Origin of the sequence: Pseudomonas sp. NUPR-001, from assembly GCF_052147955.1 — a bacterium.
In the GTDB taxonomy this organism is placed as follows: Bacteria; Pseudomonadota; Gammaproteobacteria; order Pseudomonadales; family Pseudomonadaceae; genus Aquipseudomonas.
Genome location: NZ_CP197353.1, coordinates 4,072,041 through 4,128,666 on the forward strand (window position 1 = coordinate 4,072,041; position 56,626 = coordinate 4,128,666).

The window sequence follows — 56,626 nt, forward strand, 5'->3', positions numbered from 1 at the left end:
CTTCAACAAAGCGCTGCTCGACCTGCTGGGTCTTCAGTTCGCGGGTCAGCTTGTCTTTCAGGCTGGCGAAGGTCGGCACTTCAGGTGCCTGCACGTCCAGCAGCTTGATCAGGTGGAAGCCGTACTCGGTGCGTACCGGAGCCGAGACCTGGTCCTTGTTCAGCGCATACAGCGCCTCTTCGAAGGCTGGATCGTAAACACCCTGCCCGGCGTAGCCGAGGTCGCCGCCGTTGTTAGCCGAGCCTGGATCCTGGGAGAATTCCTTGGCCAGTGCGGCAAAGTCTTCACCCTTGGCCAGACGCTGCTGGATCTCTTCGATCTTGGCCTTGGCCTGGGCTTCGTTGACCTTGTCGGTGACTTCGATAAGGATGTGCGCCGCATGACGCTGCTCGGCCAGGTTGGCGATTTCCTTCTCGTACAGCGCCTTGAGCTGGTCTTCGTTGACCGTCACTTGATCAAAGAAAGACGACTTCTTCAGCTCGATGTAGTCGATAACGACCTGATCCGGGCTCATGAACTCTTTGGCGTGTTCGTCGTAGTGTGCCTTGACCTGCTCGTCAGTGACCTTGATCGCAGCCGGGTCAGCCTTGAAGGTCAGCGAGGCGAAATCGCGGGTCTGCTTTTCCAGGCGAGCGAAGGCATTGACCTGTTCATCGGTCACAAAACCGCTGCCGGCCAGGCCTGCGCGCAGTTGGCCGATGAGCATTTCCTGAGCCAGCATCTGGCGGAACTGCATACGGCTGTAGCCCATCTGGCGAATCACCTGATCGAAGCGCTCGGCACTGAACTTGCCATCCACCTGGAACTCAGGCGTTTGCAGGATCAGTTGGTCGAGTGCAGCTTCGGAGAAGGCGAACTTGGCGTCTTCAGCGCCCTGAAGCAGCAGCTTACGGTCGATCAGACCCTTGAGCGCTGCATCACGCAGCATGTTCTCGTTGAGCAGCGATGGATCGAAATCCTTGCCCAGCTGTTGCATCAGCTGCCGACGTTGCATGTCGACGGCCTGGCTCAGCTCGCTCTGGCTAATGGTTTCACCATTGACCTTGGCAGCGTCCTGGCTGTGGGTGGTGGCCTGGAAGATGGCATCGAAGCCGGTCAGTGCCATCAAGGCTACGATGACACCGATGATGGTCTTGGCAATCCAACCTTGTGAATTGTCCCTGATATTCTGCAGCATGCGTCCCCCAGAAACGGTTGTACTGAATGAAACAACCGTGGAGCGTGGGTAGATTCCTGATAGAAGAAAGGCGCATCCGAGGATGCGCCTTCTCGTAACTGGCCAAACAACGGGTGCCTTTGAGTGCGCCTGTATGTTCAGCAGCCAAGCCAGGCAGCAGCCTGGCCGGCTTAGGCGTGAGCCTGAAGGAAGGTCTTAGTTGACGGCTTCTTTCAGTGCCTTGCCAGCCTTGAAGCCTGGCTTCTTGGCAGCAGGGATTTCCAGAGTCTTGCCGGTTTGCGGGTTGCGGCCGGTGCGAGCTGGACGATCGGTAACGGAGAAGGTACCGAAACCTACCAGTACCACGGAGTCACCTGCCTTCAGGGCGCCGGTGACGGATTCGATTACTGCGTCCAGCGCGCGGCCAGCAACAGCTTTCGGGATGTCAGCAGATGCGGCGATAGCGTCAATCAGTTCCGACTTGTTCACTCTAAGTCCCCTTATATCTCTATTGAGTTGTATCTAAGTATGTAATGAAAAGCTTAACGAGCGCTGGGTGGCCTAATGACGCTTAAGCGCCGCTTTATAACAAGGGCCTGAAAAAACTGTCAAGAAAGCCCCCCAGCCAAATACGTACTAGTGCGTGCTAATTCTTTCCTTGGAATCGCTGTCGCGCTTTTCATCCTTGGCGACTATCTCGGGAGCCACATCTGGTAAGGGCTCCGGGGCGTATTGCAGCGCAATTTGGAGGACTTCGTCAATCCATTTGACCGGTTTAATCTGAAGATCCTGCTTAATATTCTCAGGAATTTCTTTCAAATCCCGCACATTCTCTTCAGGAATGATCACCGTCTTGATTCCACCACGGTGTGCCGCCAGCAGTTTCTCTTTCAAACCGCCAATGGCCAGCACCTGTCCACGCAGGGTAATTTCACCCGTCATGGCCACATCGGCACGTACCGGGATCTGGGTCAGCGCCGAGACCAGGGCGGTGCACATGCCGATACCGGCACTTGGACCATCCTTGGGCGTCGCGCCTTCCGGCATGTGGATATGGGTATCGCGCTTCTCGTGGAAGTCGGCCGGGATGCCCAGGCTTTTCGCCCGGCTACGGACAACCGTCTGCGCTGCCGTGATCGACTCGACCATGACATCGCCCAGCGAGCCGGTCTTGATCAACTGACCTTTGCCCGGAATCACTGCCGCTTCAATGGTCAGCAACTCACCACCGACCTGAGTCCAGGCCAAGCCAGTCACCTGCCCCACCTGATCCTGCTGTTCGGCCAGACCATAACGGAACTTGCGCACGCCGAGGAAATGCTCCAGCTGCTCACCGGTGACCTTGACGGCCACTTGCTTGTTACCGGCGTGCTCCTTGACCACCTTGCGGCAGACTTTGGCGATCTGGCGCTCCAGGCCCCGCACACCAGCTTCGCGGGTGTAGTAGCGAATGATGTCGCGAATCGCCGACACATCGACTTCCAGCTCGCCCTTCTTCAGGCCGTTGGCCTTGATCTGCTTGGGCGTCAGGTACTTCACGGCGATGTTGATCTTCTCGTCTTCGGTGTAACCCGGCAGACGGATGACTTCCATCCGGTCCAGCAGCGCTGGCGGGATGTTCATCGAGTTGGAGGTGCACAGGAACATCACATCGGACAGGTCGTAATCGACCTCCAGATAGTGATCGTTGAAGTTGTGGTTCTGCTCGGGATCGAGCACTTCAAGCAATGCCGAGGCCGGATCGCCACGCATGTCGCTGCCCATCTTGTCGATTTCATCGAGCAGGAACAGCGGGTTGCGTACGCCCACCTTGGTCATTTTCTGAATCAAACGGCCCGGCATCGAACCGATGTAGGTACGCCGGTGACCGCGAATCTCGGCTTCGTCACGTACGCCGCCCAGGGCCATGCGCACGAACTTGCGGTTGGTAGCGCTGGCAATCGACTCGGCCAGGGAAGTTTTGCCCACCCCAGGAGGACCCACCAGGCACAGCACCGGACCACGGATCTTTTTCACCCGCTTCTGCACGGCGAGGTACTCAAGGATGCGCTCCTTGACCTCTTCCAGGCCGTAATGGTCGGCATCGAGGATTTCTTCAGCCTTGGCCAGGTCCAGGCGCACCTTGCTCTGGGCCTTCCACGGCACCTGCACCAACCAGTCCAGGTAAGAACGCACCACGGTTGCTTCAGCAGACATCGGCGACATCTGTTTGAGCTTGTTCAGCTCAGCTTGAGCCTTGGCGTAGGCATCTTTCGGCAGGCCGGCAGCGTCGAGACGCTTCTTCAGCTCTTCGACTTCGTTGTGACCTTCTTCGCTGTCGCCGAGCTCTTTCTGAATGGCCTTCATCTGCTCATTCAGGTAGTACTCGCGCTGACTGCGCTCCATCTGCTTTTTGACCCGGCCACGGATGCGCTTTTCAACCTGCAGCAGGTCGATTTCAGCGTCCAGCAGTGCCATCACGTGCTCGACACGGGTGGCCAGATCGAGGATTTCGAGAATTTCCTGCTTCTGCTCGATTTTCAGGGCCATGTGCGCGGCCATGGTGTCGACCAGGCGCCCCGGCTCATCGATGCTGTTGAGCGACGACAGGACTTCAGCCGGGACTTTTTTGCCCAGCTGAACGTATTGTTCAAATTGTGACAACAAGCTACGAACGAAGACTTCAGACTCGCGTTCGGCGGTCTGCGACTCGTCAATCAGCGAAACTTCGGCGCGAATATGGCCATCAACTTCGTTGAAACGCTCGACTGCACCGCGCTGCTCGCCTTCGACCAGCACTTTAACGGTGCCATCGGGCAGTTTCAGCAGTTGCAGGACAGTGGCAATGGTACCGACGCGGTACAGGGCATCTTCGCCTGGATCGTCATCAGCGGGGTTCTTCTGGGCCAGCAGGAGGATCTGCTTTTCGCCCGTCATTGCGGCCTCAAGGGCTTCGATGGACTTCTCGCGCCCCACGAACAGTGGGATGACCATGTGCGGATAGACGACGACATCGCGCAATGGCAAAAGAGGCAAGTCGAGGGTGGTCTTCATGATTTCGCCTCTACAGCGGCCTTATGGCCGGAAACCGGTGGAATTTGAGCGTGGGTTTAATGTGGGGGCAGCCCCGCAAAAAAACAAGCTCTACGACAGGAAAAGCAAAGGGGCCCGAAGGCCCCTTGCTGATTCGAGCCGTTTGGCGACTCAGACGTCAGGTGCAGCTTTGGCTTGCGGCTCGCTGTTCTCGTAGATCAGCAGCGGCTGCGAAGAACCATCGATGACGCTCTCGTCGATCACCACTTTGCTGACATCCTTCTGCGAAGGAATCTCATACATGGTGTCGAGCAGGATGCCTTCGAGGATCGAACGCAGGCCACGGGCACCGGTTTTGCGCTCCAGGGCTTTGCGAGCCACGGATTTGAGCGCATCACTGCGGAACTCGAGGTCTACACCTTCCATCTCGAACAGCTTGGCGTACTGCTTGGTAAGGGCGTTCTTCGGCTCGGTGAGAATCTGCATCAGCGCAGCTTCGTCGAGCTCGTCGAGGGTCGCCAGCACCGGCAGACGGCCGACGAATTCCGGGATCAGGCCAAACTTGACCAGATCGTCAGGCTCGACCTCACGCAGCGATTCACCGACTTTCTTGCCTTCCTGCTTGCTGCGCACTTCGGCACCAAAGCCGATGCCGCCGCGGGTGGAACGGTTCTGGATGACCTTTTCCAGGCCAGAGAACGCACCGCCACAGATAAACAGGATGTTGCGCGTATCGACCTGCAGGAATTCCTGCTGCGGATGCTTGCGGCCACCTTGCGGCGGAACCGAGGCAACCGTGCCTTCGATCAGCTTCAGCAACGCCTGCTGCACGCCCTCGCCCGAGACGTCACGGGTGATGGACGGGTTGTCCGACTTGCGCGAAATCTTGTCGATTTCGTCGATGTAGACAATGCCCATCTGGGCCTTTTCCACGTCGTAGTCGCACTTTTGCAGCAGTTTTTGAATGATGTTCTCGACGTCCTCACCCACGTAACCGGCTTCGGTCAGGGTGGTGGCATCGGCGATGGTGAACGGCACATTCAACAGACGCGCGAGGGTTTCGGCGAGCAGGGTTTTACCCGAGCCCGTCGGACCGATCAGCAGGATATTACTCTTGCCGAGCTCGACATCGTCGTTCTTCTTGTCGCGTTGGTTCAGGCGCTTGTAGTGGTTGTACACCGCTACCGCCAGTACCTTTTTCGCACGCTCCTGACCAATGACGTATTGATCCAGGATGGTGCTGATTTCTTTCGGCGAAGGCAGTTTATGCGCGCTGCTTTCGGCCTGGGCTTCCTGCACCTCCTCACGGATGATGTCATTGCACAGGTCGACGCACTCGTCGCAGATAAATACCGAGGGGCCGGCAATCAACTTGCGCACTTCATGCTGGCTTTTGCCGCAGAAGGAGCAATAGAGCAATTTGCCGTTGTCCTCGCCGTTACGGGTGTCAGTCATTCGATCGATCCAATCCGGTAGGCTTGCAACACAAGATGAAGGCAATTGCGGGCTTTTTCAAGTCCACAGGTGGCGGGAAAGCCCAACCACCTGCTTTCACGCCTTATCAGACAGCCATTTGCCGCTTGTCGTGTACCGAGTCGATCAGACCGTACTCGGCGGCACGTTGCGCGCTCATGAAATTGTCACGCTCGGTATCACGCTTGATGGTCTCGAGGTCCTGGCCGGTGTGATAGGCCAGCAGCTCGTTCAGGCGCGACTTGATGGAGAGGATTTCCTTGGCGTGGATTTCGATGTCCGTGGCCTGCCCCTGGAAACCACCCAGCGGCTGGTGAATCATCACCCGCGAGTTCGGCAGGCAGTGGCGCTTGCCCTTGGCACCGGCTGCGAGCAGGAAGGCACCCATGGAGCACGCCTGACCGATGCAGGTGGTGGAGACGTCCGGCTTGATGAACTGCATGGTGTCGTAGATCGACATACCCGCAGTTACCGAACCGCCCGGCGAGTTGATGTAGAGATGGATATCCTTGTCCGGGTTTTCCGCTTCAAGGAACAGCAACTGCGCCGCGATCAGGTTGGCCATGTAGTCCTCTACCGGGCCGACCAGAAAGATCACCCGCTCCTTGAGAAGGCGCGAGTAGATGTCGTAGGCGCGTTCGCCACGAGCGGATTGCTCGATAACCATCGGGACCAGACCGCCTGCGGCCTGGATGTCAGAGCTCTGCTGATAATAAGAATTGCGGGACATGTCCTGCACTCACTCCCAAATAGTCATGTCTTGAATACGCACAAGCCAGCTCGAAGGCTGGCTTGTGGTGTTTTCTTACGAGAGAAGAAAATCAGTCAGCGGCAGGTGCCTGTGCTGGCTTGATCGCTTCTTCGTACGAGACCGATTTGTCGGTCACAGTAGCTTTCTGCAGAACAGTATCCACAACTTGTTCTTCCAGCACAACCGAACGCACTTCGTTCAGTTGCTGGTCGTTCTTGTAGTACCACGCTACGACCTGCTCAGGCTCTTGGTAAGCCGAAGCCATTTCTTCGATCATTTCGCGAACGCGAGCTTCGTCAGGCTTGAGCTCGTTCTGCTTGACCACTTCAGCGACGATCAGACCCAGTACAACGCGGCGCTTGGCTTGTTCTTCGAACAGCTCAGCTGGCAGTTGCTCAGGCTTGATGTTGCCACCGAACTGCTGAACGGCTTGAACGCGCAGGCGGTTCACTTCGTTTTCCAGCAGGGCTTTTGGCACTTCGATCGGGTTGGCAGCCAGCAGGCCGTCCATTACCTGGTTCTTGACCTTGGTCTTGATGGCCTGACGCAGTTCACGCTCCATGTTCTTGCGAACTTCGGTGCGGAAGCCGTCGATGCCGGTTTCCTTGATACCGAACTGGGCGAAGAACTCTTCGTTCAGTTCTGGCAGCTTAGGCTCGGAAACGCTGTTGACGGTAACAGTGAACTCGGCTGCTTTGCCAGCCAGGTCGAGGTTCTGATAGTCCTCAGGGAAGGACAGGTTCAGTACGCGCTCTTCACCGGCTTTGGCGCCAACCAGGCCTTCTTCGAAGCCTGGGATCATGCGACCCGAGCCCAGTACCAGCTGGGTGCCTTTGGCCGAACCGCCAGCGAACACTTCACCGTCAACCTTGCCGACGAAATCGATGTTCAGTTGGTCTTCGTTCTGGGCAGCGCGATCGACCGCTTCGAAACGAATGTTCTGCTTGCGCAGCACTTCCAGCATGTTGTCCAGGTCGGCGTCAGCCACTTCAGCGCTCAGGCGCTCAACGGCGATCGAGTCGAAACCGGCAACGGTGAACTCTGGGAACACTTCGAAAGTAGCGATGTATTCCAGGTCTTTACCTTTTTCGAACGACTTTGGCTCGACGGCAGGTGCGCCAGCCGGGTTCAGCTTCTGCTCAACCACAGCTTCGTAGAAGGAAGCCTGAACCAGATCGCCGAAGGCTTCCTGGCGGGCAGCATCTTCATAACGCTGACGGATCACGCTCATAGGCACTTTGCCAGGGCGGAAGCCTGGAACCTTGGCGCGACGGGCAGTCTGTTGCAGACGCTTGTTGACTTCGGTCTCGACGCGCTCTGCCGGAACGGCGATGGTCATGCGACGCTCGAGAGCAGAAGTATTTTCAACAGAAACTTGCATGGATATTCCTCGTTGCACAGACGTTAGCCGGCGATACCCGACTCCAGAATCAAGGGCAAGCATTCTAGTGGCTCAAAGGCCAGAAGTCACCCCGTTCAAGACGACGGGAAAGCACGCCGGTCCATTTCATTTACAGCCCTTGGCCAAAACCTTGGCCAAGGGCGCTCAAGACCCGCTGTTCAAGGCCTGGACGCCGCCTCTCATCGAGACAACCCGCCCGGCGCCAAACAGCCAGAATTACTTGTCAAAACACTACAAAACCGCCAGTGGGCACTCAGGGCGCCGCACTGTCGATCTCGTTGATGCTGCAATACTCTTCCCACTCCATGCCCAGCGCCTCAGCCACTTGCCGGTGCACGTCAAGGCGCATGGCCTGGAGTTCCTCGTCGGAGCTGGCGATCAGTTGCAGGGTCAATTCCCACGGCTCAAGGCCCTGCTCCTGCGCCGCATCTTCAAAGGCCCACTCGATTTGCTGTTGCTGCTCATGGGCGCTGAGCCCGGCAATTTCTTCGAGTAGCTGCGGATTGGCCGCGGCGAAACGCTGTAACGCGCTGGCCTGGCGTTCTTTTGAAATCATGGCGCTGTCCTCACTACCTTGCCGTTAGCAACGGCCTCAACCGGCTGAAATCTATCAGCTTTTGACCCTTTGTCACCAGTGTCGGCGATGCCACCGCAATGGCCCATCAAACACAAACAATTATCAATTGATAATGCGTATCGTTATACTAGCGAAACTTTTGCTTCACACCGGCACACACCCGATGGAATCCAGCCCCTCCTCTGTTTCAGCCAACACGCGCCTACAAAGGCTCTACCAGGATCACCATCACTGGTTGCATCGTTGGCTGCGCCAGCGTATCGGCTGCCCGGAGCACGCCGCCGACATTGCCCAGGACACGTTTCTGAGCATTCTCAGCGGTAAAGACCTATTCAATATCCGTGAACCACGGTCGTTCCTGTCCACGGTGGCGCGCAGACTGATGGCCAACGTCTATCGCCGCCGCCAGGTGGAGCAAGCCTACCTTGAGGCCCTGGCCTTACTGCCCGAAACGGTTGAGCCCTCGCCAGAGGTGCGCTTGCTGGCCCTGGAAGCACTGACCCTGCTTGACCGCCTGCTCGACGACTTGCCCGGCAAGGTACGCGAGGCATTTCTGCTGTCGCACCTGCAAGGGCTGAAAATTGCCGAAATCGCCGAACGCCTGGGGGTCAGTACCCGCTCGGTCAAGCTGTACCTGGTCAAGGCCAACCAGCATTGCTTCTTTGCCGCACTGCCATGAATACCTCCAGGCCCGACTTCGACCCTCGCACCACCCGCGAAGCCGCACAATGGCTGACACTGGCCATGGAGGGCGATCTGAGCCCTGACCAGCAGCAAGCGTTGCAACGCTGGCGTGCAGCCAGCCCGGACAATGATCGCGCCTGGCTGCATATCGAAGCGATGCGCCATCGCTTCGCCGCGCTGGAGCCTCAGGCCAGCTACCGCAGCCTGTCTCAGCGCCCCGTGCATGAGCGCCGGCGCGTGCTCAAAGCATTGCTACTGTTGGGCCTGGTGGGCGGCGCCGGGCACCTGAGCTACCGTGCCAGCCAGTCTTCGTCCGCAACCCTTGCCTTCAGCAACGGCGCCCAGGCACCCCGCACCCTCAGCCTGAGCGACGGCAGCCAACTGACACTGGATGCCGAGAGCGAGATCAGCGTGCAGTTCGACGCACATCAACGCCTGATTCACCTGCATAAAGGGCGCGTGCTGCTGAGCAGTGGCCACGATTCAGGCAACGCCAATCGCCCTTTAAGCGTGCAGACGTCACAGGGCAGCGTACGCGCGCTCGGCACCCGTTTCGTCGTCGAGCTGCGACCCGACGCCACTCAGGTTGCACTGTTCGAAGGCGCGGTGGACGTGCACCCCCTGCAAACCGGCGCACCACCGCTGCGCCTCAGTCCAGGGCAGCACGCACGTTTTTCCAGCAGCCAAATTGAAAACCAGGGCCGTGCCGCCCAGGAACCGGCCTGGAGCCAGGGCGTACTGATTGCCGACGCCATGCGCCTCGACGCCTTCCTCGCCCAGTTGGGCCGTTATCGCCCCGGCCTGCTGCGCTGCAGCGATGAAGTGGCCAGCCTGCATATTTCCGGGGTGTATCCGCTGGCCGATAGCGATGCTGTACTCGATGCCCTGCCCCACGCCCTGCCGGTGCGGATTCAGCGCCGCAGCAACTATTGGGTCACCGTCGCTGCGCGCTGAGCCGGTTACAACGCAAGCTCGATACGCACGCCCTCAGTAGCCCCCTGCACGACGCGCACCTGCGCAGCAAATACCTGCGCTATTCGCTCGGCACTCAACACTTCAGCCGGGGTTCCACTGGCACGCAATTGGCCGCGCTCAAGCAACCACAGGCGATCACAGTAGTGCGCCGCCAGGTTCAGGTCGTGCAGCACACACACCACGGCAATCCGCGGCGAACGCGCCAGACGGCGCAACAGACGCATGAGGTTCTGCTGCTGGCCGATATCCAAGGCACTGGTAGGCTCATCGAGCAACAGCAGGCACGGCGGCCGCTCATCGTCCTGGCGCAACGGATTAATCGCCAGCTGGTTAATTGCCCGGGCAATAGTCACCCGCTGCATTTCGCCACCCGACAACGACAGCACGCCACGCTCAAGTAAATGGCCGATGTCCAACGCGTCAATGATTGCGGCAAGCGGCTCACCGGCATGGGCCTGGCCGAGGCGAATAAATGCATGCACTGGCCAGTCAAACGCGCTTTCAACGTGCTGAGTCACCAACGCCCGCGAGCGCGCCAGTTGCTGCGGGCGCCAGGCGTGCAACGGTCGTCCGAGCAAGCGGATTTCACCTTGCGCAGGCTTCAGATACCCAGAAATCAGCGACAGTAAGGTGCTCTTGCCCGCGCCATTGGGGCCAATCAAACCGAGTAGTTGCCCTGCTTCTATATGCTCATGCAACGGTGCGAGGGCAAATGGCTGCTCCAGGCTGACATCAATCAATTCCAGCATGTCAGAACTCCCGCGCCTTGCGCCCCAGCAGCAACCAAAGGAAATACGGCCCACCGATCACGCTGGTGACCAACCCCACCGGAATCTCTGCGGGGCTGGTCAAACTGCGCGCCAGGGTATCGGCGAGCAACAGCAGAATCGCGCCACACAACATCGAGGCAGGAATCAACAAGCGGTGACCCGGGCCGAAATACAGGCGCAAACAATGCGGCACCAACAAGCCGATAAAACCGATGATGCCGGTAAGCGCCACACACAGGCCAACGCCCAGCGACGAAGCCAGCACCACGCGATTTTTCAGGCGCTCGCTGTCGAGCCCCGCCGCATGCGCGCTGACTTCACCCAGCTGGAACAGGTCGAGGTCCGCCGCGCAACGCGCCAGCACCCACAAGGCCAACGGCAATACCAGGCACGCCACACTCAAGGTCGACCATTCGGCGCTACTCAGACTGCCCATGCCCCACAGGCTCAACTGGCGCAGCTGCTCTTCGCTGGCCAGGTAGGTGAGGATGCCACCCAAGGCGCCGGTCAGGGTGTTGATCACCAAGCCGGCCAACAGCAAGGTGATGGTCGATTCCCGCCCCTGATAGCCGCGGCCTATGTGAAAAATCACCAAGGTCACCAGCAAGGCGCCGATAAACCCGGCGAAAAACTGCCCGTACAGCTCGAACCCGGCGAAGCGGCCATTGAACAGCACGATCCAGATCGATACCGCCAGCCCCGCACCACTGGCCTGACCGAGCAAGGTCGGGTCGGCCAGCGGATTGCGAAACAGCCCCTGCATCGCGGTACCGCCGGCCGCCAGGGTCGAGCCAACCAACACCGCCAACAGCAAGCGCGGCAGACGCACTTCACTCCACACCTGCCATTCCAAAGGCGCGGGCAACACCCCGAGGAAAATCCTTGGCGACAAGCCAATGCTGCCCACCAGCGAACACACCGTGAGCAAGGCACACAGCCCCGCCAGCATCAACAGCAAAGTCGGCAACGACGTAGTGCGTAGCGTACTCATGGGAACAACGCTCCGGCATCCTGGCGCAACTGCAGCATCGCTGCGACCGTACGTGGCCCAAGGTTGAGCAACGCCTGATCGTCGATCTGCACTACCCGTCGCGCCCGGCCCGCCGGAGTCAGCGCCAGGCCGCCCAACTTCCACAAGCTTTCTTCACCGCCGAGCGCTTCCAGCCCGGCCTTGCTGATGATCACAAAGTCCGGCGCCAGCGCCACCATCGACTCTCCCGCCACCTGTTTGTAGGCGTTGAAGCTGGCACAGTTACTGATCCCGGCCTGTTCCAGCGCGGCATTGGCCTCGGTGCCTTGCCCCATGACCAGGGGCGTCATGCCGGTGCGATTGAAGATGAACAGCGCTTTGGGGCCTTTGAGTGGTGGCAGCCCGGCCAGTTTGGCGGCCAGCGCCTGCTGTTCGGCAATCAGCGCTTGCGCCTGAGCCTGTCGCCCCATGATGCTGGCTACTTGCTCAATTTTGCGAGGAATTTCGGCGATCGACTTGCCTCGCCCCACCTTGTTCACTTGCAGCCCCACCGCCTCAAGCTGGCGCACGACAATGGCCGGTCGCGCGGCATCGCTGATCAATACACGCCGTGGCTTGAGGCTCAAAATGCCTTCAGCCGACAACTGGCGCAGGTAGCCCACCGACGGCAAGCGGGCAATGGCAGGCGGAAAATGACTGGAGTCGTCGCGCCCCAGCAGGCGCGGTGTGGCCTGCAACTGATCGACAATTTCCGCAAGGTCGGCGCCGATTACCAGGGTGTCGGCCGGCTCGGCCTGGGCAACGGAAAACCAACCAACCGCCAGCAACAACACGCTCAATGAAGCCGCATTCATGGGTAAATTCCTTGTCTTCATCAGCGTCAATGGGCCGTGGTTTTCGATGGTTCGTCACAGCGTGGCGCACTGGCCGACAAGGCCGCTCCAGTGGCGTCGTGACTGGGCAACAGCCACAGGTAATCAGCGTCCTGATGCGTCACTGGCTGCCCCTGCTCACCCATCACCAGCACCTTGAGGGCGGCACTCCCCGGACCTTGCCTGAGGTACAGCGGCGCGCCTTGGGTTTTCAACGTGTGCAGGGTGCCGGCAAACAGCAGCCGGGGCGCAGACGCGCCATCCAGCACTTGCGCCATGCGCTGATCGCGGGCGTGCTGAATAGCCAGCATGGCGTTCAGGCGCGCTTGATCGATCTGCCCGCAATGCATGTCAACAATCTGCTTGCGCTGCTGCGCGGCCACGGCGGGGCTGGCGAACAAGGCCGTTGTATCGGAAGGCGGCGAGTTGATCAGCGCGCTACGCTGCGCTGCGGAAATATTGCCGGCCAGCAATGGCGCAGGTGCCTGCATCAAGGATTCGACCAGGGCGCCGTACTGCGCCCAACTCCAACGCTCATCCCAACGCATGATGTGCCTGAGGCGCTTGCTGCGCACCTGATTGCCTTCGGCCAACCAAGCCTGAACCTCGTTGACCGGACGCTGCTGATCACTGCTAAGCATTTCCAGCACCACCGCGCCCTGTGGCCGCTGCTCGGCCAAACGCGTTGCCAACCATTGCTCGATCAGGTGATGGACCGGATTCTCATGCACCTCGCCAACCATCACAGTGTCGGCAGCCGCCAGCTCAGCAAGCAGCCGGGTGGCCGGGATCTGCTCACCGCTGGCCAGGTCGACAATCGCGCCCCACTGCGGGATGCTCGCTTCAGCCTGACGGTAAGCCGTGTCGGCCACCGGCGCATTGACGCTGGCGCAACCTGCGCACAACGCCAGGCCTAGCCATATAAAGGAAGACTTGAACATAAACAGGACCTGTCAGTATTCGAGGGTGAAGCCAAACGAGGTAGTGCGACCGCGACCATTGCCTTGGTCCATGACCGCCGACATCAGGTAGTCCACCGAAGCGCTGTTGTCGTAGACCTTGTTGCCGACGTTCTCGACGTTGACGAACAGGCTGAGGTTTTCCTGCACTCGGTAGTTGCCGTACAGGTTCCAGATCACCCCAGTCGATTTGCTCTTTTTGGTCTCGTAGTAGTCCCAGCTGATTTCAGAGGGACCCGCATACTCGCCACGAGCACCGATCACCAGGCGCTCGTCGAACCAACGGGTGCCCAGATCCAGTGTCCAGTAGCGGTCTGGCTGACTGTTGATATCTTCCAGCTCGATACCGGAAGTGGTCGGTGACTGGGTGGTGGCGCGCGTCCAGGACAGGGTGCTGTAGAAGAAGCCCGCGTCGTATCGGCCCTCGATCTCGTAGCCGCTCATACGCACTTGTTCAGGCCAGTTAACCCAGTTCAGCTTTGACGCTTCTTCGCCGTCGTCATCAACAATGTTGAACGACTGCGGGGTAATGTAGCCGTCGATCTTGCTGATAAAGCGGTTGACCTTGAGCTGACCGTAATCGTCGGCACTCAACAGGCCACTGCGGGTCAGGTTGAAACCGAACTCATAGTTGGTCGAGCGCTCCTGACGCAGGAACGGGTTGGCGCCGACGCCATCCGCGTCACTGCCGTCGGCCTCAAGCGGTACTTTCTCGAAGAACATCTCCTGCACCCGCGGCGCCCGCGAGGTGCGCGACCAACTGGTGTAAAGCTGCATCCACTCATAGGGTTTTACCGAAAACCCTACGCGCGGATTGAAGCTATGCTCGCGACTGGTCACATCGATGTCGCCACCACCGATGTCCAGACACTGACCAATGATCGAACACTTGGGCACATGCCCGCTGACCTTGTAGCCGTCGTAGTGTGCAGCCAGGGTCAGGGCATAGATGTCGTAGTTAAAATCCAGGGTGGTGAACAGGCTATGGGTCTGCTGTTTGCCTTCTGGGTTGGCGCCACGTTTTTCCGGGGTCTGGGCGACGAAGTCATCCGTGTAGTAACGCCCGCCATTGCTCCAGCTGGCTTCCACCGGCCCCAGGTTGAAGCGACTGACGTTGGTCAGATCGAAACCGTGGGTGTCGTCGCGGGTTTTGCGGCCGATGTAGGTGGAGTCCTCCACGGGCGGGTATTCCAGCCGGGTTTTGTTCTGATAGGCGTTGACCGTCAGGTTCAGCCACTCGCTGTAGGGGGTAAACGCGTACTTGGCGCGGTAGGTTTCGTTATGCAGCTCCCAGGGGTAGTTGTGGTAGAACTCGTTGCGGTAATGCACGCCGGTCAAATCCAGACGGTGCATGTCGTTGGGCTGCAGACGTACCTTCAACAACCCTGAGCGCGGGTTCTGCTTGGTGGTGTCATAACTGTTGCTCTGACCGTTACTGGTTTTGTATTCGCCGGTCTGGGTACTGCTTGCGGCAGCGACCACGCCGTAAACACCTTCACTGTCCTCAGGCAGCGTGCGCGCACCGGCCGCCAGCATCCGCGTGTTGCCATAGCCGTTGTTGCCAGTGCGGTAGGTGGTGCGCAGACCAACGCGGTGCTCCGGCTTGACGATGTCGTCGATTTCAAAGGTACGAAAGTTGGCGCTGCCACCCAAGGTATTGGCGCCTTCAGCGCCGTCGACCGAGCCGCGCTGAATATCGACACCGGCCACCAGGTTGGGGTCTACGAACGCCATCGGCCCGCCCGAGCCGTGACCGGCGTTGTTACGAAAGGTCTGGGTAACCCCGTCAATCATGGTGTTGACCCGGCCATAACCGGACAAACCGCGTATGTTCACGGAAATCCCCGGCTGACTGCGCGAATGCAAGGTGTAGGTGCCGGGCATCGAACGCACCAGGCTGTTGAGGTCCTGACGCTCGACATGCGCATCGCGACTGCTCTGGATAGCACCCGGTCGATCCGCCTGGGCATTGACCAGCGTCGCCCCCACCTCCATGGCCGTGTTGTTGCGCGCGTTGACCCGCAACACATAGCTGCGATCTTTCATGCGCTCAATCCACAAGCCCGTGCCGTTGAGCAGCAAGTCGAATGCTTCTTTAACGGAGTACTCACCCTCAAGGCCTTGGGTCGTACGATTCAGAGTGAGCTCAGGTGCGTAAGTCAGGATGATGCCGGTGCGCGTAGCCAACTCATTCAAGGCAGGCCCCAACGGCCCCGCCGCAATCCGATAGGCCTGGCGCGCTGGCGCCTGATGCGCGCTGCTCTCCACCGCCTGAGCCATCGACCCGCCCGCACAACCCGCCGCCAGTAACGCCGCAGTCAAGGCATTGCGGGCCAGTCCGTTTTTATTGTGATGCGCACCCCGAACGGTGGCCAACTGCGTGCGGTTCACTTGAAGCTCCCTAGACGGTGAATGTCGTTGTTACTAGAGAGGTCACGCGAGTCGGCGAAAAAGGGAAATCTAAATCAGAATCTTTTACATATTTTTCGTGAACGTGATGATTTGCCTGGCGACTGAACGGCAAGGGCGATATGAATGCTGGAAAAATAATGCGCGCTAACGGAAGAGCGAGACGCTTGAAGACCTGCAGAAACGAAAAAAGCCGCACTAGGCGGCTTTTTCGAGGCTTTCATGCACTTCAGCGAAGGGCAGTGAAAGCTTGGATGGTGCGGACGAAGAGACTCGAACTCTTACAGCTTGCGCCGCTGGAACCTAAATCCAGTGTGTCTACCAATTTCACCACGTCCGCATGAAGCTTTTAAAGCAAAGGCGCCGGATTTTCATCGGGCGCCTTCTGGAATATGGGGTGGACGATGGGGATCGAACCCACGACAACAGGAGTCACAATCCTGTGCTCTACCAACTGAGCTACGCCCACCATATTGCATTTACCGCTTTACTTGTGCCTAAGCTGCCTATTGGCGCACCCGGCAGGACTCGAACCTGCGACCATCCGCTTAGAAGGCGGATGCTCTATCCAGCTGAGCTACGGGCGCATATTTAATCTGCTTTCTGTTACGATTACAAATTAACTTTTAGCCGTACCGAACAAGCTACCAAATCCGCTCATTCTGCCTGACCTTGCTAACCAGTGCTAGGCTCTGCCCGACAAGTGCGACGAATGTTATAGACGAGTGGTTAGGTCGTCAACTCTTTTTTGAAAAAAATTCATTTTATTTAAGGGGTTAGGGAAATGGCCGGACCAAGCGCCTTTGCCCTCGGCCCCCTTCATGCGAGAATACGCGCTCTTTTTATTCCCTCTCGATGGTTAATCACGCGACATGACTGCACACCTTATTGACGGTAAGGCGATCGCCGCCAACCTGCGCCAGCAGATCGCCCAACGTGTTGAGGAGCGTCGCCAGCAAGGCCTGCGTACTCCAGGCCTGGCGGTGATCCTGGTCGGCACCGACCCCGCTTCCCAAGTCTATGTTTCGCACAAGCGCAAGGATTGTGAAGAAGTCGGCTTTATTTCCCAGGCATTCGACCTGCCCAGCGAGACCACGCAGCAGGCCCTGACTGACCTGATCGATCGCCTTAATGATGATGCGAACGTCGACGGTATCCTGCTGCAGTTGCCACTGCCGGCCCATCTGGATGCGTCGTTGCTGCTCGAGCGCATTCGCCCGGATAAAGATGTCGATGGTTTCCATCCTTATAACGTCGGTCGCCTGGCCCAACGTATTCCTCTCCTGCGCCCGTGCACACCGAAAGGCATCATGACCCTGCTGGAAAGCACCGGTCAGGACCTGTACGGCATGAACGCAGTGGTCGTCGGTGCGTCGAACATTGTCGGCCGCCCGATGGCGATGGAACTGTTGCTGGCCGGTTGCACCGTGACCGTGACCCACCGTTTCACCAAAGACCTGGCCGGCCACGTTGGCCGTGCTGACCTGGTGGTGGTGGCTGCAGGTAAACCTGGCCTGGTCAAAGGTGAGTGGATCAAGGAAGGCGCGATTGTCATCGACGTCGGTATCAACCGTCAGGAAGATGGCAAGCTGGTTGGCGACGTGGTCTACGAGACCGCCCTGCCCCGCGCTGGCTGGATCACCCCGGTACCAGGTGGCGTCGGCCCGATGACCCGTGCTTGCCTGCTGGAGAACACCTTGTATGCGGCGGAAACGTTGCATAAGTAAGGTGTGATGGCTGGATCAAAAACGGTGCCTGTGAAGGTGCCGTTTTTTTGTGCCTGGCTTTAAGTTGATCGCGGGGCAAGCCCGCTCCCACCGGATGTGATGTTTTGCCTGTGGGAGCGGGCTTGCCCCGCGATAGCAATGATTTCCTACCAGTAGCAGCGAAATGTGGAGATGCGGTAGGCGTTTTCTGTCAGACCGTTCTGAATCATACTGCCGGCGCCGTTGCGCTGTTGTGCCAGCGCCTGCGCGGGCCTAGGCTGCTGCCGTCGCTGGAAAATCCAGTGATCGGATTTAGCAGTCCGGCTCATAACTCGATGTCGACGGCACAACGCTTTATGGCGGTTGTACGTGGGGCGCCTTCGGGTGCGCCGGGTTCCTCGAGTTACCGGTCTGCTAACCCGCGTACAGCTGCCACCCTTTGTTTAGCAGCAAGGCGTGGTTGCTTCATAACTTGAGGGCAATCATGAAAAAAATCGTCCCTGATCCACCCAGCCTCGACCTGGCCAAGGCTTCCACTGCCGATACCCCTTTCGGCACCAACCTCATGTTCAACATCCGCGCTGGCATCCCCGCCGAAGAAGCGCTGCTGCATGCCTGTCAGTTACTGCGCTGCGCTGAAGCCACAGTCTGCGATGCGCTTGATCACCTCACGCTCAATGACCGCTCCTTGGTTTCGGGTGCCGGTCAGCACATCGAGACGGCGCGGGCGCTGGTCGATGCCGTGCTTGATGGCGTCGGGGTGCAACGGATTTAAAGCATTTCAGCGGGCCGGTGGGAGCGGGCTTGCCCCGCGATGCGATGTCGGCTGACACACCGCTATCGCGGGGCAAGCCCGCCCCCACATGGGCTATTTGCGGGCCGCCTCCCACGACTTGAGCAGTTCGCTGTAGCTCACGGTTTCGCCTTTGGGCTTTTCGTTCGCCAGTTTCGGTTTCGGCGCACCCGGCTGGTCAAACCAGTACTGGGCATCTCGCTCCGGATTGAGTTTCGGTGCGCAGGTGGCCTGCGCTTTGGAGCGTTCCAGGCGTTCGAGGATTTTGTCCTGATCCCGGGCCAGTCCATCCAGCGCCTCTTGCGGCGTTTTTTCACCGCTGGCCGCTTCGGCAATGTGGCTCCACCACAGCTGCGCCAGGCGCGGATAGTCCGGTACGTTGGTGCCGGTCGGGGTCCATTGCACGCGCGCCGGGCTGCGGTAGAACTCCACCAATCCACCCAACTTGGGCGCCAAATCAGTCATGGCCTGGGAGTTGATGTCCGACTCACGAATCGGCGTCAGGCCAACGATGGTCTTCTTCAGCGAGACGGTTTTGGAGGTGACGAACTGGGCGTACAGCCAGGCCGCCAAGCGCTGTTTCTCCGGGGTCGATTTGAGGAAGGTCCAGGAACCGGCATCCTGGTAGCCCAGCTTCATGCCCTCTTCCCAGTACGGCCCTTTCGGTGAAGGCGCCATCCGCCATTTCGGCGTGCCATCGGCGTTCATCACCGGCAATCCCGGCTTGGTCATGTCGGCGGTAAAGGCGGTGTACCAGAAAATCTGCTGGGCGATGTTGCCCTGCGACGGCACCGGCCCCGACTCGGAGAAGGTCATGCCCTGGGCTTCAGGTGGCGCATACGCACGCATCCAGTCGACGTACTTTTGTGTGGCATACACCGCCGCCGGGCCGTTGGTGTCGCCACCACGGGTAACGCTGGAGCCCACTGGGTGGCAGTCTTCTACGCGAATACCCCACTCATCCACCGGCAATCCGTTGGGCAAACCCTTGTCGCCACCACCGGCCATGGAGAACCAGGCATCGGTAAAGCGCCAACCCAGCGAGGGGTCTTTCTTGCCGTAGTCCATATGCCCGTAGACGCGCTTGCCATCGATCTCTTTGACGTCTTCGCTGAAGAACTTGGCGATGTCTTCGTACGCCGACCAGTTCACCGGCACCCCCAGCTCGTAGCCGTATTTTTCCTTGAACTTGGCTTTCAGCTCGGGCCTGTCGAACCAGTCGGCACGAAACCAGTAAAGGTTGGCGAACTGCTGATCAGGCAACTGATAGACCTTGCCGTCGGGCGCGGTGGTGAAGGAAAGGCCGATAAAGTCTTTCAGGTCCAGAGTCGGCGAGGTGTAGTCCTTACCTTCATTGGCCATCAGGTCGGTGATCGACTCTGTCTTGCCATAGCGAAAGTGCGTACCGATCAGGTCCGAGTCGTTGACCCAGCCGTCGTAGATGTTCTTGTCCGACTGCATCTGGGTCTGCAGCTTTTCGACCACGTCGCCCTCTTGCAGCAGGTCGTGGGTCAGTTTTATCCCGGTGATTTCAGTGAAGGCCTTGGCCAGGACTTTCGATTCATATTCGTGGGTAGCAATGGTTTCTGACACCACGTTGATCTTCATGCCGCGAAACGGCTCGGAGGCTTTGATGAACCACTTCAACTCCTCCATCTGCTGCTCCGGGGTCAGGGTCGAGGGCTTGAACTCGCTGTCGATCCATTTTTTCGCCGCGTCTTCATAGGCGTCGGCCCAGGCGCTGGCGTGGAAACTACCCAGCACAAGCAAGGCGGCCAGGGTCAAATGTCGCCGGTTTTTGTTGTTGTCGAACATCGTGATCTCCCGATTGAGTATTCCCATGGAGCCTGACCGAACCCGTTCGGCTAACCCCAGCGCATCACCACCAACAGCCACACCACCGACAGCAGCGAGGCCACCCAGAGACTCCAGTCGCTGGCCCCGATCACCAACAGGTGCAGGTACGCACTGACCAAAAGCCCGATGAACAAACGATCACCACGGGTGGTGGCAATCGGTAGAAAGCCGCGGCGCTCCACACAAGGCCGCCGCACTTCAAACAGGGTCATGCCCACCAGCAGCAGGCCAATGGCAGAAAAAAACAGCGCCGTCGGCAAGGTCCAGGCCATCCATTCCATAGTGCGCCTCCTTACACTCGGCCCAGGGCAAAGCCCTTGGCCACATGGTTACGGACAAACCAGATCACCAGCATGCCCGGCAAAATCGTCAGCACCCCAGCCGCCGCCAACACGCCCCAGTCGATCCCCGAAGCCGAGACGGTGCGGGTCATCACTGCTGCAATGGGCTTGGCACTCACTGACGTCAAGGTGCGCGCCAGCAGCAATTCGACCCAGGAAAACATGAAGCAGAAAAACGCCGTGACGCCGATGCCCGAGCCAATCAGCGGGACAAAAATCTTGATGAAAAATCGCGGAAAGCTGTAGCCGTCGATGTAAGCGGTTTCGTCGATTTCCTTGGGCACCCCAGACATGAACCCTTCAAGAATCCACACCGCCAATGGCACATTGAACAGGCAATGCGCCAGGGCCACGGCGATGTGGGTATCGAACAAACCGATCGAGGAATACAGCTGAAAGAATGGCAACAGAAACACCGCTGGCGGCGCCATGCGGTTGGTCAGTAGCCAGAAGAACAAGTGCTTGTCACCGAGAAAACGATAGCGCGAGAAGGCATAAGCGGCCGGCAAGGCCACACTCAGTGAAATCACCGTGTTCAGGCACACGTAGTACAGCGAGTTGATGTAGCCGTTGTACCAACTGGGGTCGGTAAAAATCACCCGGTAGTTGTCGAAGGTGAATTGCTGCGGCCACAGGGTCAGGCCGCCGAGGATTTCCGTGTTGCTCTTGAACGACATGTTCAGCAGCCAATAGATCGGCACCAGCAAAAACAGGATGTACAGCAACAAGGGCAGCGCTTTGCGTGGGTTCATGGCCGCCTCCTAGTCTTTATCGGCATGGGTCATGGCGGTATAGAACAGCCACGACACCAACAAGATGATCAGGAAGTACACCAGCGAAAACGCCGCAGCCGGGCCAAGGTCAAACTGCCCTACCGCCATTTGCGTCAGGGTCTGGCTGAGGAAGGTGGTGGCGTTACCCGGCCCGCCTCCAGTCAGCACAAAAGGCTCGGTGTAGATCATGAAGCTGTCCATGAAGCGCAGCATCACCGCGATCAACAGCACGTTCTTCATTTTCGGCAGCTGGATGTGGCGGAACACCGCCCAGGCCGAGGCGCGGTCGATGCGCGCCGCCTGATAGTAGACATCCGGGATCGCCCTGAGCCCGGAGTAGCACAACAACGCCACCAGCGAGGTCCAGTGCCAGACATCCATCACCAGCACCGTGACCCAGGCATCCATGGTATTGGCCGCGTAGTTGTAGTTAATCCCCAACTGATTGAGTGAAGCGCCGAGCAAGCCGATGTCGGCACGGCCGAAAATCTGCCAGATGGTGCCGACCACGTTCCATGGAATCAGCAGCGGAATCGCCATGACGATCAAGCACAGCGACGACCAGCGGCCCTTGGTTGGCATGGTCAGGGCAATGGCGATGCCTAACGGAATCTCGATCAGCAGCACGCAGGCGGAATACACGAACTGGCGCAGCAACGAGTCGTGCAGGCGTGGGTCCTGCAGCACCTGGCGGTACCAATCAGCACCGACGAAATAACGGCTGGACTGATCGAAAATGTCCTGCACCGAATAGTTGACCACAGTCATCATCGGTATCACGGCGCTGAACGCCACCAGCAGGAACACCGGCAGCACCAGCCACCACGCCTTGTTATTGGGCACCTTGTTCATGGCCCGACCTCCAGCAGTTCGTCGTTGACGTAGACCATCAACCACTGCGCCGGAAAGCTGATCCACGCCTGCTGCGCCGGGACTGTGCGGTCTTCACCCAGGCGCACTTTGAGCGTCACGCCTTGCAGCGCCACCGTGAGAATCCGGTAGGTGCCCAAGTCTTCGACATCCACCACCTCGACACTGAAGGCGTCATCAAAGGGCGCTTCGCGCAGGTGCACGAACTCCGGGCGAATGCCCACCTGCACACGCGCCTCAGGTATGCGCGCCAGGTGTGCCTGCAGCGCCTCTGGCAGCGGCAGATGCACGCCAGCGAAGCCGACACCGCCGGGTTGCGGCTGAACATCGATCAGGTTCATGCCGGGGCTGCCAATGAAATAGCCCACAAAGGTGTGGCGCGGACGCTCGAACAATTCCCGTGGCGTACCGAACTGCACAATCTGCCCGCCGTACATCACCGCGATCTTGTCAGCAAAGGTCGAGGCTTCCAGTTGATCGTGGGTCACGTAGATCATGGTGATATTGAACTGCTCATGAATCTGCTTGAGCTTGCGCCGCAGCTTCCACTTCAGGTGCGGATCGATCACCGTCAGCGGCTCGTCGAACAGAATCGCCGACACGTCATCACGCACCAGCCCACGCCCCATAGAGACTTTCTGCTTTTCGTCGGCACTGAGGTTGCGGGCCTTGCGCCGCAACGCTGGACCGAGGTCGAGCACCTCGGCGATTTCTTCCACTTTGCTGCGTACCCGCGCTTCATCCAGGCCCTGGTTGCGCAAAGGGAACGCGAGGTTGTCGAACACCGTCATGGTGTCGTACACCACCGGGAACTGAAACACCTGGGCAATGTTGCGTGCCTGCGGTGACAGCTCGTTCACTACGTTGCCATCGAACAACACCTGGCCATGGGAGGGGCTGAGCAAGCCGGAGATAATGTTGAGCAACGTCGATTTGCCGCAGCCTGAAGGGCCGAGCAAGGCGTAGGCGCCGCCCTGGGCCCAGACATGGTCGAGTTCGCGCAACGCGTAGTCATTTGCCGATTCGGGTTGGCGGCTGTAGCTGTGGGCCAAGTGCTGCAGGCGAATCTCAGCCATCAGGCCCTCCTCACTTCACGCACACCGGGTGCTTGTACCAGCTGCCCGGCACTGTCGAAGACAAACAGTTTGTGGGTCGGAATGAACACCCGAATCGGCGCATCGACGTGGTACTCGTGCACCCCGAACAGGTGCAAGATCAGGCGAAAGTGTTCGTTGCGCACATGCAGGAAGGTTTCTGAGCCGCTGATTTCCGCCAGCTCGACGCGTACGGCCAACTCCAGATCATCGTCGTTGGACGGCACCAGGCTGATATGACTAGGCCGCACACCAAAACGGTAATCACCATCGCCGATCCGACGCAGGTCGGCATTCATGGCAAAGTGCACGGCCCCGGCAAAGCTCACTTCATTACCACTGATGCGTCCGGCGATCAGGTTGATCGGCGGTTCGGAGAACAGCTCGGCTGCCAGTACGGTGGCGGGCTGATGATAGACCTGAGCGGTTACCCCGCTTTGCACGATGCGGCCTTCATGAACAATGGTTGTGGTGCCACCCAAGGCCAGCGCTTCATTGGGTTCGGTGGTGGCATACACGGCAATGCAGTGGCGGGCCGCGAACAGCTCACGCATTTCCTGGCGCAGTTCTTCACGCAGCTTGTAGTCGAGGTTGACCAGCGGCTCGTCGAACAGAATCAGTTCGGCGTCCTTGACCAGTGCCCGGGCCATCGCCGTGCGCTGCTGCTGACCACCAGACAGCTCCAGGGGCAGGCGCTGCAAAAAAGGTTCGATACGCAGCATCTGCGCGGTCTGATGAACCTTGTGACGGATTTCTTCCTCACCCATGCGTGCCTGGCGCAACGGTGAGGCAATGTTCTCGAACACGCTCAAGGTCGGGTAGTTGATGAACTGCTGGTACACCATCGACACGTTGCGCTGGCGCACGGGCTTGCCGGTGACATCTTCACCGTTCATCAGCACCCGCCCCTGATCGGGGCGATCCAGCCCGGCCATCAAGCGCATCAGGCTGGTTTTGCCCGACAACGTACGACCGAGCAGGACGTTGAACGAGCCCGGCTCAAAGCTGAGGCTGGCATCGACAATCCAGCGCTGGTTGTCGACGGTACGGCTGACGCGTTCCAACGTAAGCGACATAGGGCGACCTTGGTGTGCGTGGTCAGGCAAGCGCTGGCGGTAACGCCAGTTTCGTGCCAGTGTCGCCACCGATCAGCAAGCTATTGATCCGATGAGACTTTCTCTTTCCGCTACGCCAGCAACGATTGGCCACTGAACAGAAATGAACAGCCTGCACTGAACACCTGAACAGCCCTGACGTTGACAATGAACAGGACTGAACAACACTGGATCTCACAAAAACAACAAACCGCCCCCGGCAGAGGAAAGGCCTATGGCCGTCTCCAGTGCGTCCCATGCCCAACTGATCCAGGCTTCATGGACGCGCTGTCGCGACTACGGCCTGGAGCCGCTGTCGGTGCCCGACTTCGCCGGGTTGTCCGGCGCCAGCCTCGAAGAACTGCTCGAACGCCAGCAGCGTCTGCTGTGCACCACCCGTGACGAGGTCATCCCGCAGTTCAATCACCTGCTGGGCAATAGCAGCTACCTGATCATGCTCAGCGATGCACAAGGCCACTTGCTGGAAACCTGGGGCACGCGACGTTTCATCGACCCACGCCAGCAACACGGCTTTGTCGCCGGGGCGCGCTGGCTCGAACAAGGAGTTGGCACCAACGCCATCGGCACCGCACTGGCCTGTGCCGAGGCGGTGCATGTCAGCCAGGATGAGCACTTCCTCAAGCACAACCGCTTCATGGCCAGCGCTGCGGCGCCGTTGTTCGACGCGCAACGGCAACTGATCGGCGTGCTGGATGTGTCCAGCGACAGCTACCTGCCCGCCTCGCAAACCCTGGGCATGGTGCGGATGATGAGCCAGAGCCTGGAGAACCGTCTGATCATCGCGCGTTACGCCGGGCAATACCGGCAACTGAGCTTCAACACCGGCTCGAACAACCTCGACAGCCAATGGGCCGGCCTGCTGCTGTTCGATGACCGCGGCCATATCGTTGCCGCCAATCGCCGAGCAGACAGCCTGCTGGGCCAGCCCGCACTGCAGTGCAATCTCGAACAGCTATTCCAGACGCCGCTGTCGGCGCTGATGGGGCACGCAGCCGGACAGCCCTTTGCCGTGCAGGTCACTGGCCGCAATCGCTTTCACTGCCTGATTCATGCAGCACTGGAAAGCCCCGTGACAGCGGTGAGCAAACGCCCCGCAGCCGACACTGACCCGCGTATCCGCAAAGCCCTGCACCAGGCCGGGCTGCTACTGGAAAAAGACATTCCGTTGTTGATCCAGGGTGAAACCGGGGTCGGTAAAGAGGTGTTCGTCAACGCCCTGCACGCCGCCAGCAGCCGCCGCAACCAAGCACTGATTGCAGTGAACTGCGCGGCCATACCGGCTGAACTGGTGGAGTCGGAACTGTTCGGCTATGAGAAAGGTGCGTTCACCGGCGCCCACCACAAGGGCAACCCGGGGCTGATCCGCAAAGCCGAGCACGGCATTCTGTTCCTCGATGAAATCGGCGACATGCCGCTGCCAACGCAAGCACGCCTGCTGCGTTTTCTGCAGACGCGCAGCATCCAGCCACTGGGCAGTGGCGAGCCGGTGCCCGTGGATATCCGCATCCTCTCCGCCACCCACCAAAACCTTTGTGAGTGCGTGCGCCAGGGGCGTTTTCGCCAGGACCTGTACTATCGCCTGGCCGGGCTTAGCCTGACGTTACCGCCGTTGCGCGAACGCAGCGACCGCCTGGCCCTGATCGAGCAGATCCATGCGCAGTACCGCGACCCACAAGCACCGACGGCCTTGAGCAACACGGTACTTCAGCACTTGCTGCAACACCCCTGGCCAGGCAACGTGCGCCAGCTGGCGAGCACCCTGCAAGTCGCCCTGGCCCTGGCAGGCCAGCAGCCGGTCGCCCTGGAACACCTGCCCGACAGTTTTTTCGCTGAATTGCCGACTGCAGGCAACATCGAACAAGCGCCAGCACCGGCGCCCGATGAGCACGACCTGAACCTGCGCCTGCAAGCGCTCAAAGGCAACGTCTCCGCCCTCGCCCGCGACCTGGGCATCAGCCGCACCACCCTCTACAAACGTTTGCAGGCGCAAAATCAGACCGATACCTGCGACACACCCGCACGCACCTGAGCACAGCCGATTCCGCTGCCAAACCACATATTTCAGCTGAAGCGGCTGAGCCCTCGCCGCGCTTCAGCCGAGATCGCCTGCACATTGGATCGACAATAAGCACACTGCCCCAGAATCCGTGCTGCGGTGCCCATAACAAAGGAGTTCATCATGACCCGCTATATCGATGTGACCGATCTCAGCCGCCTGGTTGCCCACAAAGGCCTGAGTACCTGCATCAGCGAAATGGCCGAGTACATTCGTGAGGACTACCTGCGCTGGCACGACTTCGAAAAATGCCCACGGCTGGCCAATCATTCACCCGATGGCGTGATCGAATTGATGCCGGTGTCCGACACCCACCTGTATGCCTTCAAGTACGTCAACGGCCACCCGAAAAACACCCAGCGCGGCATGCTCACGGTAATGGCCTTCGGCGCCCTGGGCGACGTTGATACCGGCGCACCGGTACTGCTCAGCGAAATGACCCTGACCACGGCGATTCGCACCGCCGCCACCTCAGCCCTGGCTGCACGCTACCTGGCCCGCCCGGACAGCCGCCGCATGGCACTGATCGGCAACGGCTCGCAAAGTGAATTCCAGGCACTGGCGTTCCATGCCCTGCTGGGCATCGAAGAAATCAGCCTGTACGACATCGACCCCAAGGCCAGCGCCAAACTGGTCGCCAACCTCAGTGCTTTCCCACAGTTGAAAGTGAACATTGCCGGCTCTGTAGCTGAAGCGGTACGTGGTGCCGATATCGTTACCACCGTCACCGCTGACAAAGCCTACGCCACCATTCTGACTCCCGACATGATCGAACCCGGTATGCACCTCAATGCCGTGGGCGGCGACTGCCCGGGCAAGACTGAACTGCACCGTGAGATCGTCGAGCGTGCGCGGGTGATCGTTGAATACGAACCGCAGAGCCGTGTTGAAGGCGAAATCCAGCAGATGCCCGCCGACTCACCAACCACCGAGTTCTGGCAAGTGGTCAGCGGCAAAGCCCCCGGCCGCGAGCATGCCGAACAGGTGACCTTGTTCGATTCGGTCGGTTTCGCCCTGGAAGACTATTCCGCACTGCGCTACGTGCTCGACACGGCTAAAGCCCTGAACATTGGCCATGACATCGCCTTGGTGCCGGAGCTGGCCAACCCTAAGGACCTGTTCGCCCTGCTCAAGCAACCGCCGGTAGGAGCGGGCTTGGCCGGCGATAGCGATCCTTCAGGCACATTGCCTCGCGGGGCAAGTCGGGTCGCCGCACCGCCGCTCCTACAGACGCTGACCAAGGAAGGTCGTACCATGTCCATGGTCAACCATTGATTGAAGTGAAGCCGAGCCTGTATGGATACCAAGGTCAACAACCCGCAGGGCGCAGCGCCGCTGGACCGGATCGACGAAGCCATCATCGAGGTGCTGCGCCATGACGGGCGGATCACCTTTGAAAAGCTCTCGACACTGGTACACCTTACCCCTCGCCCCTGTCTGGAGCGCGTGCGCAAGCTGGAGCGGCGCGGAGTGATTCGCGGCTACAGCGCGATCATCGATGAACAAAAGGTTTCACCCGGATTGTCACTGCTGGTGCTGGTGGCCCTCTCCAACCAGAGTGGGCGCGCCGCGCAAAAAGCCTTTGAAGCCTGCATACGCGACTGCCCGCAGGTGTTCGACTGCCAGTTGATCAGCGGCCATTTCGACTACAGCCTGCGTATGCGCTGTCGCGACATGGAGCACTACCGGGTGCTGACCGAAATCTGGATGAACAACGACGAGCTGCACATCGACAAGCTGGTGGCGCACCCGGAGCTGGCGGTGGTGAAGAACATCGCACCGCAGCACTGAGCAGCGCACAACCTCAAGGACGCGGCGGGCTGATCGGCTCGCTGCGCGACCAGTCCAGCAGCAGGCTATAGGCTACGGCCAACAGCGTCGGGCCGATAAACAGGCCAATGAAGCCGAAGGCCAGCAAGCCACCGAACACCCCCAACAGCACAATCACCAACGGCAAGTTGCCGCCACGGCTGATCAGGTAAGGCTTGAGCACGTTGTCGACGCCGCTGATGATGAAGGTGCCCCAGATCCCCAGGAACACCGCCATGCCGTACTCGCCTTGCCAGGCCAGCCAGGCAGTGGCCGGCACCCAGGCCAGCGGCGGGCCCATGGGGATCAGGCTGAGCATGAAGGTGACGATACTCAGCACCAGGGCGCCCGGCACGCCGGCAATCAGGAAGCCGATCAGCGCCAGGATCGCCTGCGCCGCCGCGGTACCGATCACGCCGTTGACCACCCGTTGCACCGTACCTGCAACCAGCCCCAGGTAATACTCGGCACGGTCACCGATCAGCCGATCCAGCAGGCGCAAGACGAACGCCGACAGACGTGGGCCGTCACGATAGAAAAAGAACACGAACACCAGGCTCAAGGTCAGTTCGAGCATGCCGCTGCCGATCTGTGCGCTGCGCGCCAGCAACCAGTTGCCGACCTGGCCCAGATAGGGTTTGAGCGTGGTCAGCAAGGCAGCACCTTGTTGATCGAGGGTGTTCCACATGCGCACCAGGCGCTCGCCCACCAGTGGAATGCCCTGCAGCCAGTCCGGTGCATCGGGTAGGCCGTCGACCTGCACATCACGGACAAATGCCGTGGCATCGCGGATGTGATCGGCCAGGTTGAACCCCAACCACACCAGCGGCAAGGCCACCAACAAGATCCATAACGTGGTCAACAAACCGGCCGCGAGGGTTTCGCGACCGCCCAGCAAGCGCGTCAACAAGCGCATCAACGGCCAGCTGGCATACGCCAGAATCGCCCCCCAGAGTAACGCCGACATGAACGGCGCCATCACCCAGAGGCCGGCGCCCAGCAGGCCGAGCAGGATGATCTGTACCAGCAGGCGGTCATTGTTAGGCATGCGGTACTCGCTCAACGAATCAGTTCGACGTGAAAGCCATCAGTCTTGGCGTCACCTACTTCAAGGCGAGCCACGCGTACCCCAGCCTTGCCCAGTTGCTCGCGCCAGGCTTCGGCCTGTGCGCCACTCAAGCTGACGCGCAGGGTACTGTCCAGATTCAGGCTGCGCCCCAACAAGGTGACCCAGGCCGGTAATGGTTCGCCCACCAGATCAGGGTAGTCCAGCTTGCCGGTATCACGCAGTTCGCGCAGCACGGTGGCCGGCGTGGGCAGCAGCTCACCCAGGGGCGCGTCGGCGACGAACTCCTCGACATGCAGGTAGGCCCGTTTATTGCCACGGGTAATGCTGTACAGCGCAATCAGGGTGTTGTTCTGCTCGGCAGAACGGCGCAACAGAATGAATGCCTGTTGATCATCGGAGCCCGACAGCAGGCGGTTCTTGAATACTTCATTGGCCCACAGGCTGTTTTCGCCGCAATCTCGCGCCTGGCACCAGAACAGCGGGTAGCCGCCGTCGTTCTGCAGGGCTTCGCGCGCCGTGGTGAAGGCTTCATTGGCCGCACGCTCAGGCGGTAGCTCATAGGTAACAGAGCTGACCTGGCCGCGGCTTTCGACTTTACCTTCCACCCGCAGCTGGTTGCTGATCTTGCGCAAGCTCCCCAGTGGGTAGATGCGCTCTTGCAACTGCGACGGGCGCTGATCGACCACTTTGGCGTCAACCGGCACCGGTAGCCCGTCGGCGAGCGATGGCAGGCTCACCAGCATGCCCAGCCCGGCGATCGCCGCCCGGACGCAATACGTAAGCTTCATAGGCACGCCACGCTATGCAGGCGACCGAAGAGGTTTGAGGGGGTAGTGATGTCTTGCTCGTTCATGGTTGTCTCCCTGTTCAACCCGCCAAGCCTCGACAGTTGACCGCCGCAAGTCAAGAAGTGCTAAAGAAGTGATTGAAACAGTCTGCAACAAGGGCCGCGCCCGCTTCGTCATTTACATGCAAATGGTGACCACCCGGCAACACCTCGTGACTGAAGGGTAGCTGCGAAAGCAATTCGTCGTGACGGGCAAGCATGCCGTCGGCAGCGACCACCAGTTTAGCCGGGCAAGCAATGCGCTGAACGAAGCTCAATGCCTGGGCCTGGCTCAAGCGCGTGGGTGACGGCAAGGTCAGGCGGCTGTCGCTGCGCCAGCTGTACCCCCCCGGTACCGCCATCAGCCCGCGCTGGGCCAGCAACTGCGCCGCGTCGCTGCTGACCGCCACAACCCCTTTCATCCGCGCCTTGATCGCTTGCTCCAGGCTGGGGTGTACGGCCTTGCGCTTTTTCCCCAGGTCCAACTGCGCCTGCAAGGCCATGCCCATACGCTCGGCGGCATCCTGTGGGCCGCTGGTGGGCGGAATCAAGCCGTCGATCAACGCCAGGCGGGTAATGCGCTCCGGCAGCGAACCGGCCAGCACCACGGAAATGATCGCCCCCAGTGAATGACCGATCAGGGCAAAGCGCTCCCACCCCATGTGCTCGGCAACCCGCAGCACATCATGGGCGTAATCCCACAAGGCATAGCCTGCCCCGGCGGGACGGTGATCGGAATGACCGTGGCCAGCCAAATCAAGGGCGAGGATGCGCAGGCCCGACAACCTCGGCGCCAGCCGGGCGAAGCTGTTAGCGTTGTCGAGCCAGCCGTGCAAGGCGATCACCGGCATGCCGTCGGCCGGGCCGCTCAGTTGCGCGGACAACTCGATATGCCCCAGGCTCAGACGAATCTCTTGCATGTCAGTACTCACTTGGTCACCTGCTGCCAACGGTCAAACAGGCCCTTGATCAGGCTTGCGGTATCGGTAGGCCGTTCCAGCGGGAACATGTGCCCGCCCGGCAAGCTGTGATATTCACCCTGCGGCATGCTGCGCACGGCCAGGGCGTGATGGCGCCGTACAATCCGGCTGGAGCTGCCCCTGACCATCGCCAGCGGCAAGTCCAACAGTCTGGGCGATGCAGGTCGGCTGTGCGGAATGTTGCGATAGATGCTGATTTCAGTGGCCGGATCGAAGCGCAGGCGCAAGCCTTCATCACTGTCTTGCAAGCCATGTTCCAGATACGCCTCCAGGCACTCTGGATCGAAATGGCGGAACAGCGATTTGCTGGAAAAATAGGCGCGGGCACTGTCACGGTCAGTGAACGCTTCGCGGCGTCCCAGGGTACGCCCCGCCGGGGTAATACGGTCGATGAAGCCTAGGCGTTTGGCGGCCTGCAACATCCATTGATCAACCCGGGTCAGCACCGGCGAATCGAGCATGACCACCCCGCGATAATATTCGGGGCAACGCAGCGCCGCATGCAGGTGCAATACGCCACCCAGCGAATGCCCCACACCCCACACCGGGCCAGGTTGCTGTTGCAAATGATGAATCAGCTCATCTACCAGTTGCTGCCAGTTGGCGTCGACAGGAAATCTTGGGTCATGGGCGTGCTGCGGCAGGTGAAACACCTGATAGTCCGGTGCAAGCGCGGCAAACAGCTTGCCGTAGGTACCCGAAGGGAAACCGTTGGCATGGGCGAAAAAAATCTGCTGCGACATGGCGCCTGTCCGTAGGAACGTGATGTGCCATTGTCGGCAAGCTACTCACAACCGGCAATGTTCGGAAAAGCCATCACCGAGGGCAATCAGGTCAATACTCGCCAAAACTGGCCATGGAACGGCGCAGGCACGCCTGGATGTACGCCAGTTGATGCTCCAGCGCTTCACGGGCGCGACGTTTGTCTTCTGGGTCCAGATCCAGCTGACGCAAGGCCAGGCAACTGCTCTGCAGCAGATGCGCCATGCGGATACTGGCCTGGCGCAGTTGGCCGAGTTCGTACTGGCCTTCGAATTTGCGCATCAGATAGTCGAACTTGGCGTCGGTGCTGTCACGCAGCAAATGGTACTCGGCGAAGTCCAGTACTTGATCGTTTTGCACTTTGTCCAGCGTCGGCTTCAGGTCTACCGAGCTCACCAATTGCGGGTACTTGTTGCTCATTGCTCGTTCCCTTGGGCCACCTTGCCCACAATTTTGGCGAACGCTAGCAAGCCGTCTATGCCGCGACAACTGGTAATTTTGTCAATGCGATCAGCGGCCCCGGCTGGACGGGGCCGCCTGTTCACGGATGGGAAAGGCTGCGCAGGGTCATCAGCCCGGCCAGCGGCCAGTCGCCTTCGAGCTCGGCCAGGCTTGCCGTGGACATCGGCGGACCTTGCCGAGTCCCTTGCTCGAGCATCCCCACCAGGGTACTCACCAGCGGCTGATGGCTGACCAGCAGCACCTGCTCCAGGCCCAGTGTGTCCAACTCGGCGATGACCGCCTGCGGGTCGCTGTCCGGGGTCAACCAGGGCACTGTCTGCACCGGCTCGGCAAAGCCCAGCGCTTGGTGAACCAGTCCGGCAGTCTGCTGGGCGCGAACATAGGGGCTGGCAAGGATCGCCTGCAGCGGCTCGCCAAGCAGTACTGCGGCGCTGCGTAGCACTTGCTCACGACCGTGCGCGGTCAAGCGGCGCTCGGCGTCGGTGTTGGCCCTTGGTTCGGCTTCGCCATGACGCAACACCCAGAGCTTCACAGCTTGGGCTCCTCGTCACGCACCGGATGCGGCGCCGGCGGTACGCTATGGGCCTGCTCGCCTTCTGGCGCGCGCGGCGCTGGCCAGTCGGCGAACGGCCAAGGCTTGGTGTCGCTGTGGAAGCTGCCGAAGCGGCCGATTTGCGCCAGGTACTGGCTGAGGCTATCGCCAAAGTTCATCAGGCTGGCACTGGGCGCACCGTAGATCAGGCGGTAGATCAGTTGCACCAGCACCAATCCGCCCAGCAACAATTCTGCTAACTGCCAGACCACCAGAAACACCAGCATCCACAACACCCGCAGGATGATCGACTCGCGCTGGGCCTGGTTCGGGGATTCGTTCATGTCTTGCTCCTGTACTCAGTTGAAACCGCTGGTGGAGATAAAATCGACATCGGTTTTCGGTTCGGCGCGCATCAGCAGTTCAATCACCTGATTCAACGTGCGCCCTTCAAACAGAATGGCGTGCAAGCCCGCTACCAGCGGCATGTAGACTTGCACCTCCTTCGCCTTGACCTTGAGCACCTTGAGCGTATTGACGCCCTCCGCCACCTCGCCCAGGCGGTTGACCGCCTCCTCCAGGCTCAAGCCCTGCCCCAGGGCGTGGCCGACCTGATAGTTGCGGCTCTTGGGCGAGGAACAGGTGACGATCAGGTCGCCGACCCCGGCCAGGCCAAGGAAGGTCATCGGGTTGGCACCCTGGCTGACGGCAAAGCGAGTCATCTCGGCCAGCGCCCGGGTGATCAGCATGCTTTTGGTGTTCTCGCCCATGCCCAGGGCCACGGCCATACCGGCAATGATGGCATAGACGTTTTTCAGCGCCCCGCCCAGCTCAACGCCAAAACGGTCACTGCTGGCATACACGCGGAAGGTGCGCCCATGCAGCACAGCCTGCACACGCTGGCACAGCGCTTCGTCTTCACTGGCTACCACGGTGGCGGTCAGCGCATGCTCGGCCACTTCACGCGCCAGGTTTGGCCCGGACAGCACGCCGATACGTGCCTGGGGCGCGATTTCTTCAAGGATTTGGCTCATCAACTTGAAGCTTTGCGCTTCGATGCCCTTGGTCAGGCTGACCAGCATCTTGCCACCCAGCAGTTGTGCATGCGGGGCCAGCACACTGCGCAACGCGCTCGACGGCAAGGCGACAAAGATCAGCTCGCAGTCGTTCAAGGTCGCCAGCAGGTCATTGACCGGATCAACGCCTGGGTGAATCTTCACCCCTTTCAGGTAACGCGGGTTTTCCCGGTTGTTGCGCATGGCTTCGGCCTGCTCGGGATCGCGCATCCATTGGCGAACGCCGATGCCGTTTTCCGCCAGCAAATTCGCTACAGCGGTGCCGAAACTCCCGCCTCCCAGAACTGCAACAGGCTGCTGTTCAGTCATATACGATCCGTTAAAACCAATTAAAGTGGCGACTCCCGCATTATACGGAGCGCCCGTGCCAGAGCCAGCGCCAGATGTGTGAATTGGCTTTGCTATTGATGGACCCGGCACTGAAAAATGCTGGCCACTCGGTTAACATGGCCGGTTTGAACCCGATACCAAGGCCGCACCGTGTCATTTGGCCCTCCTGCTACGCGCCCCGTTATTTTGCTGACCGCCTTGTTGGGCGGACCTTCGATGGCTGACGATCTGTTTGTCGACAACCAGACCCTGCCACAGGTGCTCACCGCCACCCGGCTGAAACAATCTCCAGCCGCCGTGCCTGGCAGCATGACGGTGCTCGACAACGCGCTGATTCGCGCCAGCGGCGCCCGCGATATTCCTGAACTGCTGCGCCTGGTGCCGGGCATGATGGTCGGCTACAGCGCCAGCAATCAGCCCACGGTCAACTACCACGGCAGCAACGTCAACGATGCCCGGCGCATGCAAGTGCTGATCGATGGGCGCTCGGTATACCGTGCAGGTTTGGCCACGGTGGACTGGAGCGACATCCCGCTGGCAATGGAGGATATCGAGCGTATCGAGGTGTTCCGCGGCCCCAACACCGTCAGCTATGGCGCCAACGCCTTGATGGCAGTGGTCAATATTCTCACGCGCAAGCCGGCAGACAGCCACGGCACGCGCCTGAAAGTCACCCGCGGCCAACGCGGCATCAACGACTGGTATGCCAGCCAGGGCAGCGGCTGGGACGGTGGCGACCTGCGCCTGTCGCTGTCCGGCATGCAGGATGACGGCTTCGATGAAACCCTCAACGGCCAGGACTACCGCGACAGCCGCCGCCTCAACCGCTTGAGCCTGAGCATCAGCCACGCCCTGGCCAGCAACCAGAGCCTCGATTGGCAGTTTGCCGCCAAAGAAGGCAGCAACCAGCGCCCCTACACGTATCAGCCGGTGTTCTACGGCGTTACTGCCAGTGGCGACAACTCCGATGTCAACGCCAAGGACTATGCAGGCTCGGTGCGCTGGAACATTGATTTCAATCCCGAGCACAGTCTTTATGTGCAAGGTTCTGCCCAACATTGGGACCGCCAGCAGGTATGGCGCGCTTGTGATGCGGCGATTTCGTTCAGCCCGGAGCTCACCCGCCTGTGGCAGCTCAACCCGAACTACGCTGAACAACTGGCGCGCAATATTCGCGCGCCAGTGCCTGCCGGCAGTGCTCAAGAACGCGCCCTGGGCCGCGTGGTACGACAGCAATGGGGCAATGGGGGCGCCACCCAGGTCTGCGGTGACATCGATCAGAGCACCCGCGAAACGCGCTACGACCTGGAACTGCAAGACACCCTGAGCCTGTCCGATAACCTGCGTCTGGTCAGTGGCGCCAACTACCGCTATGACCGCGCCGATTCGCAAACCTATTTCAATGGCAGCCTCGACGACAGCACCTGGCGCTTGTTCGGTCATCTGGAATGGCGCGCCGATGAACACTGGGTGATCCAGGGCGGGGCCATGTACGAAGATGCGCGGCTATCTGGCAGTTCGCTCACCCCACGCCTGGCCGTCAACTACCTGATCACCCCGCGTCACGGTTTGCGTGCCGTGTATTCCGAAGCGGTGCGTTCACCGGACATGTTCGAGAACAACGTCAACTGGAGCTATCGGGTCAACAACCTGACCCCTGGCGCGTTCGGCCAAAGCAGTGCCCAGTACTTCGTCAAGACCCGCGGCCCGGGCAACCTCGAACAGGAGCGCATGCGCTCGCGGGAACTGGGCTATAACGGTTACTTCGCGGATGCCGACCTCAACGTTGACCTGAAACTGTTCCATGACGAAATCACCGGCATGATCAGCGAGCCACTGCGCAACAACCAGTACATTGCCAGTAACAGTAACAAGGCCCGTTTCAGCGGCGCTGAGGCACAACTGGATTGGCAACTGAGCCCCGCTGATCGCTTTCGCCTGACCTACGCCCATGTCGATGCCTGGGCCAGTAATCCCGCTGACCGCCGCCTGAGTGCGCACAACAGTGGCTCGGCCGGCTGGCTGCGCGATTGGGGGCAAGGTTGGTCCAGCGCGCTGTTCTACTATGGTGACGACGAACTGAATGAATACCGCTTCGAACGCCTCGACCTGCGCGTAGCCAAGCGCCTGCAATGGCAGCGTACTGAGCTTGAGCTGGCGGGCGTGGTGCAGCAGCGCCTGGATGATGAGCCCACCACCCATGCAAACAACCGCTACGATAGCCGCCACGTGATGTACTTCAGTGCGGAGTTGGCGTTCTGATGCGCAGGTTACGGTGCTGGCTGCTACTGGCCTGCCTGTGGCCATCAGGCCTGCTATTGGCCAGTGAGATCCTGATTACCGGCAGTCAGGACAGCCCCGGTGTCGAGCAATTTGTCCAGGCCCTGCGTGAACGCCGGCCTGCCGACAACGTGCACTTCGTACCCGTGCATGAGCTGGCCCGCCCTTCCCGGCTGAGTCCGGCGACCCGCTTGATCCTGCTGGACAGTGCGGGCCTTGAGTGGCGCCTGAGCGAAGTGGCTGGGCCGCCAGCGCTGGCGTTGCGGGTCAGCCGGGTGCAAGCGCAGCAGCGCCTGGGCAAACTGCGCCCCCCCTACCTGAGCCTGTTGTGGAGCGATCCGCCCCTGGAGCGGCAGTTGCGCCTGACACGTTACCTGCTGCCCGAGGCCCGCCGTGTTGGTGTGCTGTACGCCGAGCACAGCCTGTTTCTGGTTGAAGAACTGCGCCGCGCTGCCAAGCCCATGGGCTTGGAGATCATCGCCCAGGCCTGGCCGGATCTACGCGACAGCCGTCCACTGCACGACCTGCTACAGCGCAGCGACGTGCTGCTGGGTATTGATGACCCGCATCTGTTCAACTCCAAGACCGCGAAAAATGTGCTGCTGAGCAGTTACGGCCGACAGATGGCCTTGATCGGCCCCAACGCCGGCTTCGTCCGCGCTGGCGCCCTCGCCAGCACCTTGAGTAACCAGGACGACTGGCTGGCGGTACTCGACCGCCTGCTCGATCAAGTGCCGGTCAAGTGGCCGCGCACGCTATACCCCGACCATTTCAGTGTCATCGGCAACCAGCAGGTTGCACGTGCCCTGGGCATCGAGACCATCGACCCCGAAAGCGCCGCGCTGGCGTTGGCCGAAGGAGAACGCAGACCATGAGGCGTCGCCTGAGCTGGGACATCCATACCCGCACACAAATCATCAGCCTGGGGCCAGCCTTGTTGCTGACGCTGCTGCTGATCAGCTTTTTTACCTTCGTGCGTATCCAGGATTTGCGCCAGGAACTCAACCATACCGGCCAACTGATCGCTAACCAGCTGGCGCCAGCGTCGGAGTACGGGGTTATCGCTGGCAACGACGAAGTGCTTGAAAGCCTGATGCGCGCCACCCTGAGCATCCCCCATGTGCGTTTCCTCGAGGTGCAGGACAGCAGCAACCATATCCTGGTGTATGTCGAGCAACCGGACGAGCACGACAACCGCGCACAACAAGTCGAAGTGTTCCAGGCCCCGATTCGCCTGCAACAAATCCGCCTGGACAACGATTTCCTGCACAACGGCAGGCAACCGCTGAAAAACGTCGGCGATGACTATCTGGGCCGGGTCATCGTTGGCATGTCCAACGATGCGTTCAGCGAACGCCAGCAGGAAATCGTCATCAAGGCCGGCATCCTGGCCTTGTTCGCCTTGCTGTTCACCTTTTTGCTGGCCCGCCGCCTGGCACGAAGCCTGGCCAAACCCATCAGTGACATGGGCGATGCGGTCAAGGCCATCCAGCAAGGTGACTTCAATGCCCCCTTGCCGGTGGTCGATGACAGTGAACTCGGCCATCTGGCCCGCCATATCAATAACCTGGCGTGCGCCCTGGCGCAGGCCAGTCGTGAACAACAGCAAGCCATGTCGCAATTGATCCAGGCCCGTGAGGAGGCCGAACAGGCGAACAAGGCCAAATCCGACTTCCTGGCGATGATGAGCCATGAACTGCGCACCCCGATGAATGGTGTACTGGGCATGCTGCAGTTACTGGAAACCACGACACTGAGCGAGGAACAGGCCGAATACACGGCCGTGGCCAGCGAATCGACCGGGCATTTGCTTAAGGTCATCAACGATATTCTCGACTTCTCGCGGATCGAGCGCACCAGCCTTGAGCTCGAACACATCGACTTCAACCTGGGCGAACTGATCGGCAGCAGCGTGCAATCCTTCCAGCATCTGGCGGCCCAGCGCGGTTTGAGCCTGACCCTGCAGCTACCGCCTGGCATCGGTCAGCTGCAGGTGATTGGCGACCCGACCCGGATCCGTCAGATTCTGCTCAACCTGGTCGGCAATGCGCTGAAGTTCACCGAACAGGGCAGCGTGCGCATCGAGCCGCGCTGGCAGGTGCTCGACCGCCAATTGATCTGGTTTGCCTGCGCCGTGCACGACACCGGTATTGGTATCGACAATGAGCGCCTGGAAACCATGTTCGTCGCCTTCCAGCAGGCCGACAGTTCGATTTCCCGGCGCTACGGCGGCACCGGCCTGGGCTTGTCGATCGCCCGCACCCTGGCTGAACGCATGGGCGGTACCCTGCGCGGCGAAAGCCGTGAAGGCCAGGGCTCGACCTTCACCCTGGAAATGCCTCTGGCGCTGTCGGTTCAGCAAGCACCTCGCTTGCCTAGCCAGAACAACGAGCGCGAAGACGAAGGCCAGGGCCGTCGGATTCTGCTGGTTGAAGACAATCCGGTTAACCAGACCGTGATCGAAGCCATGCTGCGCAGCCTTGGATTCGAGGTGCACATTGCCGTAGACGGTGCCCAGGCAGTGTCTCAGGCCTCGCGCCAGCGGTTCGCTGCGACACTGATGGACTGCCGGCTACCGATCATCGATGGTTACGAAGCCACCCGCCGCATTCGCCAACTGCCACAGGCTGCGGCCATGCCGATCATCGCCTTGACTGCCAATGCGCTGCAGGGCGATCGCGAGCGCTGCTTGAATGCAGGGATGAATGATTACCTGGCCAAGCCGTTCAAACGCACTGACTTACAGCAAATTCTGCAGCGTTGGCTGCCCGATCAGTCAGCTGCGACTGGCGATTAATCTGAAATTGCGGCAGTCTTATGAACTGGACAGGCTGGTCAAAAGGCCTGAAAATAAAATTTCAGTGCACAAGTGTACTTCTTTGACCGGTGCGCTGTGACTTTCACTACAACGCAATAGTCTATGTGTAGGCTACCGCCCCAAACACAAGCGTTTTGGGTCGGCCGGGAAGATTTGCCCCCCTGCCACACGGGGATTATTGAGGAGCTCGCATGACCAAACAAAACGCCTTTACTCGGGAAGACCTGCTGCGCTGCAGTCGCGGTGAGCTGTTCGGCCCAGGTAACGCGCAACTGCCCGCCCCGAACATGCTGATGGTGGATCGCATCACCCATATCAGCGACGAGGGTGGCAAGTACGGCAAAGGTGAATTGGTCGCCGAGCTGGATATCACCCCGGACCTGTGGTTCTTCGCCTGCCACTTCGAAGGTGATCCGGTGATGCCAGGCTGCCTGGGCCTTGACGCCATGTGGCAGCTGGTCGGCTTCTTCCTGGGCTGGCAAGGCTTGCCAGGTCGCGGTCGCGCCCTGGGCTCCGGCGAAGTCAAATTTTTTGGCCAGGTACTGCCTAGCGCCAAAAAAGTTACGTACAACATTCACATCAAGCGCGTCCTGAAGGGCAAGCTGAACATGGCCATCGCCGATGGCTCGGTCAGTGTCGACGGTCGCGAGATCTACACCGCCGAAGGCCTTCGGGTCGGCGTCTTTACCTCCACTGACAACTTCTAAGGGTTATCCGCATGCGCCGCGTCGTTATCACTGGTCTGGGCATTGTTTCGTGCCTGGGCAATGACAAAGAGACCGTCTCCGCCAACCTGCGTGCAAGCCGCCCTGGCATCCGTTTCAACCCGGAATATGCCGAAATGGGTCTGCGTAGCCAGGTTTCCGGCTCCATTGACCTCAACCTTGAAGAACTGATTGACCGTAAGGTGTTCCGTTTTGTCGGTCACGCCGCCGCCTACGCCTACCTGGCCATGGCCGACGCGATCAAGGACTCGGGCCTGACCGAAGAACAGGTGTCCAACCCACGTACCGGCCTGATCGCCGGCAGCGGCGGCGCATCGACCCTGAACCAGATGGAAGCGCTGGATATCCTGCGCGAAAAAGGCGTCAAGCGTGTTGGCCCGTACCGCGTCACCCGCACCATGAGCAGCACCGTGTCGGCGTGCCTGGCCACCCCGTTCAAGATCAAGGGCCTGAACTACTCCATCGCTTCGGCGTGCGCTACCAGTGCTCACTGCATCGGTACCGCCATGGAGCAGATCCAGATGGGCAAACAGGACATCGTGTTTGCCGGTGGCGGTGAAGAAGAACATTGGAGCCAATCGTTCCTGTTCGACGCCATGGGCGCACTGTCCAGCAAGCGTAACGACACCCCGGAAAAAGCCTCCCGTGCCTACGACGCTGACCGTGATGGTTTCGTCATTGCCGGTGGTGGTGGCATGGTCGTTGTCGAGGAGCTGGAGCACGCGCTGGCCCGTGGCGCGAAAATCTACGCTGAAATCGTTGGCTACGGCGCTACCTCCGACGGCTACGACATGGTCGCCCCGAGCGGCGAAGGCGCTATCCGTTGCATGCAGATGGCCATGTCGACTGTCGACACCCCGATCGACTACCTGAACACCCACGGCACTTCGACTCCGGTCGGTGACGTTGCTGAAATCAAGGGCGTTCGTGAAGTGTTCGCTGGCAAGGCGCCGGCCATCAGCTCGACCAAGAGCCTGTCCGGTCACTCCCTGGGCGCCGCTGGTGTTCACGAAGCGATCTACTGCCTGCTGATGATGGAAGGCAACTTCATTGCCGGTTCCGCCAACATCGACGAGCTGGACCCTGAAGTGGCCGATCTGCCGATCCTGACCAAAACCCAGGAAAACGCCAAGATCGACACCGTCATGAGCAACAGCTTCGGCTTCGGTGGCACCAACGCCACCCTGGTGCTCAAGCGCTGGGAAGGCAAATAAGGGCTAACCCCCTTAATCAAAAACGCCCCGACTCGTCGGGGCGTTTTTGTTTCTAGCCGGTAGGAGCGGGCTTGCCCCGCGATAGCGGTGTGTCAGCCACATCGCATCGCGGGGCAAGCCCGCTCCTACCGGCTACACCGAAAAGCGTCCTACCAGGCCATTGAGCTCGATGGCCAACTGCGACAGCGCCTGACTCGCCGCGTTAGTCTGATTGGCCCCCGCCGAGGTCTGCAACGCCAGGTCGCGAATATTGGTCAGGTTGCGATCCACTTCACGTGCCACCTGCGCCTGCTGCTCTGAAGCACTGGCGATCACCAGGTTACGCTCATTGATCAGGCTGATCGCTGCGGCAATCTCCTCCAGGGCCGCCCCGGCGGCATGCGCACCGTCCAGGGTGATACGTGCGCGCTCATTGCTTTGCTGCATGCCTTCGACGGCACGATCTGTGCCCTGCTGGATCCCACTGATCATCTGCTCGATTTCCCGGGTCGACTGCTGGGTACGATGCGCCAACGCCCGCACCTCGTCGGCCACCACGGCAAAACCACGCCCGGCATCACCGGCACGGGCAGCTTCGATCGCAGCATTGAGGGCCAACAAGTTGGTTTGCTCGGCAATCGCACCAATCACATCCAGCACCTTGGTGATGCCGTGAACCTGGTGCGCCAACTGCCCCACCTCCTCGGCATTGGAGGTCACCCCGGCCGCCAGCGATTCGATCGAGGCGACGGTCAAGCGCACTTGTTCACGTCCCTGGCGGGCAATCCGGTCCGACTCACGGGACGCCTCAGAGGTGGCCACCGCGTTGCTCGCCACCTCCTCCACTGCCGTGGTCATCTGATTGACTGCGGTCGCCGCTTGCTCGATTTCCTGATTCTGCTGCATCAGGCCTCGGGTCGCGTCTTCGGTCACCGCGCTAAGCTCTTCGGACGCCGACGCCAACTGATTGGACGAATCGGAAATCCGCCCAATGGTGTCGCGCAGGCTGTGCTGCATTTGTTTGAGCGCCGCCAGCAGTCGCGCCGGCTCGTCCGTGCCATGGACGGCAATTTGCGGGGTCAGATCGCCAGTAGCCACCACCTCGGCCACCTGCAGTGACTGGGCCAGCGGTTGGACGATACTGCGGGTCAGCGCCAACGCCAGAATCACAGTTACCACCAGCGCGCCAAGCGACAGTGCAATCACCCAGACCCGCGCGTTGACGTACACCGCTGCAGCCTGATCGGTCGCGATATTGGCGTGCTGATTATTCAGTGCAATCAGTTCATTGAGGGTGGCGGTCAACTGATCGGCCAATTGATTCATTTCGCCATTGACCAACGCCACCGCGGCTTCGACCTGACCTTGACCCGAGTGCTCTGTGACCTGAGCCTGCAGCGCCAGGTATTGCCGCTCAAGCTGCAAGAAACGGTCGAACAGGGCTTGCTCCTCAGGCAACACAATCAATACCTGGTACTGCTGCTGCGCCTTACTCAGGCCCGCTTTGAGTTCCTCAATACGCGCCTTGTTCTGTTGCAGCGACTGCGGGTCGCGATTGATCAGCAAACGCAGGGTCAGCGCGCGAATGCGCAAGGTGTCTTGCGTCATTTGCCCAACCACGATGACGCTAGGCAACCAGTTGTTGTCCACCTGTTCGGACTGCTGGCGCATGCTGGCCATCTGCATCAGCGCAAAAACGCCCAGCGCACACACCAGCAACGCCACCAAACCAAAGCCCAAACTCGCCCGCGGGGCGATATTCATGCGTCTCAAGTTCATCTTTCGGCTCCTTCCAAAAGCGCAGCCACGCTGTGCAACCGTCCTTGCTCTAGACGATATCGGCCTTTGGAAAAATTGCCTTAGACGAAAACATGATATCAATACGCCTGCTCATCGCGAGTACAGGCGCGCAACACCTCAGCGCACGGTAAAGCGCTGCTCGGCTAGCAAACGATCGCCCTGGAAGACCATGAAATGCCATTGCCCCGGCACCACTTCGTGGTTTTCAGTGAATTCGTAGGCCATGACGTCCTGGGCCGCACCCGGCACCAGTTTCTGTACCACTTCGAACTTGTCATGGCGCTTGCCGTCAGGCGTGCGTACGCCTGGAGTGAGGTACAGCAAGGTCAGCGGCGTGTCGTCCGCGACTTTGCCTTCCAGGCGATAACGCATGCCGAACTTACTGCCCAGGCGCGCCGGAATCTGGTCGGTGTGCTGGATTGTCTGGTTGCTCTGGGTCAGCACCCGTTCGCCAGGCTGAAAGTTCTGGTGGCGGGTTTCGAACAGGCCGTACTCTACCGCGCCCTCGACCCGGACCTCGGCACTGGCCAGGCCACTGACCAGCAACAAGCCGCACACTGCACTGCAACGACTGAAAAACATGACGCGCTCCATCAGGATTGATGGCGGCAGGCTATGACGCTGGCATGACAGACTGATGACAGCTGCAGTGTTTACCCTCAGGTCACGGACGTTTTTTCGGCAGTACGGCCAGAAAGTTGTCTTGAGCCACCTTCTGCGCGACATCGGCGGGCAAGGCATCGAGGAACGGATCGAAGCTGTGCAACTGCTCGCCGACCGTGTCGAAGCGCCCCACTACATCAGAACCGAGCATGAAGCGCTCCGGGAAGCGTTTGACCAGCGCCACCCATGCCTCCCTGGGCTTGCCCTGCTCATCCAGCAAGTAAGGCTGCAAAACGCTCCAGGACAGATCGACATACAGGTTGGGGTAGCTGTCCAGCAGGCGTGTCAGCGTCGGCAGGAGGAAATCCATCTGCGTCTGATGGCGGTGGATTTCCATGCTGGTGCCGGCATGAGCCCAGATAAAGCGGGTGTGCGGGTGATTGCGCAGTGGCTCTTCGATTTCGGCCAGGTACAGCGGGTTTCGCTCACGCTTGGAGGTGATGTTGGAGTGAATCAATACCGGTAGATCCTGCTCGGCCGCCAAGTGGTAGATGCGGGTCATGGCTTCGTTGTTGGCCCGCGGCGTATCGCCACTGGTAAGCGCGGTGAGGTCGTCATGCCGGGTGAAGACTTCGCCAATCCCCTGCCAAAGTCCCGGATACAGCTCGAGCATGCGCTCGATGTGGGCCACGGCATTCTTGTCTACCGGGTTGAAACCGGTCAGAAAGGGATGAAAGCGCTGGCGCTGTTGAGGCGGCAGTTTCTCCAGCGCCGCCGCAACGTAGATGTCCGTCGCGCTATACCAATAGGCATCGGCATCGTCACCGGCATAGTAGCGTGGGCGCTTGGGTTCGTCTTCATGCCATTTTTTCGCTACCGCCACCCCGGAGATCATCGACTGGTCGATGCGCGCCTTGTCCATCGCCTTGAGCAACGCCTCCATTCCTTCGGTTTCCTGAAAGAAGTCGACGTAGTGCAGGTGCGCGTCGCTGTAGCGGTACTCACGCGCCTGTACGCTTTGCAGCGTCAGCCCCATCAATACGATCCAGCCCAACTGCCTGACAAACATTGCGCACTCCTGTTGACGATTCAGACAGGGTAGACCGGCCGGGCCGCGCTGCAGTTCAGCTGCCACCTGTAACAGGTTATGCTCAGGGTCATCATCCCCGGACTGGAGCCCACCGTGAGCAGCCCTTTGGTCATCCGCCCTCGCGCCGAAACCGTGGAAGGTCAACCGATCTTGCGCCCGCTGCCCTCTGCGCAGTGTCGCAGCGTCGGACCCTTCGTGTTCTTCGATCACATGCTCGAAACCGAGTATGCCGCTGGCAAGGGCATCAATATCCGCCAGCACCCACACATCGGCCTGTCCACCCTCACCTACCTGTTTGAAGGCGAACTGCTGCACAAGGACAGCCTCGGCTCCGATCAACGCGTCCAGGCCGGCGACGTCAGCTGGATGACCGCCGGTAGCGCTGTTGCCCATGTCGAGCGTACACCGGCCGACCTGCTGGCCAGCGGCTCGCGCGTGCACGGCCTGCAGATCTGGCTGGCGTCACCGAAAGACAAAGAACAGGGCCCAGGCCATTACAGCCATCACCCCGCTGCAACCCTGCCGGTCAGCGATAACCTTGGGGTGCAGATTCGCCTGATTGCCGGTAATGGCTTCTGCCTGCAGTCGCCGGTACCGGTGCTGTCACCCACCCTCTATGCCCTGGTACAGCTGCAGGCTGCCACGACCCTGAGCATTCCTGACGAGCATCAAGAGCGTGCGCTGTATGTGCTGAGCGGTGAAGTCAGCCTGGATGGCGAAAGCGTAGCGCCCCATAGCCTGGTGGTACTGCCGGTTGGTGAGCAGATGAGCCTGTACGCCGACAGCGAGAGCCAGCTGGTGCTGTTCGGTGGCGCGCCGCTGGATGGGCCACGGCGAATGAACTGGAACTTCGTCGCCAGCGATCCGGCGCTGATCGATCAGGCCCGGGCGCGCTGGGCGGCAGGTGATTGGCCGACCGTGCCAGGGGAAAGCGAGCGGATCGAGTTGCCTTGAATATGATCGCGGGGCAAGCCCGCTCCCACTTGGAACTACAAACTCTGTGGGAGCGGGCTTGCCCCGCGATTTCTCAGGCTTTGAACACTTCATCCAGCAAATTGAACATCGCCTGGAACGCCCGTTTGGAGGTCCGCGCGTCGTACTTCATCTTGCCGGGGATATTCGCCGCCGTATCGGTGAACGAGTGCACCGCACCGCCATAGCTGACCACTTGCCAGTCAACCTTGGCCGCATCCATTTCCGCCGCGAACGCTGGCAGTTGCTCAGCAGGTACAAACGGATCGGCCGCGCCATGCAACACCAGCATCGATGCCTTGACCTTGCCTTCCTGAGCCGGCAGTGGCGTGTCGAGGGTGCCATGGAACGACACCGCGGCCTGTAGCCGACTGTCTTCACGGGCCAGCTCCAGCGCACAGCAACCGCCAAAGCAGAAGCCGAAGGTCGCCAGTTTTCCAGGTTGCAGCACGGCCCTGGATTGCCCAAGCAACTGGTCAAGCGCAGCCTTCATGCGCTTGCGCAGCTCGACCCGGTCGTCTTTGAGCGGCGTCATTGCAGCGCCCGCTTCATCCATGTTCGAGGGGCGCAGGGTCTGCCCGTAGATATCCGCCAGCAACACGACGTAGCCTTGCGCGGCGACGTCACGGGCGATGCGCTCGGCGCCTTCACCCACCCCCATCCAGTTCGGTGCCATCAACAGCCCCGGCTGCTCCCTGGCACCCTGGGCATAGAACAAACGGCTCTCATAGGCTTTGCCGGCAACATGATAGACCAGCGATTCGACGGTTACCTTGCTCATGCACTTCTCCTTGCACCATGAAAAAAGCCCGCCGAAGCGGGCTTTCCTGCAACTACTTAAGCCGATAATTCGACCAGCAGCTTGTTCAGTCGACGAACGTAAGCCGCCGGGTCTTTCAAGCTGTCGCCCGCCGCCAGTGCGGCTTGATCGAACAGGATGTGCGAGAAGTCGGCGAAACGGTCTTCGCTCTGCTCGTTATCCAGCTTCTCGATCAGCGGGTGGGCTGGGTTGAATTCGAAGATCGGCTTGGAGTCCGGCACCTTCTGCCCGCTGGCTTCAAGGATCTGGCGCATCTGCAGGCCGAGATCCTGTTCACCAATCGCCAGAATCGCTGGCGAATCAGTCAGACGGTGCGATACACGCACTTCGCTGACGCTTTCACCCAGCGCGGCTTTGAGACGCTCTACCAGGCCTTCTTTTTCCTTGGCGACTTCTTCCTGGGCTTTTTTGTCCTCTTCGGAGTCCAGCTTGCCCAGGTCCAGGTCACCGCGAGCAACGTCGACAAAGTTCTTGCCGTCGAATTCGCTCAGGTAGCTCATCAGCCACTCGTCGATGCGATCGGTCAGCAGCAGCACTTCGATGCCTTTCTTGCGGAAGACTTCCAGGTGCGGGCTGTTTTTGACCTGCGCGTAGGATTCGCCAGTGAGGAAGTAGATCTTGTCCTGACCTTCCTTGGCGCGCGCCAGGTAATCCGCCAGCGACACGCTCTGCTCACCGCTTTCATCGCTGGTAGAGGCAAAACGCAGCAAACCGGCGATTTTTTCCTTGTTGGCGAAGTCTTCTGCCGGGCCTTCTTTCATCACCTGACCGAAGTTCTTCCAGAAGCCCTTGTACTGCTCAGGCTCGTTCTTCGCCAGCTTCTCCAGCATGTCCAGTACGCGTTTGGTCAGCGCCGACTTCATCGAGTCGATGATCGGGTCTTTCTGCAGGATTTCCCGCGACACGTTCAGCGACAGGTCGTTGGAATCGACCACGCCTTTGATAAAGCGCAGGTACAGCGGCAGGAACGACTCGGCCTGGTCCATGACGAACACACGCTGAACGTAGAGTTTCAGACCGCGCGGTGCTTCACGCTGGTACAGGTCAAATGGCGCGCGTGCCGGTACATACAGCAGCGAGTTGTATTCGAGTTTGCCTTCAACCTTGTTGTGGCTCCAGGCCAGCGGGTTCTCGAAATCGTGACCGATGTGCTTGTAGAACTCCTGGTATTCCTCGTCCTTGATCTCGGTACGCGGACGGGTCCACAGGGCACTGGCGCGGTTGACGGTTTCCCACTCTTCGGCCGGCTTGTCTTCGCCTTCAGCCGCTTCGGCCTGCTTTGGCAGTTCGATCGGCAGGGCGATGTGGTCGGAGTATTTCTTGATGATGTTGCGCAGCCGCCAGCCGTCAGCGAACTCTTCTTCACCCTTCTTCAGGTGCAGAACAATGCGGGTACCGCGCTCGGCTTTTTCCAGGGTGGCGACTTCAAAATCGCCTTCGCCCCTGGACGACCAGTGCACGCCTTCAGTGATTGGCGCACCGGCACGGCGGCTGAACACGTCAACCTTGTCGGCAACGATGAACGCCGAGTAGAAGCCCACACCGAACTGCCCGATCAGGTGCGAGTCTTTTTTCTGGTCACCGGTGAGGTTCTTCATGAAGTCGGCAGTGCCCGACTTGGCGATGGTACCCAGGTGGGTAATCACGTCCTCGCGGCTCATGCCGATACCGTTGTCTTCGAGGGTGACGGTGTTAGCGTCCTTGTCGAAGCTGACGCGAATTTTCAGCTCGGCCCCGCCTTCGAGCAGCTCAGGCTTGGCCAGTGCTTCGAAGCGCAGCTTGTCGACGGCATCGGAGGCGTTGGAAATCAATTCACGCAGGAAGATTTCCTTGTTCGAATACAGGGAATGGATCATGAGGTGCAGCAGCTGCTTTACCTCGGTCTGGAAGCCCAGGGTTTCTTTTTGAGTTTCCACACTCATGGTCTTCAACACTCCAATCTGATGACAGTAGTCGCTCGGCAGGCGAGCACAAAGGCCCAAGCCTGCTTTTACGGCGGGATGCAATGCAGATGGGGGCGCGACAGGCTATTTCAAGGGCAGCTTGATTTCTTCGATTTTGAAATGCGCCCGGGCAGTGGCAATGGCCTCGCCCTCATTGCCCTGCCACGCGGTGATGGCCATGTTGGTCACCCGCCGCCCCTGGCGCCACAGCTGGCAACGGGCATAGGTGTCGCGAAATTGCCCGGCACGCAGGTAGTCGATGGAAAAATCAATGATTTTAGGGACCGTTGCACTCTCACTGAAAATCATCAGGTACAGGGCTGCCGAGAGCTCCATGAACCCGGCGATCACGCCGCCATGGATCGCCGGCAGTAACGGATTGCCGATGTTGTCGCGATTGACAGGTAAACAGAACAGCAGATCCTCGCCGTCGCGACTGCACTGGATGCCGATCAACCCCGCGTAAGGAATCAGCGCTAACAGCGGCTGGTAGTTACCTTCTGCGTGGGCCAGGCGTAATTGCTGGTGTACCTCTGGCGGGATCATTGCCCACGCTCCTTCAACGCATTGCCAAAACTCACACCGCCCTTGATGCCCTTGCCCAAGCGCATGAACGTACCGACTACGTGCGCAATCGGCTGCTCGGGGTCGTCCTGATAGGCCATGCCGCGGGTGAAGATGACATCCCGGGTCACCCGATAACACTCGGCTCGACCATAGATATCCTGCCCGGCTTTGGCCGGGTGCATGTAGTCGATGCGCAGGTCCAACGTCGGGCAAACTTCGAATTCAGCCAGCGCGCACAACGTGGCCATGCCGCAGGTGGTGTCCATCAGCGTGGTCAACGCACCACCGTGAATCGCCCCGGTTTGCGGGTTGCCGACGATCTTGGGCGAATAAGGCAACACCAGGGTCATCCCCTCGGCATCTGCATGCTCCACGCGCATCTGCAGTACTTGGCAATGCGGCAGCGCAGAAAGAAATCGCTCGGCCATGGCCTTCAATGGCGTATTTTTCATATCACTAAGGCCCCTGTGGTTATTAAGTCGATGCACATGCCTAGAGAAAAGTCTATATAGATCCGGCACTTATATATCTGTAAAGTACATGGAACTTCTGTCCGTTACTTGAGCTCAAAGGAACAAGTAACTTATTCCCCAAGGAGATACACCCATGCGTAAACCTTTTGCTTTTGCCGTAATGCTGGCCGCCGCCCTGGGTCTCGCTGCTTGCGATAAAGCCAGCGAAGACAAGGCTCAGGATGCTGCGCAACACACCGAAAACGCCCAGCAGAAGATGGACGAAGCTCAGGATAAAGTGAACGAAGCTGCAAAAGAAAACGCCGAAGCTGCCAAAGACAGTGCTGAAGCGCAACAAAAGGCCGCTGAAGAAGCCGCCAAAGAAGCCGCTCCTGCTGCTCCAGCTGCTCCAGCCGAAGCAACTCCTGCTGAGCCTGCTAAATAAGCACGCACAGTGGAATAAAAAAAACCCGACATCTGTCGGGTTTTTTTATGCCTGCACTTCTAGCGCTTTAACGATTCAGTTAATTGCGGCGTCTTTATTCGGCTCCGCCGCTGGCACCTCGGTCGGGGTATACACCAATACATCCAGCACATCGGAATGGAACTCGCGCCGATACAGCACTAAAACAACCCCCGCACTCATCAGCATGAACAGCCAAGGGCTGATAAACCAACTGAGCATGGCCATGCCGAAGTAATAGGAGCGCAGGCCGAAGTTGAACTGGTTGGCCGCCATCGACACAACCCGCGCTGCTCGCTGGGCAAACGCCTTACGCTCTAACTCACTGACATAGCGCTCACCGACCATTGGCGCCGAGCCCACCAGCACGGCCGCAAAGTTGTATTGGCGCATACACCAGCTGAAGGTAAAGAAGGCATAGACAAATACTGTGGCCAGGCACAGCAGTTTGATTTCCGACATACCCTGAGTGGCCTGCTGCACCAATGGCAGATCAGCCAGTAGCGACACCGCACGATCAGAGGCGCCGAGCACGGTCAGAATACCGGCCAGAATAATCAGGGTACTGGAGGCAAAGAAAGAAGCGTTGCGCTCAAGATTGGCAATTACACTGGCGTCGGCAATGCGGTTGTCGCGCATCAGCATGCGGCGCATCCAGTCTTCGCGGTACAAGTGCAGCACACTGGCCAGGCACGCGGTGTCTCGCCCCTTCCAGGTGGCATAGCGGGTGTATCCGCCCCAGCAGACCACAAACCAAACGGCCGCCAGCAAGTGAATCAGGTTGTTTTGAATGAAGCTCATCAGAGGTCCCGGTAAAGAGTTGCATGCACATTAACGCGCATTGACCCGCTTTCGACGCTTAACCACAAAAAAAGACACGTCTTAAAGGATTGGCTTGCAGCAGGGTAGGAGCGGGAAAAAGCCTATGGCAAGCATAAAAAAAGGTTCTTCACGGATTTCCGGGGCAGGATTGGCGTTGGCGTTGGGGCCTGCGAGCTTATCCAATAGCTGTGGTGGCACTACTGGCCCCTTCCGCCCTTACGGCGGCCTACTTTTTCTTGGAAAAGTAGGCAAACCGCTCGCTCCTGCATCCGGCCCTACGCTGCGCTCCGGGTTCCTTCGCTCCGGCATTGCTCCCGCGAGGACCACGCTAACGGGCCATCCATGGCCCGAAGCGCTTGACGGGCTCCTGCCCGTCACCTCACTGCGCAATACCTCCACTCAGCCTTCTGAAGTCGCAGACCGCGGCGCCTGAACCAACGCGTACGCAAAGCCACAAGCCACAAGCGTACAGATCATCCAAACCGCCACTAGCGAAGCTAACGCCAGCCCGGGCGCCGCCCGTAACTTAGCGACTTCAGGAGGCCGAGTGTAGGTGACTGGAGGGCCAGGTGGGAGCGGGCTTGCCCCGCGATCTGGCGCGAGAAAACAAATCGCGGGGCAAGCCCGCTCCCACCGGCAGGGCCGGATGCAGGAGCCAGCGGTTTTGCTTACTTTTCCCAAGCAGAAAAGTAAGCCGTCGTAAAGGCGAAAGGGGCCAGTGGTGCCACCACAGCAATTGGATAAGCCCACAGCCCTCGAAGCCAAAGCCAACCCTTCCCCGACAATCCGTGAAGAACCTAAAAAAAACCCCGCATCCTTACGGATACGGGGTTTGGAATCTGCCCTGCCCTCTGCACTATGGCTTGTGGCCGACGTCAGGCGTGAGGCTGATTCTCAGGCCAGCGCTTCGCGCGGCTTGCCCAGCATACGGTCACAGACCACTGCGCCGGCCAGGGTGATTACCGAAGGCACGAGCCACGCAAGGCCTTGCTCGCTCAATGGAAGATGACCCAGGGCTTCTGGCAGATGCGAGGCCAGGCTGGTGCCTTTAATGGCATCAACCATACCGAACAGCAACGACACCGCCATCACCGGCCCGAGAATACGAGCCTGGGAGTTCCACAAGCCTTTGCAGAAGCTCAAGCCCACCACCACGATGCATGGCGGGTAAATCGCGGTCAGTACCGGAATCGAGAACGCGATCAGCTTGGTCAGGCCCAAGTTGGAGATCAGCAGCGAGAAGGCGCACAAGATCAGCACCAAGGTACGGTAAGACAACGGCAGCACCTGGCTGAAGTACTCAGCGCACGCACACGTCAGGCCCACTGCAGTGACCAGGCACGCCAAGGCAATCAGTACCGCCAGGAAACCGCTGCCCAGCGAACCGAAGGTATGCTGAACATAGGCATGCAGAACCGCTGCACCGTTGGTCGCGCCTTGGGCAATTTCATGGCTGCTGGCACCCAGACGGAACAGGCTGATGTACACCAGCGCCAGACCGACACCGGCGATCAGGCCAGCGATGATCGCGTAGCGGGTGATCAACCGCGGCGACTCGACGCCACGGGAGCGAATGGCGTTGACGATGACAATACCGAACACCAGCGCGCCGAGGGTATCCATGGTCAGATAGCCATTGATAAAGCCCTGGGAAAACGCCGACGCTTCATACGCAGGCAAAGCGTCACCGCTGGTGCCTGCTGGCAACATGAAGGCAGCAATGCCCAGCGCAGCCAGCGCGATGATCTTCAGTGGTGCCAGAAAGCGCCCGACGGTATCGAGCAACTTGCCGGGATACATCGACACCGCCAGCACCAGCAGGAAGTACAGCAGGCTGTAAATGAACAGTGCCGTCGGACTCTCACCGGTCAGTGGCGCGACGCCCACTTCGAAGGACACCGTTGCAGTACGCGGGGTGGCAAACAGCGGGCCTACCGACAGGTAGCACACTGCCGCCAGCAAGCCGCCAGCGACCTTACCGATCGGGCTGCTCAACGCGTCCATACCGCCGCCCACTTTAGCCAGGGCAACAACGGTGATGACGGGCAAGCCGACTGCAGTGATCAGGAAGCCCAATGCCGCCATCCACACATGCGGACCCGACTGCAGGCCGACGATCGGCGGGAAGATGATATTGCCCGCACCGACGAACAACGCGAACGTCATAAAACCAAGCGCCAGGATGTCCTGGCCTTTCAACACTTTCATTAAGGAAATACCACACTTCTGAAATCGGGATTTAGAGAGGGATTTCCCCTTGGGTGAGGGAAAATGTAGCCCGTCCGGATGAGACAAGCCCTTTAAAGCATGCCCGTACCCTTTTGGGGTACCGACACGAAAGTGAGGACAGTGTAACCAAGTTGTACCGATAGCGCACCGCCACCTAGAGCGCTGTCCGATGAACGCATCTGTTTGTCGCCTGAGTGACAGCAAAACAGGTGTCACTTAGTGCAACCAGCTATTAGTGTAGGAGCGGGCTTGCCCCGCGATAGCGATCTGTCAGTCACATCGCATCGCGGGGCAAGCCCGCTCCTACCAAAAACGCAAACAAAAAGGCCACCCGAAGGTGGCCTTTTTGTTCACTGGGCAGTGATTACTTCTTCACTTCCCAGCCAGTCAGCTCGGCCAGGGCCTTGCCGATGTCTGCCAGCGAACGGACGGTTTTCACACCGGCGTCTTGCAGGGCAGCGAATTTCTCGTCTGCAGTGCCTTTGCCGCCGGAGATGATGGCGCCAGCGTGGCCCATACGCTTGCCCGCAGGAGCGGTAACACCAGCGATGTAGGAAACCACAGGCTTGGTCACGTTAGCCTTGATGTAAGCAGCCGCTTCTTCTTCAGCCGAACCGCCGATCTCACCGATCATAACGATCGCTTCGGTCTTCGGGTCTTCCTGGAACAGCTTCAGGATGTCGATGAAGTTCGAACCTGGGATCGGGTCACCACCGATACCAACGCAGGTGGACTGACCGAAACCGGCGTCAGTGGTCTGCTTGACGGCTTCATAGGTCAGGGTGCCGGAACGCGAAACGATACCGACCTTGCCTGGCAAGTGGATGTGACCTGGCATGATGCCGATCTTGCACTCGCCCGGAGTGATGACGCCTGGGCAGTTAGGGCCGATCAGGGTAACACCCAGCTCGTCGCACTTGACCTTGGCATCCAGCATGTCCAGGGTAGGAATGCCTTCGGTGATGCAGACGATCAGCTTGATGCCGCCGAAAGCCGCTTCCAGGATCGAGTCTTTGCAGAAAGGAGCTGGAACGTAGATAACCGAAGCGTCAGCACCGGTAGCCGCAACGGCTTCTTTAACGGTGTTGAACACTGGCAGGCCCAGGTGAGTGGTGCCGCCCTTGCCCGGAGTCACGCCGCCAACCATCTTGGTGCCGTAGGCGATGGCTTGTTCGGAGTGGAAAGTACCTTGCGAGCCGGTGAAGCCCTGGCAGATAACTTTGGTGTCTTTATTGATCAGGACGCTCATTACTTGCCCTCCGCAGCTTTTACAACTTGTTGAGCAGCGTCGGTCAGGCTGGTGGCCGCAATGATGTTCAAACCGCTTTCTGCCAGTACTTTAGCGCCCAGTTCAGCGTTGTTGCCTTCCAGACGGACGACAACCGGAACTTTAACACCCACTTCTTTCACTGCACCGATGATGCCTTCGGCAATCATGTCGCAGCGAACGATGCCGCCGAAGATGTTGACCAGAACGGCCGCGACATTGCTGTCGGACAGAATGATCTTGAAGGCTTCGGTCACGCGCTCTTTGGTAGCACCACCACCTACGTCGAGGAAGTTGGCTGGCTTGCCGCCGTGCAGGTTGACGATGTCCATGGTACCCATGGCCAGGCCAGCACCGTTGACCATGCAGCCGATGTTGCCTTCCAGGGCCACGTAGTTCAGCTCGAAGCTGGCAGCGTGGGCTTCACGAGGATCGTCTTGCGACGGGTCGTGGAAGGTTTTCAGCTTAGGCTGACGGTACATGGCGTTAGCGTCGATGTTGATCTTGGCATCGAGGCAGTGCAGGTCGCCGTCGGCCTTGATGACCAACGGGTTGACTTCCAGCAGGGCCAGGTCGTGTTCTTTGAACAGCTTGGCCAGGCCGACGAAAATCTTGGCGAACTGTGCAACTTGCTTGCCTTCCAGACCCAGCTGGAACGCCAGTTCACGACCTTGGAATGGCTGAGCGCCAACCAGCGGATCGATAGTAGCCTTGATGATCTTCTCAGGAGTTTCGTGAGCGACTTTCTCGATGTCCACGCCACCTTCGGTGGAAGCCATGAACACGATACGACGGCTCGAACGGTCGACTACAGCGCCCAGATACAGCTCTTTGGCGATGTCAGTGCAGGATTCGACCAGGATCTTGGTCACTGGCTGACCGTTGGCGTCAGTCTGGTAGGTCACCAGACGCTTGCCCAACCATTGCGCAGCGAACGCCTTGGCGTCTTCTTTGCTGCGAACCAGCTTGACGCCGCCCGCTTTACCGCGACCACCAGCGTGGACCTGGGCTTTAACAACCCACTCCGAACCGCCGATCTTTTCGCAGGCTTCTGCAGCTTGCTCAGGGGTATCGACTGCGAAACCCTTGGAAACTGGCAGGCCGTATTCAGCGAACAGCTGCTTACCCTGATACTCGTGAAGATTCATGCTTTTTACCGTCTTCGTTAGGTACTGCGCTTCGGCGCTGCGCTCTTTTGGAGTGCCGCGCCACCTGTGACCACATGCCCCCGGTATGCTCCGGGAGTTCGAGTCCGGCGGACTTTCCGCGGTGAGTCATGCACGCAAGACTCACGACGGGCCACCCGCCGTGGTTTCTTATTGTTTAACGCTTCTTACGGTTGGCTACGTGAATGGCACCGCCATTCACTGCCAGTGCGGCTTCATGCAGCGCTTCGGACAGGGTCGGATGGGAGAAAACCATCATGCCCAGGTCTTCAGCGCTGGTGCCGAATTCCATTGCGATTGCACCCTGCTGCACCAGTTCGGCAGCCGATGGGCCAATCACGTGTACACCCAGAACGCGGTCGGTCTTGGCATCGGCGATGACCTTGACGAAACCACCGGTATCGTTGGCAGCCATCGCACGGCCGCTGGCCGCGAACGGGAAGGTGCCCACGTTAACCTCAACGCCTTCAGCCTTCAAGGTTTGTTCGGTTTTACCGACCCATGCGATTTCCGGGTGGGTGTAGATAACCGAAGGGATCAGGTCGTAGTTCATCTGGGCTTTGTGGCCTTTGATGCGCTCGACAACCATGATGCCCTCTTCCGAGGCTTTGTGCGCCAGCATCATGCCACGAACCACGTCACCGATGGCGTAAACACCCGGTACGCTGGTCGCGCAGTGATCATCAACGAAGATGAAACCACGCTCGTCGATGGTCACGCCGCTGTCGGCAGCCAGCAGATCAGTGGTCACTGGACGACGGCCGACCGCAACGATCAGCTTGTCGAAGGTGATTTTCTGTTCGCCGTTGGCATCGGTGTAGGTCACTTCGACTTCAGCGCCGTTGACCTTGGAACCGGTGACGCGTGCGCCCAGCTTGATGTCCAGACCTTGTTTGGTCAGGGTCTTCAGGGCTTCCTTGGAGACGGCGGTGTCAGCAGCCATCAGGAAGGTGTC

The 56,626-nt window shown here is 59.7% G+C and carries 51 protein-coding genes, 3 tRNA genes and 2 pseudogenes (2 of these 56 only partly in view); 14 read left to right on the forward strand and 42 right to left on the reverse strand.

What is annotated here, in order from left to right:
• The 7 genes from ACP6KB_RS18565 to ACP6KB_RS18595 all read right to left on the reverse strand — a co-directional run.
• Positions 1-1,177, reverse strand: partial view of a SurA N-terminal domain-containing protein gene (locus tag ACP6KB_RS18565; RefSeq protein WP_442108791.1) — the 5' portion only. 695 nt of this gene lie to the left of the window's left edge; only the first 1,177 of its 1,872 coding nucleotides appear in the window; it begins with the start codon at positions 1,175-1,177; its stop codon lies beyond the left edge, outside the window.
• 195 nt (positions 1,178-1,372) lie between these two features.
• On the reverse strand, positions 1,373-1,645 hold the full coding sequence (locus tag ACP6KB_RS18570) for an HU family DNA-binding protein (RefSeq protein WP_038613039.1): 273 nt from the start codon (positions 1,643-1,645) through the stop codon (positions 1,373-1,375).
• Positions 1,646-1,792: 147 nt separating this feature from the next.
• Entirely contained in the window at positions 1,793-4,189 is a 2,397-nt protein-coding gene (lon, locus tag ACP6KB_RS18575; protein WP_442108792.1) for an endopeptidase La, read from the reverse strand.
• Positions 4,190-4,339: 150 nt separating this feature from the next.
• A complete protein-coding gene (clpX, locus tag ACP6KB_RS18580; RefSeq protein ID WP_028945302.1) occupies positions 4,340-5,623 on the reverse strand; it encodes an ATP-dependent Clp protease ATP-binding subunit ClpX in 1,284 nt (427 codons plus the stop codon).
• Between the two features lie 106 nt (positions 5,624-5,729).
• Positions 5,730-6,371 carry an ATP-dependent Clp endopeptidase proteolytic subunit ClpP gene (clpP, locus tag ACP6KB_RS18585; RefSeq protein ID WP_028945303.1) on the reverse strand — a complete coding sequence of 214 codons (642 nt, stop codon included), beginning with the start codon at positions 6,369-6,371 and terminating at the stop codon, positions 5,730-5,732.
• A 91-nt stretch (positions 6,372-6,462) separates the two neighbouring features.
• Entirely contained in the window at positions 6,463-7,773 is a 1,311-nt protein-coding gene (gene tig / locus ACP6KB_RS18590; protein WP_442108793.1) for a trigger factor, read from the reverse strand.
• 274 nt (positions 7,774-8,047) lie between these two features.
• Entirely contained in the window at positions 8,048-8,350 is a 303-nt protein-coding gene (locus ACP6KB_RS18595) for a DUF6388 family protein (protein ID WP_442108794.1), read from the reverse strand.
• A gap of 184 nt (positions 8,351-8,534) precedes the next feature.
• On the opposite strand from ACP6KB_RS18595, the gene ACP6KB_RS18600 reads away from it, so the two are divergent.
• Positions 8,535-9,050 carry a sigma-70 family RNA polymerase sigma factor gene (locus ACP6KB_RS18600; RefSeq protein ID WP_442108795.1) on the forward strand — a complete coding sequence of 172 codons (516 nt, stop codon included), beginning with the start codon at positions 8,535-8,537 and terminating at the stop codon, positions 9,048-9,050.
• Positions 9,047-10,009, forward strand: a complete 963-nt coding sequence (locus tag ACP6KB_RS18605) for a FecR domain-containing protein (protein ID WP_442108796.1) — start codon at positions 9,047-9,049, stop codon at positions 10,007-10,009. The genes ACP6KB_RS18600 and ACP6KB_RS18605 overlap by 4 nt, the downstream gene beginning before the upstream one ends.
• 5 nt (positions 10,010-10,014) lie before the next feature.
• Here the strand turns inward: ACP6KB_RS18605 and ACP6KB_RS18610 are convergent, their stop codons facing one another.
• The 8 genes from ACP6KB_RS18610 to ACP6KB_RS18645 all read right to left on the reverse strand — a co-directional run bounded on the left by ACP6KB_RS18610 (position 10,015) and on the right by ACP6KB_RS18645 (position 16,597).
• A complete protein-coding gene (locus ACP6KB_RS18610; RefSeq protein ID WP_442108797.1) occupies positions 10,015-10,779 on the reverse strand; it encodes an ATP-binding cassette domain-containing protein in 765 nt (254 codons plus the stop codon).
• Position 10,780: 1 nt separating this feature from the next.
• Entirely contained in the window at positions 10,781-11,791 is a 1,011-nt protein-coding gene (locus tag ACP6KB_RS18615) for a FecCD family ABC transporter permease (protein ID WP_442108798.1), read from the reverse strand.
• A complete protein-coding gene (locus tag ACP6KB_RS18620) occupies positions 11,788-12,624 on the reverse strand; it encodes a heme/hemin ABC transporter substrate-binding protein (RefSeq protein ID WP_442108799.1) in 837 nt (278 codons plus the stop codon). The genes ACP6KB_RS18615 and ACP6KB_RS18620 overlap by 4 nt, the downstream gene beginning before the upstream one ends.
• A gap of 26 nt (positions 12,625-12,650) precedes the next feature.
• The gene (locus tag ACP6KB_RS18625) at positions 12,651-13,583 is read right to left on the reverse strand and encodes a ChaN family lipoprotein (RefSeq protein WP_442108800.1); all 933 of its coding nucleotides are present in this window, start codon (positions 13,581-13,583) and stop codon (positions 12,651-12,653) included.
• A gap of 12 nt (positions 13,584-13,595) precedes the next feature.
• Positions 13,596-15,992 carry a TonB-dependent receptor domain-containing protein gene (locus ACP6KB_RS18630; RefSeq protein WP_442108801.1) on the reverse strand — a complete coding sequence of 799 codons (2,397 nt, stop codon included), beginning with the start codon at positions 15,990-15,992 and terminating at the stop codon, positions 13,596-13,598.
• Between the two features lie 273 nt (positions 15,993-16,265).
• Positions 16,266-16,350, reverse strand: a tRNA-Leu gene (locus ACP6KB_RS18635).
• Positions 16,351-16,403: 53 nt separating this feature from the next.
• Positions 16,404-16,479: transfer RNA gene (locus ACP6KB_RS18640), tRNA-His, on the reverse strand.
• Between the two features lie 41 nt (positions 16,480-16,520).
• A tRNA-Arg gene (locus ACP6KB_RS18645) sits at positions 16,521-16,597 on the reverse strand.
• A 285-nt stretch (positions 16,598-16,882) separates the two neighbouring features.
• Here ACP6KB_RS18645 and folD point away from each other — a divergent pair.
• Together folD and ACP6KB_RS18655 are read left to right on the forward strand one after the other, a co-directional pair.
• Positions 16,883-17,737: a bifunctional methylenetetrahydrofolate dehydrogenase/methenyltetrahydrofolate cyclohydrolase FolD gene (gene folD / locus ACP6KB_RS18650; RefSeq protein WP_442108802.1), complete on the forward strand. Its 855-nt coding sequence runs from the start codon at positions 16,883-16,885 to the stop codon at positions 17,735-17,737.
• 463 nt (positions 17,738-18,200) lie between these two features.
• The gene (locus tag ACP6KB_RS18655; RefSeq protein ID WP_442108803.1) at positions 18,201-18,491 is read left to right on the forward strand and encodes a DUF6124 family protein; all 291 of its coding nucleotides are present in this window, start codon (positions 18,201-18,203) and stop codon (positions 18,489-18,491) included.
• 93 nt (positions 18,492-18,584) lie between these two features.
• Here ACP6KB_RS18655 and ACP6KB_RS18660 read toward each other — a convergent pair whose 3' ends face one another.
• From ACP6KB_RS18660 to ACP6KB_RS18685, 6 genes are read right to left on the reverse strand one after another with little or no spacing between them, the layout of a single operon-like run.
• Positions 18,585-20,324: an ABC transporter substrate-binding protein gene (locus ACP6KB_RS18660; RefSeq protein WP_442108804.1), complete on the reverse strand. Its 1,740-nt coding sequence runs from the start codon at positions 20,322-20,324 to the stop codon at positions 18,585-18,587.
• A gap of 50 nt (positions 20,325-20,374) precedes the next feature.
• Positions 20,375-20,647, reverse strand: a complete 273-nt coding sequence (locus tag ACP6KB_RS18665; RefSeq protein ID WP_442108805.1) for a DUF2160 domain-containing protein — start codon at positions 20,645-20,647, stop codon at positions 20,375-20,377.
• 11 nt (positions 20,648-20,658) lie between these two features.
• On the reverse strand, positions 20,659-21,459 hold the full coding sequence (locus tag ACP6KB_RS18670) for a carbohydrate ABC transporter permease (protein ID WP_442108806.1): 801 nt from the start codon (positions 21,457-21,459) through the stop codon (positions 20,659-20,661).
• A gap of 9 nt (positions 21,460-21,468) precedes the next feature.
• The gene (locus ACP6KB_RS18675; RefSeq protein ID WP_442108807.1) at positions 21,469-22,332 is read right to left on the reverse strand and encodes a carbohydrate ABC transporter permease; all 864 of its coding nucleotides are present in this window, start codon (positions 22,330-22,332) and stop codon (positions 21,469-21,471) included.
• Positions 22,329-23,426, reverse strand: a complete 1,098-nt coding sequence (locus ACP6KB_RS18680; protein ID WP_442108808.1) for an ABC transporter ATP-binding protein — start codon at positions 23,424-23,426, stop codon at positions 22,329-22,331. The genes ACP6KB_RS18675 and ACP6KB_RS18680 overlap by 4 nt, the downstream gene beginning before the upstream one ends.
• Positions 23,426-24,520 (reverse strand): ABC transporter ATP-binding protein, encoded by a 1,095-nt coding sequence (locus ACP6KB_RS18685; protein WP_442108809.1) that lies wholly within the window; start codon positions 24,518-24,520, stop codon positions 23,426-23,428. Before ACP6KB_RS18685 ends, ACP6KB_RS18680 begins: the two co-directional genes overlap by 1 nt.
• Before the next feature lie 253 nt (positions 24,521-24,773).
• Between ACP6KB_RS18685 and ACP6KB_RS18690 the strand changes: the two genes are divergently transcribed.
• The 3 genes and pseudogenes from ACP6KB_RS18690 (at position 24,774) to ACP6KB_RS18700 (ending at position 28,406) form a co-directional block, all read left to right on the forward strand.
• On the forward strand, positions 24,774-26,588 hold the full coding sequence (locus tag ACP6KB_RS18690; RefSeq protein ID WP_442108810.1) for a sigma-54-dependent Fis family transcriptional regulator: 1,815 nt from the start codon (positions 24,774-24,776) through the stop codon (positions 26,586-26,588).
• A 150-nt stretch (positions 26,589-26,738) separates the two neighbouring features.
• A pseudogene (locus tag ACP6KB_RS18695) lies at positions 26,739-27,758 on the forward strand (ornithine cyclodeaminase); the annotation flags it as partial.
• 153 nt (positions 27,759-27,911) lie between these two features.
• Complete coding sequence (locus ACP6KB_RS18700) at positions 27,912-28,406, forward strand: Lrp/AsnC family transcriptional regulator (RefSeq protein WP_442108811.1); 495 nt, start codon at positions 27,912-27,914, stop codon at positions 28,404-28,406.
• A 13-nt stretch (positions 28,407-28,419) separates the two neighbouring features.
• On the opposite strand, the gene ACP6KB_RS18705 is transcribed toward ACP6KB_RS18700, so the two are convergent.
• The 8 genes from ACP6KB_RS18705 to ACP6KB_RS18740 form a co-directional block, all read right to left on the reverse strand.
• Complete coding sequence (locus ACP6KB_RS18705) at positions 28,420-29,472, reverse strand: AI-2E family transporter (protein WP_442108812.1); 1,053 nt, start codon at positions 29,470-29,472, stop codon at positions 28,420-28,422.
• Between the two features lie 11 nt (positions 29,473-29,483).
• Positions 29,484-30,281, reverse strand: coding sequence for a DUF4892 domain-containing protein (locus ACP6KB_RS18710; protein WP_442108813.1), 798 nt, complete (start codon positions 30,279-30,281; stop codon positions 29,484-29,486).
• A gap of 115 nt (positions 30,282-30,396) precedes the next feature.
• The gene (locus ACP6KB_RS18715; protein WP_442108814.1) at positions 30,397-31,239 is read right to left on the reverse strand and encodes an alpha/beta hydrolase; all 843 of its coding nucleotides are present in this window, start codon (positions 31,237-31,239) and stop codon (positions 30,397-30,399) included.
• An 8-nt stretch (positions 31,240-31,247) separates the two neighbouring features.
• Positions 31,248-32,042 carry an alpha/beta fold hydrolase gene (locus tag ACP6KB_RS18720; protein ID WP_442108815.1) on the reverse strand — a complete coding sequence of 265 codons (795 nt, stop codon included), beginning with the start codon at positions 32,040-32,042 and terminating at the stop codon, positions 31,248-31,250.
• Positions 32,043-32,133: 91 nt separating this feature from the next.
• A complete protein-coding gene (locus ACP6KB_RS18725; protein ID WP_442108816.1) occupies positions 32,134-32,481 on the reverse strand; it encodes a hypothetical protein in 348 nt (115 codons plus the stop codon).
• 121 nt (positions 32,482-32,602) lie between these two features.
• A complete protein-coding gene (gene sixA / locus ACP6KB_RS18730) occupies positions 32,603-33,055 on the reverse strand; it encodes a phosphohistidine phosphatase SixA (protein WP_442108817.1) in 453 nt (150 codons plus the stop codon).
• Entirely contained in the window at positions 33,052-33,399 is a 348-nt protein-coding gene (locus ACP6KB_RS18735) for a DUF4389 domain-containing protein (RefSeq protein WP_442108818.1), read from the reverse strand. Before ACP6KB_RS18735 ends, sixA begins: the two co-directional genes overlap by 4 nt.
• A gap of 15 nt (positions 33,400-33,414) precedes the next feature.
• The gene (locus tag ACP6KB_RS18740; protein WP_442108819.1) at positions 33,415-34,440 is read right to left on the reverse strand and encodes an NAD(P)H-dependent glycerol-3-phosphate dehydrogenase; all 1,026 of its coding nucleotides are present in this window, start codon (positions 34,438-34,440) and stop codon (positions 33,415-33,417) included.
• 204 nt (positions 34,441-34,644) lie between these two features.
• Here ACP6KB_RS18740 and ACP6KB_RS18745 point away from each other — a divergent pair, with 204 nt between their 5' ends.
• From ACP6KB_RS18745 to fabB, 5 genes are all read left to right on the forward strand, one after another.
• Positions 34,645-36,723 carry a TonB-dependent receptor plug domain-containing protein gene (locus ACP6KB_RS18745; protein ID WP_442114338.1) on the forward strand — a complete coding sequence of 693 codons (2,079 nt, stop codon included), beginning with the start codon at positions 34,645-34,647 and terminating at the stop codon, positions 36,721-36,723.
• Complete coding sequence (locus ACP6KB_RS18750) at positions 36,723-37,616, forward strand: ABC transporter substrate-binding protein (RefSeq protein ID WP_442108820.1); 894 nt, start codon at positions 36,723-36,725, stop codon at positions 37,614-37,616. The genes ACP6KB_RS18745 and ACP6KB_RS18750 overlap by 1 nt, the downstream gene beginning before the upstream one ends.
• Entirely contained in the window at positions 37,613-39,538 is a 1,926-nt protein-coding gene (locus ACP6KB_RS18755; protein WP_442108821.1) for an ATP-binding protein, read from the forward strand. Before ACP6KB_RS18750 ends, ACP6KB_RS18755 begins: the two co-directional genes overlap by 4 nt.
• 212 nt (positions 39,539-39,750) lie before the next feature.
• Positions 39,751-40,266 carry a 3-hydroxyacyl-[acyl-carrier-protein] dehydratase FabA gene (fabA, locus tag ACP6KB_RS18760; protein ID WP_442108822.1) on the forward strand — a complete coding sequence of 172 codons (516 nt, stop codon included), beginning with the start codon at positions 39,751-39,753 and terminating at the stop codon, positions 40,264-40,266.
• Between the two features lie 11 nt (positions 40,267-40,277).
• Positions 40,278-41,498 carry a beta-ketoacyl-ACP synthase I gene (fabB, locus tag ACP6KB_RS18765; RefSeq protein WP_442108823.1) on the forward strand — a complete coding sequence of 407 codons (1,221 nt, stop codon included), beginning with the start codon at positions 40,278-40,280 and terminating at the stop codon, positions 41,496-41,498.
• A 132-nt stretch (positions 41,499-41,630) separates the two neighbouring features.
• Here the strand turns inward: fabB and ACP6KB_RS18770 are convergent, their stop codons facing one another.
• The 4 genes and pseudogenes from ACP6KB_RS18770 to ACP6KB_RS18785 all read right to left on the reverse strand — a co-directional run bounded on the left by ACP6KB_RS18770 (position 41,631) and on the right by ACP6KB_RS18785 (position 44,949).
• On the reverse strand, positions 41,631-42,707 hold the full coding sequence (locus ACP6KB_RS18770; RefSeq protein WP_442114339.1) for a methyl-accepting chemotaxis protein: 1,077 nt from the start codon (positions 42,705-42,707) through the stop codon (positions 41,631-41,633).
• Positions 42,708-42,761: 54 nt separating this feature from the next.
• Positions 42,762-43,256, reverse strand: a pseudogene (locus ACP6KB_RS18775) (MCP four helix bundle domain-containing protein); the annotation flags it as partial.
• 138 nt (positions 43,257-43,394) lie between these two features.
• Complete coding sequence (locus ACP6KB_RS18780; protein WP_442108824.1) at positions 43,395-43,859, reverse strand: DUF3859 domain-containing protein; 465 nt, start codon at positions 43,857-43,859, stop codon at positions 43,395-43,397.
• A gap of 82 nt (positions 43,860-43,941) precedes the next feature.
• Positions 43,942-44,949: an amidohydrolase family protein gene (locus ACP6KB_RS18785; protein ID WP_442108825.1), complete on the reverse strand. Its 1,008-nt coding sequence runs from the start codon at positions 44,947-44,949 to the stop codon at positions 43,942-43,944.
• Positions 44,950-45,063: 114 nt separating this feature from the next.
• Between ACP6KB_RS18785 and ACP6KB_RS18790 the strand changes: the two genes are divergently transcribed.
• Entirely contained in the window at positions 45,064-45,924 is an 861-nt protein-coding gene (locus ACP6KB_RS18790) for a pirin family protein (RefSeq protein ID WP_442108826.1), read from the forward strand.
• 73 nt (positions 45,925-45,997) lie between these two features.
• On the opposite strand, the gene ACP6KB_RS18795 is transcribed toward ACP6KB_RS18790, so the two are convergent.
• The 4 genes from ACP6KB_RS18795 to ACP6KB_RS18810 all read right to left on the reverse strand — a co-directional run bounded on the left by ACP6KB_RS18795 (position 45,998) and on the right by ACP6KB_RS18810 (position 49,724).
• On the reverse strand, positions 45,998-46,723 hold the full coding sequence (locus ACP6KB_RS18795; RefSeq protein ID WP_442108827.1) for a dienelactone hydrolase family protein: 726 nt from the start codon (positions 46,721-46,723) through the stop codon (positions 45,998-46,000).
• 56 nt (positions 46,724-46,779) lie between these two features.
• Positions 46,780-48,684, reverse strand: coding sequence for a molecular chaperone HtpG (gene htpG, locus ACP6KB_RS18800; protein WP_442108828.1), 1,905 nt, complete (start codon positions 48,682-48,684; stop codon positions 46,780-46,782).
• Between the two features lie 105 nt (positions 48,685-48,789).
• On the reverse strand, positions 48,790-49,251 hold the full coding sequence (locus ACP6KB_RS18805) for a PaaI family thioesterase (protein ID WP_442108829.1): 462 nt from the start codon (positions 49,249-49,251) through the stop codon (positions 48,790-48,792).
• Positions 49,248-49,724, reverse strand: a complete 477-nt coding sequence (locus tag ACP6KB_RS18810) for a PaaI family thioesterase (protein ID WP_442108830.1) — start codon at positions 49,722-49,724, stop codon at positions 49,248-49,250. Before ACP6KB_RS18810 ends, ACP6KB_RS18805 begins: the two co-directional genes overlap by 4 nt.
• A 154-nt stretch (positions 49,725-49,878) precedes the next feature.
• Between ACP6KB_RS18810 and ACP6KB_RS18815 the strand changes: the two genes are divergently transcribed.
• On the forward strand, positions 49,879-50,169 hold the full coding sequence (locus tag ACP6KB_RS18815) for a hypothetical protein (protein ID WP_133217182.1): 291 nt from the start codon (positions 49,879-49,881) through the stop codon (positions 50,167-50,169).
• A 75-nt stretch (positions 50,170-50,244) separates the two neighbouring features.
• On the opposite strand, the gene ACP6KB_RS18820 is transcribed toward ACP6KB_RS18815, so the two are convergent.
• The 5 genes from ACP6KB_RS18820 to lpdA all read right to left on the reverse strand — a co-directional run.
• On the reverse strand, positions 50,245-50,988 hold the full coding sequence (locus ACP6KB_RS18820; RefSeq protein ID WP_442108831.1) for a DUF599 domain-containing protein: 744 nt from the start codon (positions 50,986-50,988) through the stop codon (positions 50,245-50,247).
• A gap of 915 nt (positions 50,989-51,903) precedes the next feature.
• Positions 51,904-53,217 (reverse strand): branched-chain amino acid transport system II carrier protein, encoded by a 1,314-nt coding sequence (gene brnQ, locus ACP6KB_RS18825; RefSeq protein WP_442108832.1) that lies wholly within the window; start codon positions 53,215-53,217, stop codon positions 51,904-51,906.
• Positions 53,218-53,602: 385 nt separating this feature from the next.
• A complete protein-coding gene (gene sucD, locus ACP6KB_RS18830) occupies positions 53,603-54,487 on the reverse strand; it encodes a succinate--CoA ligase subunit alpha (RefSeq protein ID WP_038613108.1) in 885 nt (294 codons plus the stop codon).
• Positions 54,487-55,653 carry an ADP-forming succinate--CoA ligase subunit beta gene (gene sucC, locus ACP6KB_RS18835; protein ID WP_442108833.1) on the reverse strand — a complete coding sequence of 389 codons (1,167 nt, stop codon included), beginning with the start codon at positions 55,651-55,653 and terminating at the stop codon, positions 54,487-54,489. The genes sucD and sucC overlap by 1 nt, the downstream gene beginning before the upstream one ends.
• A gap of 175 nt (positions 55,654-55,828) precedes the next feature.
• Positions 55,829-56,626 carry the 3' portion of a dihydrolipoyl dehydrogenase gene (gene lpdA, locus ACP6KB_RS18840; protein WP_107025469.1) on the reverse strand. 639 nt of this gene lie beyond the right edge of the window, so the window shows 798 of its 1,437 coding nt (coding positions 640-1,437); its start codon lies beyond the right edge, outside the window; its stop codon occupies positions 55,829-55,831.

What these genes read in the sequence shown, in the direction of transcription:
- ACP6KB_RS18670 (WP_442108806.1), bottom strand. Translation starts at nt 21,459, where the DNA reads ATGAACCCACGCAAAGCGCTGCCCTTGTTGCTGTACATCCTGTTTTTG.
- clpX (WP_028945302.1), bottom strand. Translation starts at nt 5,623, where the DNA reads ATGACTGACACCCGTAACGGCGAGGACAACGGCAAATTGCTCTATTGC.
- ACP6KB_RS18705 (WP_442108812.1), bottom strand. Translation starts at nt 29,472, where the DNA reads ATGCCTAACAATGACCGCCTGCTGGTACAGATCATCCTGCTCGGCCTG.
- ACP6KB_RS18595 (WP_442108794.1), bottom strand. Translation starts at nt 8,350, where the DNA reads ATGATTTCAAAAGAACGCCAGGCCAGCGCGTTACAGCGTTTCGCCGCG.
- ACP6KB_RS18725 (WP_442108816.1), bottom strand. Translation starts at nt 32,481, where the DNA reads ATGAGCAACAAGTACCCGCAATTGGTGAGCTCGGTAGACCTGAAGCCG.
- fabA (WP_442108822.1), top strand. Translation starts at nt 39,751, where the DNA reads ATGACCAAACAAAACGCCTTTACTCGGGAAGACCTGCTGCGCTGCAGT.
- ACP6KB_RS18655 (WP_442108803.1), top strand. Translation starts at nt 18,201, where the DNA reads ATGAAAAAAATCGTCCCTGATCCACCCAGCCTCGACCTGGCCAAGGCT.
- ACP6KB_RS18690 (WP_442108810.1), top strand. Translation starts at nt 24,774, where the DNA reads ATGGCCGTCTCCAGTGCGTCCCATGCCCAACTGATCCAGGCTTCATGG.
- sucD (WP_038613108.1), bottom strand. Translation starts at nt 54,487, where the DNA reads ATGAGCGTCCTGATCAATAAAGACACCAAAGTTATCTGCCAGGGCTTC.
- ACP6KB_RS18675 (WP_442108807.1), bottom strand. Translation starts at nt 22,332, where the DNA reads ATGAACAAGGTGCCCAATAACAAGGCGTGGTGGCTGGTGCTGCCGGTG.
- fabB (WP_442108823.1), top strand. Translation starts at nt 40,278, where the DNA reads ATGCGCCGCGTCGTTATCACTGGTCTGGGCATTGTTTCGTGCCTGGGC.
- ACP6KB_RS18710 (WP_442108813.1), bottom strand. Translation starts at nt 30,281, where the DNA reads ATGAAGCTTACGTATTGCGTCCGGGCGGCGATCGCCGGGCTGGGCATG.
- ACP6KB_RS18805 (WP_442108829.1), bottom strand. Translation starts at nt 49,251, where the DNA reads ATGATCCCGCCAGAGGTACACCAGCAATTACGCCTGGCCCACGCAGAA.
- ACP6KB_RS18820 (WP_442108831.1), bottom strand. Translation starts at nt 50,988, where the DNA reads ATGAGCTTCATTCAAAACAACCTGATTCACTTGCTGGCGGCCGTTTGG.
- brnQ (WP_442108832.1), bottom strand. Translation starts at nt 53,217, where the DNA reads ATGAAAGTGTTGAAAGGCCAGGACATCCTGGCGCTTGGTTTTATGACG.
- ACP6KB_RS18605 (WP_442108796.1), top strand. Translation starts at nt 9,047, where the DNA reads ATGAATACCTCCAGGCCCGACTTCGACCCTCGCACCACCCGCGAAGCC.
- ACP6KB_RS18615 (WP_442108798.1), bottom strand. Translation starts at nt 11,791, where the DNA reads ATGAGTACGCTACGCACTACGTCGTTGCCGACTTTGCTGTTGATGCTG.
- ACP6KB_RS18815 (WP_133217182.1), top strand. Translation starts at nt 49,879, where the DNA reads ATGCGTAAACCTTTTGCTTTTGCCGTAATGCTGGCCGCCGCCCTGGGT.
- ACP6KB_RS18700 (WP_442108811.1), top strand. Translation starts at nt 27,912, where the DNA reads ATGGATACCAAGGTCAACAACCCGCAGGGCGCAGCGCCGCTGGACCGG.
- ACP6KB_RS18610 (WP_442108797.1), bottom strand. Translation starts at nt 10,779, where the DNA reads ATGCTGGAATTGATTGATGTCAGCCTGGAGCAGCCATTTGCCCTCGCA.
- folD (WP_442108802.1), top strand. Translation starts at nt 16,883, where the DNA reads ATGACTGCACACCTTATTGACGGTAAGGCGATCGCCGCCAACCTGCGC.
- ACP6KB_RS18685 (WP_442108809.1), bottom strand. Translation starts at nt 24,520, where the DNA reads ATGTCGCTTACGTTGGAACGCGTCAGCCGTACCGTCGACAACCAGCGC.
- ACP6KB_RS18720 (WP_442108815.1), bottom strand. Translation starts at nt 32,042, where the DNA reads ATGTCGCAGCAGATTTTTTTCGCCCATGCCAACGGTTTCCCTTCGGGT.
- ACP6KB_RS18735 (WP_442108818.1), bottom strand. Translation starts at nt 33,399, where the DNA reads ATGAACGAATCCCCGAACCAGGCCCAGCGCGAGTCGATCATCCTGCGG.
- ACP6KB_RS18620 (WP_442108799.1), bottom strand. Translation starts at nt 12,624, where the DNA reads ATGAATGCGGCTTCATTGAGCGTGTTGTTGCTGGCGGTTGGTTGGTTT.
- ACP6KB_RS18600 (WP_442108795.1), top strand. Translation starts at nt 8,535, where the DNA reads ATGGAATCCAGCCCCTCCTCTGTTTCAGCCAACACGCGCCTACAAAGG.
- ACP6KB_RS18785 (WP_442108825.1), bottom strand. Translation starts at nt 44,949, where the DNA reads ATGTTTGTCAGGCAGTTGGGCTGGATCGTATTGATGGGGCTGACGCTG.
- tig (WP_442108793.1), bottom strand. Translation starts at nt 7,773, where the DNA reads ATGCAAGTTTCTGTTGAAAATACTTCTGCTCTCGAGCGTCGCATGACC.
- ACP6KB_RS18750 (WP_442108820.1), top strand. Translation starts at nt 36,723, where the DNA reads ATGCGCAGGTTACGGTGCTGGCTGCTACTGGCCTGCCTGTGGCCATCA.
- lon (WP_442108792.1), bottom strand. Translation starts at nt 4,189, where the DNA reads ATGAAGACCACCCTCGACTTGCCTCTTTTGCCATTGCGCGATGTCGTC.
- ACP6KB_RS18740 (WP_442108819.1), bottom strand. Translation starts at nt 34,440, where the DNA reads ATGACTGAACAGCAGCCTGTTGCAGTTCTGGGAGGCGGGAGTTTCGGC.
- ACP6KB_RS18755 (WP_442108821.1), top strand. Translation starts at nt 37,613, where the DNA reads ATGAGGCGTCGCCTGAGCTGGGACATCCATACCCGCACACAAATCATC.
- clpP (WP_028945303.1), bottom strand. Translation starts at nt 6,371, where the DNA reads ATGTCCCGCAATTCTTATTATCAGCAGAGCTCTGACATCCAGGCCGCA.
- ACP6KB_RS18810 (WP_442108830.1), bottom strand. Translation starts at nt 49,724, where the DNA reads ATGAAAAATACGCCATTGAAGGCCATGGCCGAGCGATTTCTTTCTGCG.
- sucC (WP_442108833.1), bottom strand. Translation starts at nt 55,653, where the DNA reads ATGAATCTTCACGAGTATCAGGGTAAGCAGCTGTTCGCTGAATACGGC.
- ACP6KB_RS18625 (WP_442108800.1), bottom strand. Translation starts at nt 13,583, where the DNA reads ATGTTCAAGTCTTCCTTTATATGGCTAGGCCTGGCGTTGTGCGCAGGT.
- ACP6KB_RS18680 (WP_442108808.1), bottom strand. Translation starts at nt 23,426, where the DNA reads ATGGCTGAGATTCGCCTGCAGCACTTGGCCCACAGCTACAGCCGCCAA.
- ACP6KB_RS18780 (WP_442108824.1), bottom strand. Translation starts at nt 43,859, where the DNA reads ATGTTTTTCAGTCGTTGCAGTGCAGTGTGCGGCTTGTTGCTGGTCAGT.
- ACP6KB_RS18795 (WP_442108827.1), bottom strand. Translation starts at nt 46,723, where the DNA reads ATGAGCAAGGTAACCGTCGAATCGCTGGTCTATCATGTTGCCGGCAAA.
- htpG (WP_442108828.1), bottom strand. Translation starts at nt 48,684, where the DNA reads ATGAGTGTGGAAACTCAAAAAGAAACCCTGGGCTTCCAGACCGAGGTA.
- ACP6KB_RS18665 (WP_442108805.1), bottom strand. Translation starts at nt 20,647, where the DNA reads ATGGAATGGATGGCCTGGACCTTGCCGACGGCGCTGTTTTTTTCTGCC.
- ACP6KB_RS18660 (WP_442108804.1), bottom strand. Translation starts at nt 20,324, where the DNA reads ATGTTCGACAACAACAAAAACCGGCGACATTTGACCCTGGCCGCCTTG.
- ACP6KB_RS18715 (WP_442108814.1), bottom strand. Translation starts at nt 31,239, where the DNA reads ATGCAAGAGATTCGTCTGAGCCTGGGGCATATCGAGTTGTCCGCGCAA.